Origin of the sequence: Pseudomonas fluorescens (assembly GCF_902497855.1) — a bacterium.
Lineage (GTDB): Bacteria > Pseudomonadota > Gammaproteobacteria > Pseudomonadales > Pseudomonadaceae > Aquipseudomonas > Aquipseudomonas fluorescens_BI.
Genome location: NZ_CABVHU010000010.1, coordinates 229,317 through 285,925, shown reverse-complemented (window position 1 = coordinate 285,925; position 56,609 = coordinate 229,317). Strand labels below are relative to the sequence as shown.

Below are 56,609 nucleotides of genomic sequence, written 5' to 3'. Positions count from 1 at the left end.
GATCGTCGTGCACCTGGTCCGCCTGCTGACGATCACCGTGCTGGTCAGTTTTTGCATTCCCGCGCAGACCGCCGCGCTGGTCGCCGAGAGCCCTCCGCTGGGCACGGATACGGCACTGACCCTGCTGTCGCTGATCGCCTTGAGCATGGTGCTCGGCCGTTTGCTGCTGCGTATCGGCGTTCCCGCACCCTTCATGCTCACCGCGATTGTCGTCACCGGCGTCTACATCAAGATGGGCTATCTGCAAACCTTCCACATGCCGCAATGGAGTGTCGACAGTGCCGTTGTCCTGCTGGGTGTGTTGATTGGCTCGAAGTTCAAGGACATCCCGCTGACGGAACTCATCCGCCACGGTCGCGCCGGGCTGATGTCCGTATCAATCATGCTGCTGATCGCGGCGGCCTTTGCCGGCGTGGCCGGGCGGGTGCTGGGCGGCGATCCCTTGACGTTGTGGTTGGCGTACATGCCTGGCGCCATCGAGACCATCACCCTTGTCGCTTTCAGTGGCGGGCTGAACGTGGTGTTTATCCTGACTCATCATCTGGTGCGGATGGTCATGCTGCACTTCGCGCCTGCATTGCTGATTCAGGCGCGGCGCTGGCGGGAAGTTTGATCGGCGGCGGCACTGCGGGAAGGACTAAACGGGAGAGATGGTGGCAAGGGCGCCGATCAAAATGGTCAACACCAGAAATCCACCGAGGAAAAATGCCATCTTGCCCATGGGGCCTCCTACGTTATGAGTTTGCGGTGCAGTAGCTGGCGACACTGCGAACCGTGCCGTCATTGTGAGCCGCTGGCGCTGTGCATTACAGCGGCAGATGGCGCAGGAAAATACAGATCAGATTCCCCCAAGCTCGATGACACCCTAAACAATGCTGTCGCACCCGGCCCCTGTGGGAGCGTGGCTTGCCCGCGATGGCGTCCTGATGGCTGGCCTGGCTCTCCAGTCCGCACGCAATCCAACTGTAGGAGCTGGCTTGCCAGCGAAAGCGTCCTGGCAGCCAACCTATCCATATCGACCGTACTCTTCTCCCTGTAGATACAGTCTTGAACCTCACCTACTCCTGCGGATCAACCTGATCCAACACCCGATTCACCGACAACTCCGCCAACGAAATCATCTGCTGAATCGCCAACGCCAAATTACATTTAGGACCTTCAAGGATAAACGCCAATTCACTGGCCATGACACTGGCTGAGGCAAGGGTTTCACAGGCGTGAACCAGGAGGGTCTCGCTATTTACGGTGGGGACAATGGTGAAGATGGGATTGGGACGACGCTCGGCCATGGCTGGCTTGCGGGATGGAGACTCTGGATCGAATTTTGGTGACTCTGTGGTATGGGACGTCTTAGCGTTGTCGTTGAGCATCTGGAACTCCAATGGAAGGGGTTCCTATGAGATATACGGGCTACCACACCCGATCGCTGCCTTGGCAGCGACGGCGGAAGATTAGCGAGGGGACTTCCGAGAGGCAAGCCTATTGGCTTGTAGGAAATCTCCGAGACATTCGTGCTACCACTTTGCGGCAGCTATGATGTTTCAAATTTTCGGAAAGTCCCAGTCGGTAAGTGGCGACAGTTGAGACAAAAACTCCAAGTGTTCTATCGTTTTAACCTTTTCAACATGCTCTAAATCTATCGATCCACCGAGAGCCAAAGCAGGCACCAGCCCATACATTTCGTCAGCTTTAAGTTTGCCTAACTTCTCCACAGCCGGTTTAAACAAAAAATCCAAGTCGTTATAATCGGGATCCATGGATGAAAAAAACACACGCACCCCAAAATCAAGTTTCTCACCTGTAAAAATGGAGACACGGGTGGAGAAACGTGCCATATAAGCAGCGATCGTCACGCAATACCCGCTTTTTTCTCCCCACACATAAAGATCACCAAATGCACTACGTGCAATAACATAGTAGTTATCTTGGTGATAAAGCTCTGTATCAACCAACCACTGCGCCAGTACGGCTTCGTACTCCTGAGGGTTGACCGTCCAAAACAACCCGTCCCCGTATCCGCACCACCCAAACTCTTTCCAATACTCGATCAATTGTCCGGGAAGTTTGTTTTCATACCGAGCCACGCTCGATTCCGGAACTTCCTGGCGTGTGGTTGGAGCGCCGAACTGTTTGATAAAAAAAGCATAATCTTCGTCCAAAGCCAACTCCTTATTTGCATCTTTCAAGTTTTGCACTCATTTTTGTGGCGCCGCGCATAGCCTCGGGCACATCATTAGCGGCAGCATCCAGACCACCTATGCGGCTAGGCCACTGGGGCCCTATGCTTGCATTGATACGTCGATCACCAAAATCACTGATGATGTCCTTTCCTCCTGCAAACAGGTCGGGATTATGTAAAGCGGCTAACGTTGCCATTTTTCGCGAAGTCATATCCTTGGCCAAGGTTTTTGCCTGTTCGGGTAATACACCTTCTGCCCTCAGTTTGTCGCGGAGCTCAACCTCCATCTCTTGGCTGAGTTTTTTTCGCGCTGTTGCAGCAACCTTCGGATCCCTCACAACGTTCTTCGCCGTGAACGCCTCCCTTCCTTTCAAATACTCATCAACACTCAGATCATTGAGCCCTTTTTCCTGCCCTGCCAGTTGCCGATCAAATTCCGGGATCTTCCCTGCGTGCATCTTGTTCACGTTAAAGCATGGCACCTTGTGCTCTGGCATGCCCACCGGTTTTTTCGGAGAAGGGTGATCGGGTTGGCGAGGAGTAGGTGACGTCGATTCTTGCGGTGCAAATGCGCCTCTTCGTGGTTTCGGCGGTTGCAGGTCCGGATGTTTTTTTAGTGCTTCTTCATGCTTGAGCATCCACTGCCCCAGTCGCGCACATTTGGAGCTTGCTCGCATCTGACTGGCAAGAACGTGGGCATTGCCTCGCCCTCGCATGAGGTACTCAACGATTGCTCCGAGCAAGAGGATGACGACTTCCTCATGTCCCCGTGCGATGTGCTGGGCGGCCCGGTCTATGGCAAAAGGATCATCATGGCTGTAGGGATTTAATCCCTCATCGCCCTGTGTCCCTCTCCACGCGATGTTGATGCCATCCAGGTAGTACTCGCCAATGCGCGGCAGGCCCTCGACGAAAAACTCGGCAACGGAAACCAGGCCGAGTGCTCCCAGTATCCAGGCGCTGACTTGCAAGCCCATTGCAGCGCCAGCCATCCCCAACGGGATGGCGCCCGCGCCTCCTGCAAACGCGCCTACGCCGGCACCCATTGCGCCGCCTGCCAGGACACTGCCGGCAACGATCATTGCCATTTGATTAACGACGCTGATCAGTTCGTTCAGGACGCTGGCGATGTCGAGGTCGTGGAAGCGTTGCCTCAAGGAATTGGCGGCCTCCCACTCTGCTCGAGTGAATGCCGTCCTGATGCCGTGGATTCGCCGAATATTCAGGCTTATGGAGGACTTGTATTCATTGAGGTGAATACGGGAGTGTCCTCCCTGATAGCCCATGTCGTGAGTTATCCGATCTTCTATTTCAAACCATGTGGGCACGATGTTCCAAAGCGCCATTCTGTGTCTTCCTGACAAGGACGAAGTACTGGCGAAGCTGATGGCCACAGACATGAACCTGGTATCAAACAGCGCGGAAACTTCTAATCATTCACCTTATATCAAACGGTTTTCTTAAAACAATAAAACCTGGAAAAATTTCAAGGTCCATTTGTGAACAAAGGAAGTTTCACACGCTAAACTTCACGACATCTGTAGGAAGTATCTTACTTGCACAGCCTGACACCTGAATTCAGTATTTTATTGTTATTACATCGCATCCAGATGTGAAAATTTATGCATGGGCCGGCAGCTGTTATTCAGATGCTCAAATATCAAAAAAACTAACACCCACAAAAAAGCCCGCTGACCGTCACCGGTTCAGCGGGCTTCCAAACAGCTTTTTTACTTACAAAGCCATATCACTCGCAGCATTCTCTTTCACAGCCTTCGGCTGTTCAGCAGCGGCAGGCACAGCAGGAACTGCAGCCTGACCAATCACCGGCGGCGGAGTCAGCTCCAACACCTTGGCAGTGTAAGCCCACTCCTCAGCCACCTTCTCCGGACTACCATTCAACTGCGTGCCATAACTCGGCACGATCTGATGCAACTTCTCCTGCCAAGCCGGCGAAGCCACCTTATCCTTGAACACCTTCTGCAGCACGGTCAGCATGATCGGCGCAGCCGTCGAAGCGCCCGGCGACGCACCCAGCAAACCAGCGATGCTGCCGTCTTGCGAAGCGACGATCTCGGTACCCAGCTTCAGCACGCCACCGGCGGCTTCGTCACGCTTGATGATCTGCACGCGCTGGCCGGCTTGCCACAGGCGCCAGTCTTCGGCCTTGGCGTTCGGGAAGTACTCCTTCAGGGCGTCGAGGCGGTCTTCGTCCGACAGCATCAGTTGACCGGCCAGGTACTCGACCAGCGGGTATTCCTTGATGCCGACCTTGGTCATTGGCCACACGTTGTGCGTGGTGGTGGTGCTCAGCAGGTCCAGGTACGAGCCTTCCTTGAGGAACTTGGTGCTGAAGGTCGCAAATGGGCCAAACAGGATGACGCGCTTGCCGTCGAGGACACGGGTGTCCAGGTGCGGCACCGACATCGGCGGTGCGCCGACCGAGGCTTTGCCGTAGGCCTTGGCCAGGTGTTGTTCGGCGAGGGTCGGGTTTTCGGTGACGAGGAACGAGCCGCCTACCGGGAAGCCTGCGTATTCCCTGGCTTCAGGAATGCCGGACTTCTGCAGCAGGTGCAGGGCACCGCCGCCGGCGCCGATGAACACGAACTTGGCGTCGGTTTCGGATTTTTTGCCGTCCTTGAGGTTTTTGTAGCTGACGCGCCAGCTGCCGTCTTCGTTGCGGGTGATGTCCTGCACTTCGCTGGACAGTTTCAGGTCGAATTTCGGCGTGGTTTGCAGGTGCGCGACGAACTGGCGCGTGATTTCGCCGAAGTTGACGTCGGTACCGATCGGCGACCAGGTGGCGGCGATTTTCTGGTTCGGGTCACGCCCTTCCATCATCAGCGGCACCCACTGCTTGATCACAGCCGGGTCTTCGGAGTACTGCATGCCGGCGAACAGCGGGCTCGCTTGCAGGGCTTCGTAGCGCTTTTTCAGGAACTTGATGTTGTCGTCGCCCCACACAAAGCTCATGTGCGGCGTGGAGTTGATGAACGAACGCGGGTTTTTCAGCACGCCTTGCTGAACCTGCCAGGCCCAGAACTGACGGGAGATCTGGAAGGCTTCGTTGATTTCAACGGCTTTCGGGATCTGCACGTTGCCTTTGTCGTCTTCCGGGGTGTAGTTCAGCTCGGCCAGGGCGGAGTGACCGGTACCGGCGTTGTTCCAGCCGTTGGAGCTTTCCTGGGCGACGCCGTCGAGGCGCTCGATCATTTCCATCGAAGTGCCAGGTTCCAGCTCGTTGAGCCACACACCCAGGGTCGCGCTCATGATCCCGCCGCCAATCAGCAGCACGTCGACCTTCTTTGCCTCTTCCGCCTGAACGGACGTGATCCCCATCGACAAAGCGAGCCCCAGCAGGGCTGTGTTCATTTTTTTAAACATCTGTTGCACCTATGATAAAACGCCATCCGCCCTTCCATCCCCATGCATCAGGCCCCTGGTTCACGGCAGGCAGGCAGCCTGGCGTGGGTTCCCGCACAAGGATTGGAGGGTGGGCACACAAGGCCGACGTGATCCATCGACCCCAGTTTATATGTCCCTGCTGAACTGACTTCTTATCATTATTGGCCTCAGCTTCTTGAGCGACAGTGATTCTGTTGGCGCGTCTTTCGGACACGCAAACTGAATAGGTCAAAGCAAGTTAGTGCGAAGAATATCACGACATGGCAAACCCGCGCGTCTGTTCCCTGTTCGATGGTCCGGGCACGGGCGCCGGGCGCCACTATACTGATCCTGATTTTTCTGTTGAGCCGGTGAGGAACTGTCATGAGCGATAAGGTCGATTTGCGCAAATACTCCTCTCAAGTGGTGGACGGCATAGAGCGCGCGCCCGGCCGCTCCATGCTGCGCGCCGTAGGTTTCACCGACGAGGATTTCAAGAAACCGCAGATCGGCATCGCCTCGACCTGGGCGATGGTCACGCCGTGCAACATGCACATCGACAAGCTGGCGATCGAAGCGGAAAAAGGCGCGAATGCCGCCGGTGCCAAGGGCGTGATCTTCAACACCATCACTATTTCCGACGGCATCGCCAACGGCACCGAAGGCATGAAGTATTCGCTGGTGTCGCGGGAGGTGATTGCCGATTCCATTGAAGTCGTCGCCGGTTGCGAGGGCTTTGACGGGCTGGTAACCGTGGGTGGCTGCGACAAGAACATGCCGGGCTGCCTGATCGGCATGGCGCGGCTGAATCGCCCTTCCATCTTCGTCTATGGCGGCACCATCCGCCCCGGTGCCGGCCACACCGACATCATTTCCGTGTTCGAAGCGGTGGGCCAGAATGCCCGGGGCGATATCAACGAGATCCAGGTCAAGCAGATCGAGGAAGTGGCGATTCCCGGGCCCGGCTCCTGCGGCGGGATGTACACGGCCAACACCATGGCCTCGGCCATCGAGGCGCTGGGCATGAGCCTGCCCGGTTCCAGCTCCCAGGACGCGGTGGGCAGCGACAAGGCCTCGGACAGTTTCCGCGCCGGCCAGCAGGTGATGGAGCTGCTCAAGCTGGACCTCAAGCCCCGGGACATCATGACCCGCAAGGCGTTTGAAAATGCGATCCGGGTGGTGATCGCCCTTGCTGGCTCGACCAATGCGGTGCTGCACCTGTTGGCCATGGCCCATGCGGTGGATGTCGAGTTGACGCTGGATGATTTCGTCGAGCTGGGCAAGGTGTCGCCGGTGGTGGCCGACCTGCGACCCAGCGGCAAGTACATGATGAGCGAACTGGTGGCCATCGGCGGCATCCAGCCGTTGATGAAGCGCATGCTGGCTGCCGGCATGCTGCATGGCGATGTGCTGACGGTCACCGGCAAGACCCTGGCCGAAAACCTGGAAAATGTCGCTGACTACCCCGACGGCCAGGACGTGATCCTGCCCTTCGACCAGCCGGTGAAGAAGGACTCGCACCTGGTGGTGCTGCGGGGCAATCTCTCGCCCACGGGCGCGGTGGCCAAGATCACCGGTAAGGAAGGCCTGCGTTTTGAAGGCACTGCCCGGGTGTATCACGGCGAAGAAGGCGCGCTGGCGGGCATTCTCAATGGCGAAGTCAAGGCCGGCGACGTGATCGTGATCCGCTACGAAGGCCCCAAGGGCGGGCCCGGCATGCGCGAAATGCTGTCGCCGACATCGGCGGTGATGGGCAAGGGACTGGGCAAGGATGTGGCGCTGATCACCGACGGCCGTTTCTCCGGCGGTTCGCACGGTTTCGTAGTGGGGCATATCACGCCGGAAGCCTTCGAGGGCGGGCCGATTGCGCTGATCGAAGACGGCGACAGGATCACGATCGATGCTGAAACCCGGCAGATTACAGTCGACGTGTCCGACGCCAAGCTGGCCGAACGCAAGACCCGCTGGGTGCGGCCGGAATCGAAGTACAAGCGCGGGGTGTTGGCCAAGTATGCGAAGACCGTGTCCAGTGCTTCGGAAGGTGCTGTGACGGATAAGTATCTCTAGGAGGAATACAGGAGGTCGACTCGTTAGGAATGACGCCTTCGCGAGCAGGCTCGCTCCCACATGGGTCTTCGGTGGACACAAAATTTGTGAACACCCGAGATCAAATGTGGGAGCGAGCCTGCTCGCGAAGAGGCCCTCATAAACAATGCAAAAATCACCAGGTGTCGCAACCCTTACCCCTCCCCCGATTGCGCTTTAAAGCTTCTCGTAACAATTACGCCAGCAATCCCGTAAAACTTCTGAATCCCCCCCGACTCTCACTTTTTCGCGGCGAACCTACCTGCATCTTCAAAATGCATTTCATCGGCAGTTAATGCCCTCAGGTTATGAATTCGCCTCGCAAAAACCCTCACACACCCTTTCAGGAATCGCCTATGAAACGCTCCATGTGGTTTGGATTGATCGCTACCCTGGCAACCGGCACGGCACACGCAGCTTCTCAGGAAGTGCCCATGAATCTGGTGAGCGCCGAGGGTGTGCCTCAGGCCATCGGCACGATAACGGTCAACGAGACGCCCTATGGCCTGTTGTTCACGCCGAATCTCAAGTCCCTGCCGGCGGGCACGCATGGTTTTCATGTGCACGAAAACGGCAGCTGCGAAGCAGGCATGAAGGATGGGGTCAAAGGCGCTGCGCTGGCAGCCGGGGGACACCTGGATCCGCAGAAAACCGGCAAGCACCTGGGCCCGTATGCCGACGGGCACCTGGGCGATCTGCCGGCGGTCTACGTGACAGCCGACGGCATCGCCAATTATCCGGTACTGGCGCCGCGGCTGAAGACGCTCGCGCAAATCAAAGGTCACGCACTGATGATCCACGCCGGTGCCGATAACCATTCGGACCTGCCAAAACCCTTGGGCGGTGGCGGCGACCGTGTAGCGTGCGGTGTGATCTGACCCCGCGCAATCAATCTCGGCGCCTGCGATTTGCAGCGCGCTAACTCAAAGCCGAAACCGATCCACCGACTGCGACAGCTTGCCCGCCAGGGTGGACAGTTCATCAGTGGTCGTCGCCGTGCGGCCGATGACCTGGCTGTTGCCCTCGGACATGCCGGCGATCATTTCCACCTGGTGCGCGATTTCATTGCTGGCCAGACTCTGTTCACCGATGGTGCGGGTGATGTCGTTGACCAGTTGCGTGGTACTCAGCGTCGCGTCGAGGATTTCGCGGATGGCGCGTTCGACGTCGGCGGTTACCGCCATGCCCTTGTCGACCTGGGCCACGCCCGCTTCCATGCTGGTCACCGCCTCACGGGTGCTGAGCTGGATACGCGCGACCATGGCGGCAATTTCCTGGGTGGAGGCGCTGGTGCGTCCCGCCAGGCTGCGCACTTCGTCGGCCACCACGGCAAAACCCCGGCCCTGCTCACCGGCGCGAGCAGCCTCGATGGCGGCGTTCAGCGCCAGCAGGTTGGTTTGATCGGCAATGCCCTTGATCACCTGGATGATGCTGAAGATCCCTTCGGACTCCTTGTCCAGCGTGCGGATCACCTGGGCCGATTGCTGGGCCGAACGGGCGATGCCGTCCATGTCGTTGACCACCTGATGGATCACCCGACCCCCATCCTTGGCCAGTGCTTCCGCCTGATTGGCCATGTTCAGCGCCCGCTCGGCGTGTCGGGTGATTTCCTCGATGCTGGCGGTCATTTCGCTGGCGGCCGCCGCCATGGTGCTGGCCGCGGCGCTTTGCTGCTGGCTGCTGCCGGCAACCTCGTGACAGCCGTCGCTCAATTGCCGGCTCATGCCGCTCACGCCATGGGCGTTGCTGCGAACCGCCTCGATCATGCCGCGCAGGTCGCGCTGCATGGTCGCCAGGCTACGAATCAGCGCACTGGCTTCGTCGTTGCGGGTGGGCTCGACAATAGGTTCGCTCAAGTTGCCATGGGCGATGCTGTCGGCAATGCGGCTGGCGGTCTGCAACGGCCCCATGATGCTCAGAATCACCCAGCGGCCCTGGAGGAGCAGCAATAGCAGGCTGGCGATGAGTACACCGCCAATGGCGAACCTGGCGTTGCGGATGGCTTGCGCGGTACCGGCGCTGGTCTGTCGGGTGTCGGTTTCGATCTGCTCGCTCAGGGCGGCCATCTGGTCTTCCAGCTGACTGAACGCGGCATTGAAGCTACCCAGTTCTTTTTGCGCGGCATCGGGATTGGCCAGCGCCAGCCCGACGATGCGTTCGGCGGCGTTGATGTAGGTATCCAGGCTCGGCTTGACCTTCTCCAGGCCGGCCTTGAGGGTGGCATTGACCGGCAGCTTGAGGTTTTCACCCAGCACTTCGCGAAAGTGTGCCGCATGTTCCTCGATGGAACTGCGCACTTCGGTGGCGCTGCTGGTGCTTTTGCCCAGCCCGACCAGCATCGCGGCGAGCACGTCGGCGCGTAACGCGTCGTGCATCATGTCGGCTTCCAGGTGATTGCGCAGCGCGGTCATGCTGACCTCGTTGTCATTCACCGCCTGCGCCATCTGCGTGTTTCCCAGGTAACTGACCAGGCTCATGATCAAGGCGGTGAGCAGGCCGGTGCCAATCAACAACAGCAAGCGAATTTTTATCGACACGTTGTGGGTTCCCTGACAGTTGGGTAAAGCCCTGCGCGGAGGGCTTCTCTGAACAGGTTATCGACTGTGCCGGGCGCTAATTGAAGGCTATTTGCATACGCTCGTTTCTTTTACGACATGCGGTCGTCATCGACTGTTTTAGCGCGTTTCCCGCACAGGGAAACCAGCAGCAGGCTGATGAACGCGCCAGCGACGGCGAGCGCCATGTCCTTCTGCGAATCCCAGGGATCGTTTTGCACGCCGACGAAGGCACGCGAGGTGTCATCGCCCAGGTAGCTTAGCCTCGAGGCCGAGAAGTGCTTGCAGGGTCAGCGCGTTGGCCAGCGCAAACCCGCTGGCGGTGTTATCGAAGATGCACCAGCGGGTTGTGCCCGCCTGCGCCGGATTTTGCACCTGCCGTGCCAGCGACTCCAATCGGCCCCGGTCGTAGTCGCTGTGATAAATGCGCGGCGAGCCGTGCCAGCGCCAGTATTGAATCCCCGACCACCCGCCCGGCATGTCGCCGCCGGTAATGGGCGACGGGTCGGCAGCGACCCGCCCTATTCGCAGCTCGACCAACAAAGCATCTGCGTCCAGCCAGCTCGCATGCCGTGGCTCAAGCACCACCGCCCCGGCGTAACGTTGCCGCAGTGCCTGGAAAAACGCCGCGGCAATGCGTTCGTCGTAAACCAGCGAAGGTGGCAACTGCACCAGCAGGCAACCCAGGGCATCACCCAACGCCGTGCATTGGGATAGAAATTCGTCCAGCAACAGCTCGCAGCCCTGCAAGCGCTGAACATGGGTGATGAGTTTGGGCACTTTGACCGAGAACCGAAACGACGCCGGCACCGACTGCGCCCAGCGCCAATAGGTGTGCGAGCGATGCGGGCGATAGAAGGAGCTGTTGATTTCAACGGCAGTGAGTTGCGAGGCATACCGCTGCAGATGGGTGCCGTGTTCAGGAAACGTCGGCCAGTGTTCCCGGGGCAGGCTCCAGCCGGCACACCCTACGTACACCAAGGGGACTTGATTCGCCTGGTTCAATAGAGCACCGCCGCGGTTCAGATGAATACCGAGATCGCTGGCACTGATCGATTTGTTCATTTCAGGCGTTCTTCTCCCAAGTCAGGACCCACCACTGGCTCCTTAACTTCGAGAAAAGCTCACCCTGCAAGTTCGTTTTTTTTCGCAACCCATGCTAGGTGTATGCTGACCGATGAGCCATCCAACACGTAGGCGTACGATCAGCGTCACAGCGATAGTTATCTAGCCATGCCCTCGCAACGCCGCAATGTCTCGCTTGGGAGCAACGCCAAACAGACGGCTGTATTCACGACTGAACTGAGACGGGCTTTCATATCCGACCTTGAAAGCCGCACTGGATACGTCCTGGTGCTCATTGAGCATCAATCGCCTTGCCTCGTTCAGACGCAGCCATTTCTGGTACTGCAAGGGGCTCATTGCGGTGAGTTGGCGGAAGTGGTGGTGAAAGGTCGGCGTGCTCATCTGCACCCGCGCCGCCAGTTCATCGACGCGAAGTGCCAAGGTGTAATTCAACTTCAGCCAATCGATGGCTTTCGCGATCCGATAACCTTGGCCATCGACAGATGTTATTTGTCGAAGCCGGCTCGCCTGATCACTCTGCAAGAGACGGTAGTGAATCTCGCGCTGGATCAAGGGGGCCAGAACAGGGATGGACTCCGGCTCATCGAGCAATGCCAATAAACGCTCGAATGACGCCAGCATCGCAGGGGTCACCGAACCAATTCCTACCCCCTTCGCGACGGATCGATCACGGGTTGGCGGCAGGTCGCTTTGCGCTATCAGCTCAGCCAGCATGCGCAGATCGAGTTTCATCGTCAGCCCCACGCATGGCTGTTCCGGGCTTGCCGCCAGCACTTCTGAATTGGCAGGCAAGTCCAATGACGTGATCAGAAACTGCGACCTGTCATACGGGTAGCCTTCGCCACCTACCCAGAGCTGTTTCTCACCCCGGGCGACGAGGATGATGCTTGGCTCGACCATGCAGACAGTGGGCGGTGCGGGATGTTCGCGCCTGAAGAAGCCGAGACCGGTAATGGCCGTCCCGTAATCACCTGGCGTCGAGACCTGCGCGCCGATGATCTGCGCAAGTTTTTCCTGTGGCGATGTCTGTACAGAATCGGTGTTGGATGCGTTCGTCATATTCGTCTTGTACCTCTTCGCCGAACTCTAACTCGCCAGTTCCCGAGCGTCCTGCAAAAAAGCAAAGACTCATAGCATCAGGCAAGTAATCCAGTGGAATGCACTACAGGAAGCCTTGGCCGACCGGGAAAATGTCCATCCGACAAATCCTTTGAGGTCTCTCCCATGCTTGTACAAGCCTATGGCGCTCACGCTGGCGATAAACCCCTTGAGCCGATGCAGATCAATCGCCGCACGCCTGCAGCCCATGATGTTCAGATCGATATCGCCTTCTGTGGCATCTGCCATTCGGATTTACACCAAGTGCGCGCCGAGTGGGCAGGCACGCAATTTCCTTGTGTACCTGGGCACGAAATTGTCGGTCGCGTATCGGCGGTGGGCGCACATGTAGCGGATTTCAAAATCGGCGATCTGGTCGGTGTCGGCTGCGTCGTCGACAGCTGCAAACACTGTGACGACTGTGACACAGGCCTGGAAAACTACTGCGATGAGATGGTCGGCACCTACAACTTCCCGACACCGGATGCACCTGGCTGGACGTTGGGCGGCTACTCGCAAAACATCGTGGTGCATGAGCGCTACGTGTTACGCATCCGCCATCCCGAGGCGCAACTAGCTGCCGTCGCCCCGCTGCTGTGCGCAGGCATCACCACCTACTCGCCTCTGCGTCACTGGAACGCCGGCCCAGGCAAGAAAATAGGTGTGGTCGGCATCGGTGGCCTGGGTCACATGGGTATCAAGTTGGCCCACGCGATGGGCGCCCACGTCGTGGCGTTCACCACCTCTGAATCCAAGCGCGAGGCGGCAAAAGCGTTAGGCGCCGATGAGGTCGTCGTATCGCGCAACGCTGAAGAAATGGCTGCACACACCAAGAGTTTCGACTTCATTCTCAACACCGTCGCAGCCCCCCACGATCTTGATGCTTTTCTGGTTTTGCTCAAGCGTGATGGGGCTCTGGCGCTGGTCGGTGCGCCCGCCTCGCCACACTCATCGCCCAACGTGTTCAACCTGATCATGAAGCGCCGAACGATTGCCGGTTCGATGATCGGAGGCATCCCGGAAACACAGGAGATGCTGGATTTCTGTGCCGAGCACAGCATCGTCGCCGACATCGAACTGGTTCGAGCAGACCAGATAAATGAATCCTACGAGCGAATGCTCAAGGGTGACGTCAAGTACCGCTTCGTGATCGACAACTCCACTTTGGTTGATTGAACCTGAAGTAGCCTTTTCGGTGCCCTGGCCGGGCATCGCCTCTCTCATAGCCTCGTCCTCGGGGCTACGACGCTTCACGCAACAAAGGATTCAAGCAATGACTGATCACTCCCTCCCCGCGCCCCATAAATCATGGGGTGCCGTATTCGCCATGTCGCTCGCCGCCTTCGTGCTGGTGGCATCGGAGTTCATGCCCGTCAGCCTGCTGACACCCATCGCCGCCGATCTGCATATCACCGAAGGACAAGCCGGTCAGGGCATTTCCGTTTCGGGGCTGTTTGCCTTATTCACCAGCCTTCTTATCCCGCTGGTGGCGGCGCGGGTAGACCGTAAACCGCTACTTCTTTCACTGACGCTGTTGATGATCCTTTCCGGAACAGTGGTCGCGTTCGCACCGAACTACGGGGTATTCATGATCGGGCGCGCGCTGATCGGTGTTGCGATTGGTGGCTTCTGGTCACTGTCGGCGGCAACCGCCATGCGCCTAGTGCCTGATGACCAGGTCACACGCGCCATGGCAATCGTCAACGGCGGCAATGCTTTGGCGACTGTGATTGCAGCACCATTGGGCAGTTTTCTCGGCGCCTTGATTGGCTGGCGTGGTGCATTCTTGTGCGTCATCCCGGTCGCGATAATCGCTTGTATATGGCTATTGTCCAGCCTTCCACGGATGAAAACGCAAAGCGGTTCAGGCACCGGCAACGTCTTCAAGTTGATGAAAAGCACGCCGATCGCGTTAGGCATGGTGGCGGTCAGTGTGTTTTTCATGGGCCAGTTCATGCTGTTTACCTATTTGCGCCCATTCCTTGAAACGGTCACGCACGTCAGTGTCTCCATGCTGTCTTTTATGTTGCTCGTTCTGGGCCTGGCGGGACTTGCCGGAACCTTCCTGATTGAAGCGTTCTTGAAGAACGGCCTGTATCGAACCCTCATCGTCATCCCGATCTTGATGGCGATGATTGCTTTGGCGCTTGTTTCATTCGGTAGTTCGGCGGCCACCACGACTGTCTTGCTTGGCCTGTGGGGACTGGTTGCCACGGCAGCGCCCGTGGGATGGTGGACTTGGCTGGCTAGAACGTTGCCAGACTCTGCTGAAGCGGGAGGCGGTTTAATGGTGGCGATCATCCAACTCGCTATTGCGTCTGGCGCAACCGTTGGCGGGCTGGTCTTCGACTCGAGCGGCTATCAAGCGACCTTCGAATTGAGCGCCACGTTGCTAGGCGTGGCGGCCGTTCTTGCCTTCCTGGCTGCACGCGCAGCCTCGCGGGAGCCTATTGCATCGGTAAGCATTGCTTGAAATAACCGCAAGACACGCCAAGGCATGTCTTGCGGTTTCCAACATCACTTGGTCAGCCAGGACTCAACGGTGGCTGAGCCATGTTCTGCTTTCCACTCCTTCAGCGTCTTATGATTGCCGCCTTTCGTTTCGACGACTTCGCCAGTGTGGGGATTCTTGTAAACCTTCACCTGGCGTGGCTTGCGGGTGCCGCTCTTCGACTCCGCAGCGGGTGCGCGGCGACCAGCCTTGGGATCGAGTAAATTGACGATGTCTTTCAAGCTGTAGCCATACTTGGCAAGCAGGGCACGAAGCTTCGTTTCAAACTCGATTTCCTGCTTCAGGCCTGCGTCACCCTTCAAGGCCTCAAGCGCTTGGAGCTGCTCGGCCAAATGTCTTTCAAGCTGACGAAATTCTGCGAGTTTGGACATGAGATATTTCTCCCTGATTGTTAACCTGACTTTACACCCAAAACAGTATTTCGTTTTGAATAAACACGCATCGCCTTGGTCAAACTTATACCTTTCTACATCTCCATCTGAGCTTGCTTCAGGAACAGTGCAGATTCTGAACTAATGTGTCACGCAACGACCGCAAGCTATTTTAACGGCTAACATCCCCACGTGAGGAAATTGCCAGCACGGTATAGCGAGTAGAGCACTAGAGATCGGCAGGCGATCCACGATTCATTTCAAACTCAAAAGGTCTGAAGGAGCTGGGATATGAACAAGCTGGGCGCGATCTTTCTTCTACTCGTGGCAGGCACTGCCCATTCTGCTGAACGTCTGACAACCGTTCAGGTTTCGGGACTCTTTGTTCCTGGATCCCAAGCGCTGGGGAAAGCGCAAGGATTTACAGAGTGCGTTGATTTCCAAAACTACCTATCGTGCACACGCAGCAAGCCAATGGTCGTTTTTGGCGCAACCGCCAGTAGCGCTGAAATAACACTGGATGTCACGGACAACTTTTCCATCGAGGCAGATCCTATGGGAAGCCCCAAGATCACGGATGTGGCACTGGAGAAACTGACCTACCGATCCATTCGCCTGGAATTTCAACCAGAAGAGCGCGAGGCTCTGGAAAAAGCACTGCGCGCTGATGGATGGTTCGCCGTAGGCAACGAAAAACGCCGCGAATTTTATAAGGAGGGCATCCCCGCAACCTTCCGCGTCGGTGGCGCCTATACCACGTTGAGTCCTGTCGACATCAGCGAGGTCAGCAAACGGGCTTCCAGACTGGAGGCAAAGGCCGACCATTCAAGCATCAACTAGGATTTACCCGATCCGGCGCGGGAAATGCAGCGTGACACAGAGCCTCGCGGCGCCGGCTCAACTTCATCGCCGCTTTATGGCGGATCGTTGAATCCGTGTCCCGTCGATTCAAATACGCCACCCGCAGCCCTCACGAAAAAGCCCGCACAAGGCGGGCTTAGTGAGTGAAAGTTGAGTAGGTGGCCAGCGCTGGTCTCTGGCTTACAAGGTTTATCAGGACTCTGACAGAAGAGTTTTGCGCTCTTCTGCTTCACACGGCATAAGGGCTGGATCTCAGCGCGGAGATCTTTCTAACCGTGTACCCTTCGGAACGCGCCCCACGTTTCCTCGCTATCCGCTTTGCGCATCAGTCTGCGTCTTCACCTACAACTTCAGAGTAGCAAAGAAGCGCTAAACGTTGAACTCGATTTTTAGACCGATTTCCTTCATGAAAAACGGCGGCTGGAAGCAAAAATACTATGGCCAGCCGCCCACTGATGAAATTGACGTTCGCACGGGCCGGGGTCGATACTCGGCAGCCCGGTGAGAGCATTTGCGCCGAGACATTCACCGGGCAAATTCACTGAGCGCAAGGACTGTAAAATGAGCACGCGAACTGAAAAGGCCGTTCTGGCCGGCGGTTGTTTCTGGGGCATGCAGGCTCTGATCAGGCGCCAACGCGGCGTGTTGTCCACGCGGGTGGGCTATACCGGCGGCGATGTGGACAACGCCACCTATCGCAACCATGGCACCCACGCCGAAGCGATCGAGATCGAGTTCGATCCGGACCTGATCAGCTATCGCCAGGTCCTCGAGTTTTTCTTCCAGATCCACGACCCGACGACGAAGAACCGTCAGGGTAATGATATCGGTACAAGCTACCGCTCTGCCCTGTTCTACCTCGACGAAGAACAGCAGCGCGTGGCCCAAAACACGGTGGCCGACGCCGATGCCTCCGGTCTCTGGCCCGACAAGGTGGTCACCGAGATCGTGCCCGCCGGCCCGTTCTGGGAAGCGGAGCCGGAGCATCAGGACTATCTCGAACACTATCCCAACGGCTACACCTGCCATTTCATCCGGCCGGACTGGAAGCTGCCCAAACGCGGATGATGGTTTGGGTGGCTCAAGTCCTGACGATCAGGGATCGACCTGGCCCATCAGTTCCGCGACCGTTTCCGAGCGATTGGCGAAGCGCTGCGCCAACACCGCACACACCATCAGCTGAATCTGGTGAAACAGCATCAGCGGCAGGATCAACACCCCCAGGGTGCTGCCGGCGAACAGCACCTGGGCCATCGGCACACCGGTCGCCAGGCTTTTCTTCGAACCACAGAACAGGATGGTGATGCGGTCTTCCTCATTGAAGCCCAGGGCTTTGGCCGACACGGTGGCGATCACCAGCACCAACGCCAACAGGATGCAGCACACCACCACCAGCCCGGCCAGCGCCCAGAGCGGAATCTGATGCCAGATGCCTTCGACTACCGCCGCGCTGAACGCACCGTAGACCACCAGCAGGATCGAGCCCTGATCAACGAATTTCAGCCAGTGCTTGTTGCGCGTTACCCATGCACCGATCCAGCGCCGGGCAATCTGTCCGGCAATGAACGGTAGCAACAGTTGCACGCTGATTTTCAGAATCGCATCGAGGGTCGAACCGCCCTCACCGTGCACATCCAGCAGCAAGGTCACCAGCAATGGCGTGAGAAAGATCCCGAACAGGCTGGACGCCGCCGCACTGCAAATCGCCGCCGGAATGTTGCCACGGGCCAGAGAGGTGAAAGCGATCGCCGACTGTACAGTGGCGGGCAGTGCGCAGAGGTAGAGCATGCCCATGTACAGATCGTTGCCGATCAGCGGTGACAACAAGGGTTTGAGCGCCAGGCCGAGCAGCGGGAACAGGACAAAGGTCAGGCCGAACACCAGCAGATGCAGGCGCCAATGTCCCGCACCGGCAATGATCGACTCGCGCGACAGCTTGGCGCCATGGAGGAAAAACAGCAGGCCGATGGCGATGTTGGTCAGCCAGCCAAAGCCGACGCCTATTTGACCGCTGGCCGGCAGGATGCTGGCGAGAACCACCACGCCGATCAAGGTCAGGGTGAAGTTGTCAGGCAAGAAGCGAGGGCGGGTCATAAGCATCATCCGGGCGCCGGGAACGTAGCGACGACTGTAACCTGCCTGCTGTTGACCGGCTAACGCCAATAAGCCAGTAGATGCCGCCAAAAGGACAACAGACGCTTTGTTCTCGATTCGCCAGTACCCTGGCCATTGAATGTCTTCACTGAAGTCCCCCGTGACGGTGACGAACTGCCAGGAAAACCTTCCGCACCCGCCAGCGCCTATGTATCATCAGCCCGGGCCGCTGCTGCCCGCCGCTCGCTTCCGCCGGGAAAGGTGAAAGCATCTGTTTTTTCCCAATCATGTCGTATCTCTTGACGGTCGGGATTTGGCAACGCGAGCACCAGAATGCCTCGACTACAGGAGTAACGATGTTTTCGATCGAACAAGCCAAGCAGATGGCCAAGCGGCTGCGTGCCTCGCTGGAGACGCGCAATCAAGCGGTGCCTCACGCCACCGCGCTTGAACTGGTTGCGCAGCAACTGGGCTACAAGGACTGGAACACCGCGTCAGCGATGCTGCCCCAGGAACACACCCCACCCGCGATTACGTTCGACAAACCCATCCCGATATTGCGGATGTTCGACGAAATCAAGGCACGGGAGTTTTACCTGGATTTCCTGGGTTTCAGCGTCGAATTCGAGCACCGCTTCGAAGCCGATCTCCCGCTGTACCTGGGGATCAGCCGAGACGGCCTGCAACTGCATCTGTCCGAACATCATGGCGATGCGAGCCCCGGTTCCACGGTATTTGTGCCCATGCACAATATCGAACGGCTGCGGGATGAATTGCTAGCCAAACGCTATGGCTACGGACGGCCGGAAATTGTTCAGCAGGGCTGGGGCCAAGTCCTGGAAGTCCATGACCCTTTCGGTAACCGGATTCGGTTTTGCCAAAGCTGATCCTGCCTCGCGGACTGGGCAGGCCCGGTCCGCCCTGGGTTGATTGTCACCCTTGACGATGGGTGGCAATTGGGCCCGGGCGGTCATTATCGCTCCATTTCGTCTACCCTCACCAAGCGCCTTGCAGCATTAGCCTGTGCCCGGCGCCTTGACATTCTTGCGTTAATGTACCGGAGAATTTTCATGTTCAAACGCCCCCTGGCATTGGCCGTCGGCTTGACCCTGTCTTTTTGCACCCTGCTGGCCCAGGCCGCCGACACCCTGAAAGTCAGCGCCATTCCCGATGAAGCGCCCACCGAACTGTTGCGCAAGTTCAAGCCGCTTGGCGCTTACCTGGAACAGCAATTAGGCATGAAGGTCGAGTTCGTGCCCGTGAGCGACTATCCGGCCGTGGTCGAGGCGCTCGCTACCGACCGGATCGACATGGCCTGGCTGGGCGGCTTCACGTTTGTGCAGGCCCGCCTGAAAACCGGCAATGCCATACCGCTGGTACAGCGCGAACAGGACGCTCAGTTCACCAGCAAATTCATCACGGCCGACCCGGCCGTCAAGTCGCTGGCCGACCTCAAGGGCAAGACCTTTGCCTTCGGCTCGGTGTCCTCCACTTCAGGCAGCCTCATGCCGCGCTTTTTCATGCTCAAGGACGGCATCAAGCCGGAAACCTACTTCAGTCGAGTGGGCTACTCCGGTGCCCATGACGCCACCGTCGCCTGGGTCCAGGCCGGCAAGGTGGACGCCGGAGTCCTGAACGCCAGCGTCTGGGAAAAACTGGTCGCCGCCGGCAAGGTCGACACCACCAAGGTCAAAGTGTTTGCCACCACCCCGGCCTACTTCGATTACAACTGGACGGTGCGCGGGACCCTCGACCCGGCGCTGGCGGCGAAGATCAAGGCCGCCTTCCTGGCGCTCGACCCGGCGAAACCGAAGGACAAGGAAATCCTCGATCTACAGGCCGCCAGCCGGTTCATCGAAACCAACCCTGACAACTACAAGGGCATCGAAGAAGCCGCACGCGCCGCCGACCTGCTCAAATGACGTTGCACCTGACCCAGGTCGGCCTCACCCACGCCAACGGCGTCCGGGCGCTGCATGGCGTGGACCTGCACATCTCGGCACGGGAACAGGTCGCCATCATCGGCCCGTCCGGGGCGGGCAAGTCGAGCCTGCTCAACCTGCTGGCCACCGCCCTGCGCCCTGGCAGCGGTGAGTTGCAGGTGCTCGGCGAGCGGGCCTGGCAGCTGTCTGCCCGGCAGCGCCAGCGTCTGCGCGCGCGCATCGGGCTGATCCATCAAGCGCCCCCGCTGCCACCACGCCAGCGCGTGGTCACCGCGGTCCTTGCCGGCAAGCTGGGCCAGTGGAGTCTGGGCAAGAGCCTGCTCAATCTGTTGCATCCGCTGGATATTCCGGGCGCGCGCAACGCATTGGCCAGGCTGGACCTGGGCGACAAGTTGTTTGCGCAATGCCAGCAACTGTCCGGTGGCCAGCTGCAGCGCGTGGGCATCGCCCGGGTGTTGTATCAAGCGCCCGAGGTGTTGCTGGCCGATGAGCCGGTATCGGCCATGGACCCGGTGTTGGCCGAGCACACGCTGTCGGTGCTGTGCCGCCATGCCCGGGAACACAACGTCACCCTGGTCGCCAGCCTGCATGCGGTGGAACTGGCCCTGGCGCATTTTTCGCGGATCATCGGCTTGCGTGACGGGCAGATCCTGTTCGACCTGCCCGCCGATGCCGTCGACCGCGAGCTGCTCGACAAGCTCTACGCCAATGAGCAGCTGCAGTCGTCGCCAGTGCCTCCGGCGCCCTTGGTTGTGCAGATTCCCCGATGCTGAGTCGCGATACCCGAGATCCCGCCACCCGCCCCCGCCTGCTCCTCACGCTGCTGGCCCTTGTCCTGCTATGGCCTGGCATCCACTTCAGCGAGTTGGACCTGAGCGTACTGGTAGCCAGTGACAGCCAGAGCGAGATCGGCAAGTTCGTGTCAGCCTTCTGGCCACCCGCCCATGACGAGGCGTTCATCGAGCTGTTGTTGCAAGCCACCCTGCAGACCCTGGCCATCGCCACGGCCGGCATGGCCCTGGCGTTGCTGTTGGCAATCCCCGCCAGCCTGCTGGCCAGTCGTGCCCTGTCGCTGTCCGCTGCCTCCCGTGCCGGCCACCCGGTTTTTTGGGGCCGACTGCTGCGCTGGCCCGTGCGCGGCGTGCTGATCTTCCTGCGCAGCGTGCCGGAAATCGTCTGGGCCCTGCTGTTCGTGCGCGCCGTCGGCCTCGGTCCGACGGCCGGGGTGCTGGCCATTGCCATTACCTACAGCGGCATGTTGGGCAAGGTCTACGCGGAAATTTTCGAATCGGTCGACCAACGCCCGGCCCACGCGCTGCTGCAGTCCGGCAGCGGTCGGCTGGCCGCCTTTTGCTACGGGATCCTGCCCAATGTCGCTGCAGAGCTGTTGTCGTACACGGTGTACCGCTGGGAATGCGCCATCCGCGCCTCGGTGGTGATGGGCTTCGTCGGGGCCGGCGGCCTGGGCCAGCAAATGGACCTGTCGTTGCGCATGTTCGCCGGCGGTGAGGTAGCCAGTCTGTTGCTGACGTTCCTCGTGCTGGTGCTGCTCGCCGATCAACTCAGCCGCCTGCTGCGCTGGAGGCTGACATGAATCGCCTGTTGAACCTGGTCCTGCTGCTGTGCATCGGCGCAGCGGTCGTTGCTTCGTTCATCTACCTGGGCATCGACCTCGGCGAGCTCGGCGGCAGTGGCAACCTGAACCGGATGGGCGCTTATGCCCAGCGTTTTCTCAGCCCGGACCTGAGCGCGGGCCATCTGCAAGCCATCGGTCACGGCGCCCTGGAAACCATTGCCATGTCTGCCCTGGGCACCCTGCTCGCGGCGGTCTTCGGTCTGCTATTGGCATTGCCCGCGGCTGGACGCTTCGGCTGGCCTTTGCAAAGCGCATCGCGCCTGGTGCTCAATGCCCTGCGCGCGGTGCCGGAACTGGTGTGGGCCGCGCTGATGGTGCTTGCCGCCGGCCTCGGGCCCAATGCCGGTACCCTGGCATTAGCCCTGCACACCACCGGCGTGCTCGGCCGGCTGTTCGCCGAAGCGCTGGAAAATACCCCGCCGCAACCCGCCGAAGCCATCCGCCTGCAGGGCGGCAATGCGGTTTTGGCGTTCTGTTACGGGACCCTGCCCAACCTGTTTCCACAGCTGCTGGCCTACATCCTGTACCGCTGGGAAAACAATATCCGCATGGCCAGCGTGCTCGGCTTCGTCGGCGCCGGGGGTTTGGGACAAATGCTCTATGTCAGCCTCAGCCTGTTCCAGGAAGCTCAGGCCAGCACGGTGATTCTGGCCATGCTGATCCTGGTATTCGCCGTCGACACCTTGAGCAGCTGGAGCCGTCAACGCTGGGTCAAGGCCTGACGCAAGCGTTCACCGCAACGACCGTCTCAATCATCCTCATGCAACTTGATACCCCGCGCATGCAGCAGATGAGGCACCAGCAGCACCAGCAATGTCAGCGCCAGGAACGCCGCCGAGATGGGTTGCGTCAAAAACACCGTCCAGTCTCCCTCGCTGATGGACAAGGCGTTACGCAGTTGTTTCTCGGCCATCGGCCCCAGCAGCATGCCGACGATCACCGGGGCGACGGGGAAGTCGAAGCGCCGCATCAGCACCCCGCCCCAACCGATCGCCAGCATCAGCAACAGATCGAAGGAAGAGTGGCGCATGCCATACACTCCGATGGTGGCGAACACCAGAATGCCGGCATTCAGGTACGGCCGGGGGATCTGCAGGAGTTTGACCCAGAGGCCCACCAGCGGCAGGTTCAACACCAGCAGAATGACGTTGCCGATGTACAGCGAGGCCACCAATGTCCAGACCAGGTCCCCCGAGGTCTCGAAGAGCATCGGTCCCGGTTGCAGGTTGTAGTTCTGGAACGCGGCCAACAGGATCGCCGCGGTGGCGGAGGTGGGAATGCCCAGCGTCAGCAGCGGCACCAGAGAACCGGTGGCGCTCGCGTTGTTGGCGGCTTCGGGGCCGGCGACGCCTTCGATGGCGCCCTCGCCCTTGCTGGCGGCGAATTCTTTCGGGTATTTGCTGAGCTTGCGTTCGGTCGAATAGGACAGAAAGGTCGGAATTTCGGCACCACCGGCCGGAATGGAACCGAAGGGAAAACCGATCAGCGTGCCCCGCAGCCAGGCGGGCACCGAACGCTTCCAGTCGGAGCGCGTCATCCACAACGAGGTCAACCGATGCCGGCCGGCTGCTGCTTCTTTTTGATAGAGCAGGCTGTACAAGGCCTCGCCCACGGCAAACAACCCGACCGCCACGAGCACCACCTCAATGCCATCCACCAGCTCGGGGACTCCCAAGGTGTACCGGGCAATGCCCGAAGTCGAGTCCAGGCCGATCAAGCCCACGGTCAGGCCGATCCCCAATGACGCGAAACCTCGCAGCATCGAAGCCCCGAGTACCGCAGACACTGTAGTGAAGGACAGCACCAGAATCGCGAAATACTCCGCGGGACCGAACTTGAGCGCGAGTTTGGCCACAAGAGGGGCAAACAGGGTCAGCAGTACGGTCGCGATGGTGCCAGCCACGAATGAGCCGATCGCCGCCGTGGCCAGGGCCGGCCCCGCACGACCGTTGCGGGCCATGAGATTGCCCTCCAGGGCCGTGACCATGGACGACGATTCACCGGGGGTGTTGAGCAGGATGGAGGTGGTCGAGCCGCCGAACTGGGCGCCGTAATAGATACCGGCAAACATGATCAGGGCCCCGGTGGGATCGACCTTGGCGGTGATCGGCAACAGCAGGGCCACCGTCAGCGCCGGCCCGATCCCCGGCAAGACACCAATTGCAGTGCCCAACAAACAGCCGATAAACCCCCACATCAGATTGATCGGCGTCAGTGCCGAGGAAAACCCCATCGCCAGGCTTGCGAGAATGTCCACCCTATCGATCTCCTTCGGCCCGGTTCAGATCCAGGCGTTGACCAGGGGCGGAAGGGAAACCCCCAGCCCGGCGTTGAACAGCCAGTAAATCGGCAGGGTCAGGGCCATGCCGATGGCGAGATCGCGCACCGGGCGGCGGCTGCCGAAACCCCGTGCCGAACAGGCAAACAACAACGCGGCGGCCAACACGAACCCGATGAAGTTGATGAGCAAGGCGACCCCCAGCAGGCCCGCCGTGACCCAGGCCGCACCGGCCTTTCCACCGGGTATAACGCCAGCCGTCCCGTCGGTGTCGTCGGCCAGTTCGCGAAATCCACCCGTGATTGCCTGATAGCTCAGGAACAGGCCCACGGCGCCGAGGAATACCGCTACGGCAAAGGGATAGACGTGCGCCCCGAGGATGACGAACCCCATCTCCGGGGGAAACCGATACGCGCCGAACGCCAACACGGCGCTGATGGCCATCACGCCGATGCCAATCGCCAGTTGAGTCGGCACAATCGCGCGAGGCTGAGTCATTTCGCAACCAGCCCGACCTCGACCAGCATCGCACGCAGCCGCACGTGCTCTTCGTCGACGAATTTGCCGAACTCGTCGCCGGTCAGGACGTTGGCTGACCATTTGTTGGTGTCGATATTGTCTTTCCAGACTTTACTGTTGGTCGCGGCCACGACCGCGTCGGTCACTTCCTTACGCTGCTGCGGCGTAAGGCCTGCTGCGCCGTAAACGCCACGCCAGTTGCCGATTGTCACGTCATAACCACTCTCTTTGAGCGTCGGCGCATCGATGCCGGCCACACGCTCGGGCGCGCCGATCGCCAGTACTCGGAACTGGCCGTTTCTGATGTACTGGCCAAGTTCGGCATACCCCCCGGTGATTACCTTGATCTGGCCACCCAAGGCCTGGGCAACGACTTCACCGCCACCGGCAAACGCGACGTAATTGACCTTGTTGACCGGAACGCCCATTTTGCCCGCCAGCTCGGCAATCCCGATGTGATCGATCGACCCTTTGGAACCACCGCCCCAGGCGATACTGGTCGGCTTGTCTTTAAAGGCTTTGAGCAAGTCCTCCAAGGTCTTGAATTCGGACTCCTTGCGTACCGCGAGCACATTGTATTCGGTGAACAGCCGGGCGATCGGAGTCACGTCCTTCAAGGTGATTTGCGGCTTGTTCTGTTCAATGGCGGTCACCATGATCGCGCCAACGACCAGCAGCGCATTCGGGTCGCCTTTGGTGCTGTTGGCGAATTGCGCCAGCCCCAGGGTCCCCCCTGCTCCGCCCTTGTTCTCGAAGGTGGTGGATTTCGCCGCTTTGGCCTCGACCAGGGCTTTGCCCAGCACCCGTGCGGTCTGGTCATAACCGCCACCCACGGAGCCCGGGGCCATGAACTTGACAGTGTCCAGGGCAAAGGCCGGTGCTGCAAGGGCCGCAGCAGTAATGCCGACTGCAAGGTAACGATTGAATCGATGGAACAAAGCGGACATGAGTCGTCTCCCGATTGCATTATTTTTATCGTCGCCGGCTGAACGTCGATCAGGGCGCAATCCCTGTTCAATGAAGCCTGGCCTGCGGATAAGCGTAGGCCATGCTCGGGACGACGGCATACAACGATGAGTCGCTTCGAAAGGGAGCGTGTTTTACAGTCATCCAACCTCGCTATCGTCGTTGGATTATTGAACCGGATCCGTTTATCAGGAAGGCGAATACATGGCCAACGCTCTTGCCGATGACCGCAGCAGTGCGTGGTCGGTGTTTCTGATCTTTCTGCGCCTCGGGCTGACCTCTTTCGGCGGCCCGATTGCGCACCTGGGCTATTTCCGCGATGAGTTCGTCACACGCCGGCGCTGGCTGAGCGAAGGCAGTTACGCGGATCTGGTCGCCCTCTGCCAATTCCTGCCGGGACCTGCGAGCAGTCAGGTCGGCATTGCGCTGGGAATGTCCCGGGCGGGATACGGCGGGGCGCTGGCGGCCTGGGCCGGTTTTACGCTGCCTTCGGCGATTGCCCTGATCCTGTTTGCACTGGGCATTTCCCGATATGGCACTGCCATTTCCCCCGGCGCTCTGCATGGCCTCAAGGTCGTGGCCGTTGCGGTAGTCGCGCAAGCGGTATGGGGCATGGCGCGAAACCTGTGCACGGACGTGCCGCGAGTCACCCTCATGGCGATCGCGGCGTGCGTCGCCCTGCTCGAACCGTCGGCCTGGGGCCAGGTCAGCGTGATCGCCGCCGCGGCCGTTGCCGGCCTCCTGCTGTTCAAGCCCGGGCAGAGTGCCGGCCACGATCCGCTGCCGATCACGATCAGACGCCGGACCGGGGCAATCTGGCTGATGCTGTTCCTGGCATTGCTGGTTGGCCTGCCCCTCCTGGCCCAGATGTTGCCCAATCAAACCGTGGCGATGGTGGATGCCTTCTATCGGGCCGGATCACTGGTATTCGGTGGGGGTCACGTCGTTCTGCCGCTGCTGCAAGCCGAAGTGGTGCCCACCGGCTGGGTCGGCAACGATGCCTTCCTGGCCGGCTATGGTGCCGCGCAGGCGGTACCCGGACCTTTGTTTACTTTCGCCGCGTTCCTTGGCGCGTCGATGAGCCTCGCCCCTTCGGGCTGGATCGGCGGCATGATTTGTTTGTTGGCGATCTTCGCGCCGGCTTTTCTGTTGATCATGGGCGTCTTGCCTTTTTGGGAGCGCTTACGTCGCAGTGTGCGCACCCAGGCCGCACTGGGCGGGGTGAATGCGGCGGTGGTCGGCCTGTTATTGGCCGCGTTGTATCAGCCGGTCTGGACCAGTGCCATTTTCCAGGCCCAGGACTTTGGCCTGGCGCTGGTTGCCCTGGTGGCGCTGATGTTCTGGAAACTCCCGCCCTGGCTGGTGGTGATCGCAAGCGGGGTCGCGGGCTGGCTGTTGTAGGAGCCGGCTTGCCGGCGAACACGGCGGTACATTCGGTAGAGGTGTCTTCTGACAAACCGCTTTCGCCGGCAAGCCGGCTCCTACAGGGGTTTTTTCCAGAAACACTTATCCCTGCTGGCGCGGTACAGCGCTGAACAATGCCGAGTTATTCTAAAACCATCTGCGCTGAAACCCTGACCTGGTGCGTCAGGCGTCAAGTTGATCAATAACCAGCAACAGGAAACGTATTATGAAAGGCATGCTCGGCAGCATTGGATTGTCGCTCTTACTGACGGCAACGGCGGCATTCGCCCATCACGGCTGGAGTGAATACGACTCCAGCAACCCCTTGACACTGAACGGCACGATAGAAGAATCCGGCTACTCCCATCCCCATGGTTTCGTGCGCCTCAAGACAGCGGACAAGACCTGGACCGTCGTCCTCGCACCGCCCTCGCGCATGGAGAATCGCGGCCTGACCCGGGACATGCTGAGTGTGGGCAACACGGCCACCGTGGTCGGCTATCAGAATCGCACCAAGCCTGACGAATTGCGCGCCGAACGTATCACGGTCGACGACAAAAAAACGGAGCTGCGATGATGCAGGCCGTCGATAGCAGCGGTGGAACGGGTCAGGACAACTGGCTGGACTGGTTGGGCGACTCGTCGCTCGGGGCAGCCATGCGCGGCGACCTGTGGCTGTATCCGATGGTCGAGGTGGTTCACATCATCGGTTTCTCGGTGCTGTTCGGCGCGGTCCTGATGTTCGATCTGCGGGTGCTCGGGCTGTCGAAAGACATTGCGGTCACGGCCCTGGCTCGCCACCTCCTGACCTGGTCGATTGCGGCCCTGCTGTTGGTCGTGCCGGCCGGGCTGCTGATGTTTTCCGCCCATCCCCATGATTTCGCCTCCAACGGCGTGTTTATCCTCAAGCTGTGCCTGATCGCTACGGCGGGCGTCAATGCCGCCCTGTTCCACGTCGGTGTCTACCGCTCGGTCAACCGATGGAACACCGCCGTTGCAGCGCCTGGCATCGCAAAGATCCAGGCGCTGTTTTCGATCGCGCTATGGGTGACCGTGATCCTCTGCGGTCGACTCCTGGCGTATACCTGAGCCAACTCACCTCCGGCGGCTCTGACCGACTGATCGAGAACCGGGTCGCCGATGTCACTCAGTACCTTGTATCGTCAGGTATTGGTTTTCAGCTTGGTCCACAACCGGGTACTCAACCGTGCGATGGCCGCAGGCAGTTCCTCCACGGTAAACAACTTGTCCAGCACACTGCTCGGCGGGTAGATTGCCAGGTCCTGTTTCACGGCTGGAACCACATACTGATCCGCTGCGAGGTTGGGGTTGGCGTAGTGGATGCTGTTGCTGATGTTGGCGATGACCTGCGGCGTCAGCAGGTAATTCATGTAGGCGTAGCCATTCTTCTCGTGCGGTGCGCTCTTGGGCATTACCACCATGTCGAACCACAGGGTCGATCCTTCGTCAGGAATCGAATAGGCGATGTCGATACCGTTGTTGGCTTCCTTGGCGCTGGCCGCCGCCTGCACCACGTCCCCGTTGAAACCGATCACCGCGCAGACGTTGCCATTCGCCAGGTCGCTGATGTATTTGGAGGCGTGGAAATACTGCACGTAGGGTCTGATTTTCAGCAGTGCCTGCTCGGCTTTCTTATAGTCCGCGGGTTCGTGACTATGGGGTGGCAGGCCCAGGTAGTTGAGGGTGATCGGCAGGATCTGCGTGGGGTTGTCGATAATCGCCACACCGCACTGGCTCAACTTCTTGATGTTGTTTTCATCGAAAAACAGATCCCAGGAGCGGGTGACATCAGTGTTGCCGAAGATTGCCTTGATCTTCTCGACGTTGTAGCCGATACCCGCAGTGCCCCACATGTAGGGGTAGCCATACTGGTTGCCCGGATCATTGACCTCGAGTTTTTTCATCAGTGCCGGGTCAAGGTTTTTCCAGTTGGGCAGCTGGTTTTTATCGAGCTTCTGAATGGCCCCGGCCTTGATCAACCGGGATAGAAAATGGTTCGAAGGGCTCACCACGTCGTAGCCGGTATTGCCCGTCATCAACTTCGACTCCAGCACTTCGTTGCTGTCGTGAATGTCGTAGGTGGCCTTGATCCCGGTGTCTTTGGTGAACGTGGTCAGGGTGTCGTCGGCGATGTAGCCGTTCCAGTTCGAGATGTTGACGACTTCGTCGGCGTAGCAGGCTGCCGACAACGTCGTCAGCACGACCATCAGCGGAATATTGTTGACGCGCATGTTCAATCACCTGGTTGTTGATGAGCTTTTTATTGTTTGTCGATTGCCGGGGTTTCTAGACTTCTGTTCGGGCCCTGACCGCCTCCACGCGCATTCGCAGCATGGCACCGATATCGAGCAAGGGCCGCGGCGGCAACCAGCCCGGCCGAGCCCTGTGCATGACCGATGTCAGGATCGGCGAGCTGGCACCAGATGCCAGTTCAGCGAGCAGGCGCCCCCACAGGGTGCCGCGCGCGACGCCCGACCCGTTGCAGCCGGCCACGGCAAAAACACCCTCTTCGACCTTGGCAAAGTAAGGCTGGCCGGAGCGTGAGGCGCTCAGGTGTCCGGTCCAGGTGTATTGGATGTCCTGCTCGTTGAGCCATGGAAAACGTCGCTGCAAGCCGAGCACATGGTGTTTTCGACGCTGCTCGAGCTCACTGCCGGACAAGTCCCGGGAACGGTATTCCGCCGTATTGCGGATCATCACCCGACGGTCCGGCGTCAGGCGCACCGTGGCCCCGAGTGGCCGGGTAGAGAGCACGCCCCAGGGTTCGACAGCGCCCATGGCGCTGAACTCCTGGTCACTGAGCGGCCGCGTGAGGCTGGCACTGAGTTCCATCGCGAAGGTGCCGCTGTCCGCGATGCCGGCGCGCGGGATGAACGCGTTCAGGCAGACGAGCACCTGCTTCGCCTCGATGCTCGCATTGACAGCATTGGCGCGAAGGCTTCCGTTACCCAGACGCTCCAGCCCGCTGATGTCGGTGTTTTCGTAGAGGGTGACGGTGTCCGGCAGCGTATCGAGCAGCCCCTTCACATACTTCGCCGGTTGCAGCAGTGCGTTGCCATTGCCACACCAGATCGCGGCCTGGTAATGCCTGGTTCCGAGCTTCTTGCCCAGTGCTTCACCTTGCAGAAACTGTGCAGAGGCGCCAACTGCACTGAGTGTTTGCAGCTTGGCCTCGACCTGGGTCAGTTTGCCCCGATCGCTGACGGCGAAGTAATAACCCGAATCGCGGAAATCGCACTCGATGCCATGCCGGACAATGCGCTGGCGTACTTCCTCGTTGGCGACCCGGGAAATCTCGGTATCCACTGCATAATCAGCAAAACCCCGCCGGCCGATCAATTCGTCATCGGTTGGGTGTTCATGGCCGACCACAAAGCCTGAATTGCGCGCAGAAGCCCCCTGCGCTGCCCGTTGCCGGTCGACGACCACGATGCGTGCCTGAGGGTGCATGTCTGCCAGCGAATGAGCGGCACACAGGCCGGTGATACCGGCACCGATAATCAGCCAGTCAGCCTTTTGCGTGCCGCTCAGGCAAGCGCGGGCCGGTGAATCTCCCGCTTGCGCGATCCAGCCACATCTATTTTCCATGCGTCACCTCATTCGACTGTCGTTCTGCGGGCCGTCTCTGTTCAACGCACAACCTCATGCAACAATCGCATCAGTGGTTTGAGATGACGGTAGCTAGAGCTAGAATCTATAAGGCCTTCGGCAATACAACCAACGTTATAAAATCATCGAGCCATTCAGAAAACGCATGGATAAAATTCGCCATCTTGCTTCGCTCCAGGCTTTGCAGGCCTTGGTCGAAGTCGCCGACACCGGTAGCTTCACCCAGGCTGCACAAACGCTGTGCCTGACCCAAAGCGCCGTGAGCCGCAAAATCCAGCAACTGGAGAGCCACTTCGGCTTACCCATGTTCGTGAGGAATAGCCGCCATGTCCGACTGACGCCGGAAGGTGAGCAGGTGCTGGCCACCGCGCGCACTATCCTGGCGCAACTGAAAACACTGGAGGATCGGCTTGCACCGCAGAAACGTCCTTTCCGCATCCGCATGCATGTATCGCTGGCGGTGCGATGGTTACTGCCGAAGTTGAGCGAGTTCTATCGCAGTCACCCGGACGTTTTGCTGTCGATCGAAACCGTGGCGACTGAAGTGGTGGAGCCGGCGATCGATAGCGATGCCTACATCCTCTATCTGCCGGCGCCGTCCGCTGATGCGGATTGCCTGACCCTGTTCGAGGAAGCGCTGGTGCCGGTGTGCGCCCCGGGCCTGGCCAGCCCGACCCGACCGTTGCAGTCCGTGGAGGATCTGGTGGGTTTCGCGCTGCTGCACCGTTCGGCGGACAAGCATGACTGGGCACAATGGCTGGCAGCCAATGACGGCAAGCCGCTGGAGAATTACCGGCACATCCCCTTCAACCTCGACGAGCTGGCACTCGATGCCGCAGCGCGAGGATTGGGGGTGGCCATGACCGACTTGACCCTGGCGGTCGAATCCATCGAACGGGGCGTGCTGGTCATACCCTTCGGCCCCCCCTTGAAAACCCGCGGAATCTACGCGCTGAACCTGCAGCCTTCAGCAGCTTCTCACCCGGCGTGTCGGCTGATCATGCAATGGTTCGCCCGGCAGACCGAACGGCTCCCCCATGAATTGCGCTGAACTGACTCGCATCAGGGCGTGAAGGCGCCCGCTCAAACACCTTGAGCCCTAGGTGCCGCGCCCCAACCCTTCTATCGCATTGGCAAAAGCACTGCCGGCCTGCCGGACCAGTCCACGCCACTCAACGCTGTTGATGAGACCATCGCGCTCCATCTTATCGGCGGCCTTGAGCAACTCGTCGTACTGCTCTTCGGGATCCATGCGGATCTGGGGTTCTTTCAGGAGCTGATACCAGGCATCCAGGGCCTGCGCTTTCTGATCATCATTCATGGTCAAACTCCCGGCTGTGACTGTTGTTGGAAGTTTTTTCATGTATGGCCGTTCCTCGATTCCGACGTACGGCGTTCAGCTCATTGACCTTGATCTCGGTTCAGGGCACGCGTTTCGGCGTTTTCACCCCCCGGTTGCAATAATCAAGGGAACAAGCTGTTCTTCATCCGACAGCGCGCCATGATGCCCCCTCCAGGAAGTCTGAAAGGGCTCCCGGACAGAGCGAATCAAGCCGGCATTGTCCCCGGCTATCAGCAACAGATCGCCAATGCGCTTGCACGCGGCATCCGTCACGTTTTTCCCGAACAGGCCAAGGACCAAGGCCTGTTCTCGCGTTAGCACTTCAAAATGGCCTGCGAGAATGTCGCGCCAGCGCTTCACTACATCGGCATCGGTGGGGTCTTGAAGATAAACATGCCGCGCCCGAATATCACCACAGATACTGGCTACTCCCCGTTGCAGGTCCGGCATCAAGTCAAAATCAAAGGTCCTGGCCTCATCGATCGTGGTCATACCATGGTCAGCGGTCACTATCAGCAGCGCATCCTGCGCCAATTGATCGCGCAGACTGCGGATTCGTTGATCGATATCTTCGAGCGTGTCCTGCCACTTCCCGGAGCCTGGCCCATGCAAATGTCCACACAGGTCGAGTTCACCGAAATAAACGTACGTCAGTTGTCGATCATTGCCCCCTGACACCGAACGAACGCGTGCAATCAGATCGTCGGGATCAGTGAACGCAATGACTTTGGCCCCGTTGAACACGGTCCGGGTATAGGCCGAACCGGCAATAGCGACAGGCAGAAATGCATTGATCGACAAGCCACCGGCGGCCGCCTTCACCCAGGCCGACTGGCTGGCCACGATCTCTTCGGTACAGGCGGCGGCTGCGTCAAGTCGACCGGTGCGCGGGTCGAAGAGCTGCCAGGACAGAGGATTGAACTGCCACGCCTCCACGTTGAAAGCCGCACCGACTATGCCATGACTGCCGCTGTCTTCTGCAGTTGCCAGCGAAGCCAGGCTGGCAGCCGTCGTCGACGGGAAGCCCGAACGCAGTACTTGCTCCTCCCCCCTGTTTACCAGTGAGCTCAGATACGGCGCTCTGTGGGCATAACGGTCCAGAAGTTGCGCGCCCAGCCCGTCAACCAGACACAACACCACTTGCTTGCAGCGTGGCAAGCCGATGCTTGCCGCGTTATCGCCGGCGCCCAGTGATTGAAGCACCGAGTTCATCAAACTGGCCAGGCCGGACCTGATGGGCTGGGACATGGCGCACCTCCTTGAGCGGTGTGAATGGCCTCCACTCGATTCCATCGTAGAGGGTTGAAGCCATGGAGATTACAAACTTGTCATCGAGTTGTCAGCGTAGCCAGCCCCCTCGCTTCCTACCGTGATGGCGTCGGTCCCCCCACCGGGAGCCGCCGGTCGCCAGCCGTAACCGCTGCGGCATTTCATTACAAAATGGTCATTCAACTGTTGATCGGCTGTGCGGATCAACTGGTTAACCTGAACTCACTGCCAGGCCACTCCGGCAGCCCATCAGCCCTGAACAGAGGGAATCATCATGAAAGTGCTCACATTCGGCATGGCCACCCTCCTCGCCACCAGCCCGGCGTTGGCCGATACCCACACCACCGACCCTGTCATCCAGGACAAGACCGGTTTCTTCGTCCACCTGGACGTCGCCAAAGAGCTGACCAGCACCGATATCACGCAAGCATGCGGCATCGTCCCCGCACGATTCACTTACCTTGACCCCCAGGGGCGCGAGCATGTGCTGGATTACCAGGCCCAGGGTGTGTGGTGCATCAGTGATCATTGACAAAGACGCAAAATTGAAACGTTCCAGTTGTCACCACCGATCCCTTGTAGGAGCCGGCTTGCCGGCGAAGACGGCGGCACATCCAGTAGAGGTATTGACTGACAGACCGCTTTCGCCGGCAAGCCGGCTCCTACATCCGGCGATCTGACCAGTCAGCTCATGCAGTGGACTGCGAACACCTCAGAAAAAATGGCAAAAAACACCAGCGCCTTTGAGCAGTTTCGGCATAGGCGCAACACTTTGCCGAATCTAGACTCGCCCTCCTATAAAGGCATCCAAACTAATAAAATCCGGTGCTGATCCAGGAGAACCACCATGAACCCATCCGATATTTTTGTTATCAGCGCCGTGCGCTCGGCCATCGGTAGCTTTGGCGGCTCACTCAAGGATGTGCCCCCCATCCAGCTGGCGACCGACGTTTGCCGCGCCGCCATTGAGCGCTCAGGCCTGGCACCCGAGCACATCGGTCACGCCGTAATGGGGCATGTGATCCCGACCGAAGCCCGGGATGCCTACATCTCCCGAGCCGTGGCAATGAATGCCGGCCTGCCCAAGGAAACGCCGGCCTTCAACGTCAACCGTCTCTGCGGTTCCGGTTTACAGGCGATCGTCAGTGCAGCACAAAGCCTGATGCTGGGGGATGCCGGGGCGGCGCTGGCCGGTGGCGTCGAGTCCATGAGCCGCGGCGCCTATCTGTTGCCGCAGGCACGCTGGGGCGCACGCATGGGTGACGTGCAGGCCATCGACTTCATGCTCGGCGTGCTGCAGGACCCCTTTGCCGGCTTCCACATGGGCATCACCGCGGAAAACATCGCCGAGCGTTATGGCATCACTCGTCAGGCCCAGGATGAGCTGGCCCTGCTGAGCCAGCAGCGTGCGGCCCGGGCGATTGCCGAAGGGCGGTTTGCCGGGCAGATCGTACCGATCGAAGTGGCTAGCCGCAAAGGTACGGTGACCTTCGCCACCGACGAACACGTGCGCGCCGAAGTCAACGCCGAGCAATTGGGCAAGATGAAACCGGCCTTCAAGAAAGACGGCAGCGTCACCGCGGGCAACGCCTCTGGCCTCAATGACGGCGCCGGTGCGTTGATCCTGGCTACCGGTGAAATGGTCCGTGCGCAAGGCCTCAAGCCGATGGCCCGACTGGTCGGGTATGCCCATGCCGGTGTCGAGCCGGAATTGATGGGACTGGGCCCGATTCCCGCCACCCGGTTGCTGCTCAAGCGCGCCGGCCTGACCGTTGCCGACCTGGATGTCATCGAGTCGAACGAGGCTTTCGCCGCCCAGGCCTGTGCCGTGGCGCAAGAACTGGGCTTCGACCCGGAGAAGGTCAACCCCAACGGTTCGGGGATCTCCCTGGGTCATCCGGTGGGCGCCACTGGCGCGATTATCGCCACCAAGGCCATTCACGAACTGCACCGTGTCCAGGGGCGTTATGCCCTGGCGACCATGTGCATTGGCGGCGGCCAGGGCATTGCCGTGTTGTTCGAACGCGTCTAACCAGCCCATGTTGATCGACGCCCCTGCCCCCGTCTGACGGGGGCAGGGTCAATGCACCCGACAAACTATCCTTCGAACCTGGGCGCGATGACCTAACCTCATAGGCTGAATGACTAATAACAGAGTCGATCACGCTTATGCGCGCAGCATTGAAAGCCATGCTCTTCGTCGCTTTCACGCTTTTCGGGGCGAGTCCCGGAACGCTGTCGGCGGCCGACCTGCCGGACGTTCCAGCGCCCAGGCCGGGGATCGCCGCCCTTGCAGTTTCCCAGAGCGATCTTCAGGCGTTGCAACTTCGTCTGGACAGCCTCAAACAGCAGATCTCGCTGGTTCACAACTACAACCAGCTGGAAGGCCCTCAGGATCTGGTTCGTGCATTCATGCTTGATGTCGATCGCCTGTCGGCTTCGCTGCTGCCTCTGCAGACTCAACTCAATGCCCAACTGAGTGTGCTGGGGTCCGCACCGCTCGACAACGTTGCCACCGAGCAATCCGAAATTGCCGCGCAAAGGACGGCGCTCGCCGAGCAGAAAACCAAAATCGACTCAACCCTGAAAACCCTGGCAGCACTGAAACAAAGTGCCGCCGACCTCCTCACCCAGATCGCCGGCATTCGACGCAACCTGCTGGAAAGCGAGTTGACCCTGCGCACCCGAAGCATCCTCAACCCCGGGTATTGGGCACCGCTGTTGAACCCAACGGCGGACGACCGGCAACGCTTGAGCCTTTTCATCGAACAGGCGGGAGATGTCCTCAAGGCCGCCTGGCAACCCGGTGAGCGTCTGGTCACGACCGTGCTGTTGCTGCTGGCCCTGGTCATCTGGACGCTGGGCCGCAGGCTCGCGGAACGGGGGCTGACCTGGCTGTGCATTCACCGCATGCCGGAAGGCCGCCTGCGCCGAAGTTCCCTCGCACTGGCCTCGGTGCTGGCCACGGTATTGACCGTCGGTTTTTCCCTGCAATTGCTGTTTTTTGTCTGTACGCGGCAAAGTCCACTGACACCGATGCTGACCACCTTCTCCCAGGAATTCGAAAAAGTCGTCTATGCCTGTGTCCTGATTACCGCCTTGAGCCGCGCCTTGTTGTCCACCCAACACCCCTCCTGGCGCCTGCCGGGGATTTCCGATCCGGTGGCGCTTGCGCTCAAACCCTTTCCCCGGTTGTTCGCCGCAACCCTGTTGGTGCTGATGACGATTATCCAGGTGGCCAATGCCACCGGCATGGGCAGTGATCTGGTGGTCGCGGGCCGAGGCGTCATCGCGCTGACGGTCACCTTGATTATCATTGTACTCATGGTGCGCACCGGAAAAGTCCGAAGACAAGTGGTGGCAAGCGGCGAGGCGACCGAAGCCCGCACGACCTTCGCCGGCTTGCTCTATGCCCTCACCGGTCTGGCGTTGTTGATTGCCCTGATATCACTGCTCAGCGGCTACATTTCTCTGGCGAGGTTCATCACTTACGAACTGGTCTGGTCATTCCTCATTATCTGCGGCTTCTATATATTGATGCAGCTGGCGAAGGACGCCTGCGAGTACCTGTTTTCGCCCAAAAGCCCGAGCGGCAAGGCGCTGAAACAGATGCTGGGCATCGATGATCGTCGACTCGACCAGATCGAGGTCATTCTATCGGGGGTCGGTCGGGCCGGGCTATTGCTGTTAGCGGCGGTCACCCTGCTTGTCGGGGGCATCGGAACGACGCTGGGACAACTGATCACCAATGTCTTTTCCATGCTCGGCGGCGGTGGGCTGCGCAAACTCAACATTATCCCGGGCCACCTGCTCAATGCGGTGCTGGCGCTGATGATTGGCGTTTACCTGATTCGATCGTTGCGCCGCTGGCTGGATAACGAATTTCTGCCCAAAACCGACATGGACCCGGGCATGCGGGCCTCGCTCAGCACGCTGTTCGCCAACATCGGCTATGCCCTGGTCATACTGCTGACGCTGTCATCCCTGGGCGTGCAGTGGACCAATCTGGCCTGGATCGTCAGCGCCTTGTCGGTGGGGATCGGCTTTGGCTTGCAGGAGATCGTCAAGAACTTTGTCTCCGGCCTGATCCTGCTGACCGAACGGCCGGTGAAGGTGGGCGACCTGATCAGTATCAGCGGCGTCGAAGGTGACATCCGCCGGATCAACGTGAGGGCCACCGAAATCCAGCTCAGCGACCGCTCGATCGTCATCGTCCCGAACTCGCAGTTGATCTCGCAGAACCTGCGCAACGTGACCCTGGGCGGTAGCGCCCAGGGGGTGGCGACACTCGAACTCACCTTCCCCCTGGACATCGACCCCGAGCAGGTGAAAAACCTGCTGTACGACACCTATTGCGAGCACGAGACCATTCTCGACAAACCGGCGCCGGTGGTCCGGTTCAGCAAACTGACCCCCGAAGGCATCACGCTGACCGTCACCGGTTATGTCGGCAGCCCGAGAATTGTCAGCACCACCAAAAGCGACCTGCTGTTCGAGATCCTCAAGCGCCTGGGTGCCGCCGGAATTGAACTGGCCAAGCCGGCACCCGCGGCGTGAGCGGGTGCCCGGCATCAGGGACGGGTTACTTAGGTTGCGCCACCGTGCGCAAGTAGGGTTTCACGGTCTTGAAGCCTTCCGGATACTTCTTGCGTGCATCCTCGTCGGACACCGACGTTGGAATGATCACGTCATCCCCCGGCCGCCAGTTCACCGGCGTGGCGACGGTGTGTTTGGCATTCAGCTGCAGGGAATCGAGCAGTCGCAGCACTTCATCGAAGTTGCGCCCGGCGCTCATCGGGTAGATCAGCATTGCCTTGACCTTCTTGTCCGGGCCGATGATGAACACCGAACGCACCGTGGCGTTGTCCACGGCGGTCCGTGCGCCGCCACTGGCGTTGGGATGAATCATGTCGTAGAGCTTGGCCACCACCAGGTTCTCGTCACCGATCATCGGGTAGTTGACTGCGTGGCCCTGGGTTTCTTCAATGTCTTTGGCCCAGTTCTGATGGTTACTGACCGGGTCGACGCTGAGCCCGACGATTTTGGTGTTGCGCTTGTCGAACTCGGGCTTGAGGCCGGCCATGTAGCCAAGTTCCGTGGTGCAGACCGGGGTGAAGTCCTTCGGGTGCGAGAACAGGATCGCCCATTTGTCGCCAATCCATTCGTGGAAGTTAAGCGTGCCTTCGGTGCTCTCGACGGTAAAGTCCGGAGCTTCGTCGCCAATGCGGATTGCCATGTTCGTTCTCCTCGTTATGTGGGGTAGGGAAACTCTCAGGCGTTCCAGTATAGGAGACGTTGGACGCTTCGCTTTGCGGCCTGCTGCTATTTACGCGCCACCTTGTAGCGGACGCAGTCATCGTAAAAACCCTGCCGGATTGCCGCCGGCTTGAGCCGCGATTGACTGTCGTAGGTCTGCTCGGTAATGCCCATGGCCATCATGCGCATCCATGGCTTGCTGAATTTATAGGTCTGCAACTTCTGACGCGCGGCATACAGCGAAACGCCCGACAGTTTGAGTTCCTGGGCCTTGGCCGCCGTTCCCGCGCCCCAGCTGCACATGTAGCGGTCATTTTCCACCAGCTCCCTGGCCTGGACGGAGGCAGCAGCACTCGCCAGCCCGCACGACATGAGTGCGATCAACACATTCCGCATTTGCATTCGATCCTAACTATCTGAAAATAAATTGATTTTGGTCAAAAAATCGAAACTTCGGGGCCAGCAAAATGCCTTGAGTGCGCGATAGCCTGATTTCCCGTGTTGGAGCGCTTCTTGCGAGTTCTCAAACCTTGGCTATAGCTAATGTTCCAAACGCAATCCATAGAGGCAAAGGAATGTCAGTCGCAAAGAAAATGACCGTGGGGCAGCTGACGATGCTGACGGCCGTCAATATGTTGGGCTCAGGCATCGTGTTGTTGCCGACCAAACTCGCCGAAGTCGGCGGTATTTCCATTCTGTCCTGGCTGATCACGGCCACCGGTTCCCTGGCGCTGGCCTATGCCTTCGCGCGCTGCGGCATGCTCAGTCGCAAGACCGGGGGCATGGGCGGTTATGCCGAGTACACCTTCGGCAAGGCCGGCAACTACCTGACCAACTACACCTATGGCCTCTCGCTGTTGATCGCCAACGTGGCCATCAGTATCACCGCGGTCGGTTATATCCAGGTGCTGTTCGACGTCCAGCTGGGTTCGCTGCAAGTGGGCCTGGCGACCATCGCGTTGTTATGGCTCACCACCTTTGCCAACTTCGGCGGCGCGCGGATTACCGGGCGGATCGGTGCGATCACGGTCTGGGGCGTAATTGCGCCGGTGGTGCTGGTATCCACCATCGGCTGGTTCTGGTTCGACAGCAGTGTCTACGCCGCCGGCTGGAACCCGCACAACATGGGTTGGCTGGAAGCCGCGGGCGCCTCGGTGGCGATCACGTTGTGGGCATTCCTGGGCCTGGAGTCGGCGTGCGCCAACACCGACGCGGTGGAAAATCCGGAGAAGAACGTGCCGATCGCCGTACTCGGTGGCACCCTCGGCGCGGCGGTGATCTACATCGTTTCCACCAACGTCATCGCCGGTATCGTCGACAACCCGGAACTGGCCTCCTCCACTGCGCCGTTCGGCCTGGTGTTTGCCAAGATGTTCACCCCCTTGGTGGGCGACATCGTGATGGCGGCGATGGTGCTGGCCTGCGTCGGTTCGTTGCTGGGCTGGCAGTTCACCATCGCCCAGGTGTTCAAAAGCTCGGCGGACACCGGTTACTTCCTGCCGATCTTCGCCAAGGCCAACAAGGCTGGCACGCCGATTGTCGGCATGTTGATTCTGCTGGCGGGCCAAACGGCGTTGGGTTTTCTTACCATCAGCCCGGACCTGAGCAAGCAGTTCGATATTCTGGTCAACCTCGCGGTGGTCACCAACCTGGTGCCCTACATCCTGTCCATGGCGGCCTTGATTACCATGCAAAAGGTTTCCAACGTGCCGCCGAGCAAAGCACTGGCTACCAACATCATCGCCTTGATCGCGGCGGCTTACAGCTATCTGGCGCTGTACAGCTCGGGTGAGCAGGCGCTGATGCTTGGCGGCGTTGCTACCATCTTCGGCTACACGCTGTTCGGCTTCGTCAACAACCGCCTGATTCGCCTCGAAGCACTCAATAACAGCGTACCGACGCAGACCGTCAGTGCACAGCACATCAACGGCGAACCGGTGCCGGTGAACAATCTGAAAACTGCCACAATGGAGACTCAATCATGACGGAATATAGACATTCGCTCGGAATGCTCGCGCTGTTGGTCAGCAGTCCGCCGGACAAAAGGACTGTATTCGGTCGCGCCCTGAATCAATTGATCAGTGGCGTGGAGGAACGCGCCGTCAGCGTGCTGGTGTCGGAAAGCCTGAGCGATGCCACCTCGATCCTGAGTTCGGACCCGGCCATTCAGTGCGTGCTGCTCAGCTGGGAAATGGACGACAGCAAAGGCCACGAGCAATGCATCAAGCTGCTGACCAGCCTGCGCGAACGCAACACCCGGGTGCCGGTGTTCCTGATCAGCGACCGCAGCACGGCCTCGAGCATTCCGCTGGTGGTCATGCAGCACGCCGATGACTTTATCTGGCTGCCCGAGGACACCAGCCGCTTCCTCAGCGGGCGTATCCTGGCGGCCATCGAACGCTATCGCCAGGCCGCGCTGCCGCCGATGTTCGGAGCGCTGGTGAAATTCTCCCGCACCTATGAATACTCCTGGCACACCCCCGGGCATGCCGGTGGCACGGCGTTTCTCAAGAGCACCGCAGGCCGCGCGTTCTACGAATTCTTCGGCGAAAACCTGCTGCGTTCCGACCTGTCGATTTCGGTCGGCGAACTGGGTTCGCTGCTCGATCACAGCGGCCCCATCGGTCAGGGCGAGCGTTATGCCGCCAAGGTATTTGGCGCGCACCGCACCTATTACGTGACCAACGGCTCGTCGACGTCCAACCGCGTCATTCTCATGGCCAGCGTCACGCGCAACCAGATCGCGCTGTGCGACCGCAATTGCCACAAATCCGCCGAGCACGCGATGACCTTGTCCGGGGCCATTCCGACCTACCTGGTGCCGACCCGCAATCGCTACGGCATCATCGGCCCGATCCTGCCGCAGACCCTCAGCGCCGCCAGCGTGAAAGCCGCCATTGCCGAGAACCCGCTGGTCAAGGACGGGATCGACCCGACGCCGATCCACGCCATCATCACCAACTCCACTTACGACGGCCTGACCTACAACGTCACCCGAGTCGAAGAGCTGTTGGGCCAGAGTGTCGACCGGCTGCATTTCGATGAAGCCTGGTACGGTTATGCGCGGTTCAATCCACTGTATCGCGACCGCTTCGCCATGCACGGCAGCCCGGCCGATCACGATGAGTCGCGCCCGACCGTGTTCGCCACGCAATCGACGCACAAGTTACTCGCCGCGCTGTCCCAGGCCTCGATGATTCACGTGCGAAACGGCCGCAACCCGATCCCCCACGGGCGCTTCAACGAGTCGTTCATGATGCACGCCTCGACCTCGCCCAACTACGCGATCATGGCCTCCTGTGACGTCAGCTCGGCGATGATGGAAGCGCCCAGCGGGCAGATCCTGACCACTGAATCCATCGAAGAAGCCATCGCTTTCCGCCAGGTCATCTCACGCATGAACAACGAGATGCAGGGCAAGGATGAGTGGTTTTTCACCTGCTGGCAGCCGCCGTCAGTGCAGGTGGGTGGCGCAGCGGTACCTTTCCATGAAGTCGATCCGGGGCTGCTGAAAACCGAGCCGGACTGCTGGGTGCTGCACCCGAACGAGGTGTGGCACGGTTTCGGCGACATCGAGGACGGCTACTGCATGCTCGACCCGATCAAGGTCTCGGTGCTGAGCCCCGGCATGGGGGACGACGGCAACCTGCTGGACGTCGGCATCCCCGCCTGCATCCTCACCGCCTACCTCGGACGCCAGGGCATCGTCGTCGAGAAAACCACCGACTTCACCATTCTCTTCCTGTTCTCCATTGGCATCACCAAAGGCAAATGGGGCACCCTGGTCAACGCCCTGCTCGACTTCAAGCGCGACTATGACGCCAACCTCGAACTCGAACTTTGCCTGCCGGACCTGCTGACCGTCAACCAGCAACGCTACGCCGGCATGGGCCTCAAGGACCTCGCCGCGGACATCTTCGCCGCCATGAAGCAACACAAGACCACGGCGACCATGGCCCAGGCGTTCGGCATGCTGCCGCAGGCCGAATACAGTCCGGTGGAGGCGTACGAGAAACTGGTGAAAAACCAGGTCGAGCTGGTGACCCTGGAAGAAGCCGCCGGGCGGATCGTCGCGACCGGGATCGTGCCCTATCCACCGGGCATTCCATTGTTGATGCCGGGTGAGAACGCAGGGCCGGCGGACGGGCCATTGCTGGCTTATCTCAGGGCGCTGGAAAGCTTCGACAGATCCTTTCCCGGGTTCACCCATGACACCCATGGGATCGAAAGCGAGGGCGGGGTTTATCGGTTGCTGGTGTTGAAGTGAGGTAAGCAGGCCTCTCGGGCTTACACAAACCCTGTAGGAGCTGGCTTGCCAGCGAAAGCGGAGTGTCAGGCAACGTCAATGCAGCTGACCCACCGCCTTCGCTGGCAAGCCAGCTCCTACATGGGATCTTCTTCAGCCAATGGAATTCGCGTCCCGAAGGCCGGGATCAAACCCTCACATTGCGTCCCGGCAATGTCGATCGCTGACTGTTTTCCCAATCCTCCACCAAGCCCACAGGCGCATCGGACGCCGGCAGCATATTGAGCCCGCGAACCAGATCCGAGGCACGCTCGGCCAACATGATGGTCGGCGCATTGAGGTTGCCGTTCGGTTCGGTCGGGAACACCGACGAGTCGATCACCCGCAGACCCGCGATGCCCCGCACCCGCAGCTCGGAATCCACCACCGCCATGTCGTCCTCGCCCATCCGGCACGAGCCGCAAGGGTGGTAGGTGCTCTCCAGGTTCTCGCGGACGAAGGCGTCGATCTCTTCATCGGTATTGACCAGCGGCCCGGGTGCGATCTCACCGTCGCGGAAGCGGTCCATCGCCGGCTGGCCGATGATCTCCCGGGTCAGGCGAATGCAGCGGCGGAAACCTTCACGATCCTCTTCCCGCTGCAGGTAGTTGAATTGAATTTGCGGATGCTCGTAGGGATCCGCCGAACGTACCCGTACATGGCCGCGGCTCTTGGGTTTGTTCGGCCCGGTGAGCACCATGAAACCGTGACCCTTGATCGGTTTGTTGCCGTCGTAACGCATGGCCGCCGGCAGGAAGTGGAACTGAATGTCCGGCCAGCGCAGGCCCTTGTCGGAGCGGATGAAACCACCGGCCTCGAAATGGTTGGTGGCGCCGAGCCCGTCCTTGAACAGCAGCCAGCGCAGGCCGATCATCAGCTTGCTCAGCGGGTCCATTTTGCTGTTGAGCGTCACCGGCTCCTTGCAGCCGAACTGGATGTAGACCTCGGCGTGATCCTGCAGGTTCTCCCCTACCCCCGGCAGGTCATGGCGCACGCCGATCCCGGCTTTGCGCAGGACCTCGGCCGGGCCGATGCCGGAGCGTTGCAGCAGATGCGGTGAGCCGATGGGCCCAGAGGAAATCAGCACCTCACGGTTGCAATAAACCTGGTGAGTCTGGCCTTCGTGGTCGTACACGACGCCGACGGCACGTTTGCCTTCGAGGATGATCTGGCGGGTCATCGCATGGGTGATCACGGTCAGGTTCGGACGGCCCATGGCCGGGCGCAGATAGGCGTTGGCGGTGGAGCAGCGCACGCCGTTTTTTACCGTCATGTGCATGGCACCGAATCCTTCCTGCATGAAGCCGTTGCAGTCGTCGGTCTTGATGTAGCCCGCTTCGGCACCGGCTTCGACCCAGGCGCCATACAGCGGGTTTTTCATGTGATTGCCGTTGGTGGTGTGCAACGGCCCGGTGCTGCCGCGATAGCCGTCACCGCCCTCCTCGTAATGCTCGGCCCGCTTGAAATACGGCAGGCAATTGCGGTAGCCCCAACCCTGCGCACCGAGGGATTCCCATTCGTCGAAGTCACACGCATGGCCGCGGATGTACACCAGGCCATTGATCGATGACGAGCCGCCCAGCACCTTGCCGCGCGGGCAGTGAATACGCCGGCCATTGAGGTAAGGTTCCGGCTCGGTTTCGTAGCGCCAGTTGTACTTCTTGGTGTTCATCGGGATCGAAAACGCACTCGGCATCTGGATCACCACGCTGCGGTCGCTGCCACCGAATTCCAGTACCAGCACCGAGGTGGCCGGGTCTTCGCTCAGGCGGTTGGCCAACACACAACCGGCCGAGCCTGCACCGATGATGATGTAGTCGTATTCTTGCGTAGCCATGGTTATCTCCCGGCCGTCGATTCGTTGAACACTGGCAACGAGGGCTTGGTCAGCCGGTCGCCGGTGGTGTATTGCGGGGATGTTTTTTCAATGTGCTGGATGACGCTTTCTTCGCGCTCGAGGTCGATCGAGCGGCTCAGCCAGTAGTACGCCAGCCCCGAGACGATCAGCCCGACCAGCCAGGCGATGTCGATGCTGCCGAGCGCCTTGGCCAGCGGGCCGACATAGACCTCGCGCTGCTCGACGCCGTCGTAGATGTAGAAGAACGGGATCATCGAAACGAAGCCGATGGCGTAGGCGGCAATACCGCGCAGGCCCCAGCTGCCGTAAATGTTGCCGTGGGGCATGAAGAAGTGCGGGATGGCGTAGCGACCCTTGCGCACGAAGAAATAGTCGGTGAGGTTGACCGAGGTCCAGGGCACCAGGAAGTACAACATCACCACCAGGTAGATCCCCAGCACCGACAGGCCTTTGCCCGAACTCTGGATGCTCAGGGCCACGCCCAGTTGCAGCAGGATCACGAACGCGATGGCCAGGATCCGTGCCTTGCGGGTCGGCTCGATGTGCTTGATCGAGTCGACGCAGGTCAGGGTGGTCAGCTTGGCACTGTAGATGTTCATCGCGATCACCGGCAGGAACGCCAGGATCGTGACCACCACCACGGCCGTGCCCATGAACGGCGACACGGTGTTACCCACCTGGCCAAGGGCGACCAGCACGTCGGTGGAGTGCAGGTGATCGGCCAGCCAGCCACCCACGGAAATCATCCAGGCACCGGACAACGAGGCGCCGAGAAACACCACCGCGATCAATTTACCGCTGGAGGTGTTCTTCGGCAGGTAGCGCGAATAGTCGGACACATAGGGCGCGTAGGCGATGTTGTAGCTCGCCGCCGCCGCGAACTGGGCGATGAAACCGGTCCAGTTGAAACCCAAGGGTGCCGCAGCCACTTCACCGGCGGCCAATACCGGCATCGGCGCATCGGGCACCCAACCCATCAGCACCGCCAGGGTCACCAGGCCGTACAGCGGCAGCGACAGGAACAACGCCCATTTGAAGCTGCGGTGCATCCAGTCGTGACCAAGGATCGCCAGGACAGCGGCCGGCAGCGTCACGGCCACCGCCACTACAATGGGGTTGAAGCCGAACAGCGTGTGCAGACCCTGCATCATCAACACCAGGTTGACGATGTTGAAACCGGCGAACACGAACAGCGTCGCCAGCAGCACCAGAATCACCCCGCGATAGCCGAACTGCGCACGGGACTGGATCATCTGCGGCAGCCCCAGGTGCGGGCCCTGCGAACCGTGAAAGGCCATGAACAGCGTGCCGAACATGATGCCCAGCGTCCCGGCGAGGGTGGTCCACAACGCGGTCAGACCGACGCTTGGACCCACGAAGCCGATGGTCATGGTGAAGAAGGTGAAATTGCCGAGAAACCAGAACGGGCCCTGGCTTGACAGTTTGTCGGTACGCTCGTTTTCCGGGATGAAATCGATCGAATGCCCTTCGACTATGGGTTTGTCGTCGAGGATGGACAGGCTGGGGGTGGCTTTGGCGTCAATGTTCATGATGGGCTCTTATTTTTGGAAGATCATGACGAGAAAACTGCATTCTTTCCGGTGAACGACGCCCCCCTGTAGGAGCAAGCTTGCTCGCGATGAGGTCTTATCCGTCACTGCATCTGCGCCTGTCCCTACGCTATCGCGAGCAAGCTTGCTCCTACAGGAATTGCGTTCCTTCAAAGCATCCGCCGCGACTCAGGGCAGCGTGATCCAGACCGCCTTGGTCTCGAGCAGATAATCGAGCTGCTCCGCGCCCAGGTCCTTGCCGAAGCCGGACTGCTTGTAGCCACCGAACGGCATCGACGGATCGAGGGTGCCGTGGGCGTTGACGTAGACCGACCCCGCTTTCAACCGTGGAATCAGGCTGTGCACCTTGCCAAGGTCATTGGAGTACAGTGCGGCCGCCAGGCCGTAGGGCGAGTCATTGGCCAGGGCCAGCGCCTCTTCCTCATCGTCGAACGGTGCGGTGACCAGCACCGGACCGAAGATCTCTTCCTGGACGATGCGCATGTCGTTGCGGCAATGGGCAAAAATGGTCGGCTCGACGAAGAAACCGGGGCCCTCCACAGGCTGGCCGCCGTAGACCACTTCGGCGCCTTCCTGCTTGCCGGTTTCGATGTAGTCGGTCACTCGCTGCTGCTGCAACGCCGAGACCAGCGGGCTGATGAAGCAATCCGGATCCAGCCCCGGCGCCATCTTCAAGGTCCGGGTGTAGGCGATCAGTTCGCGCAGGAATTCGTCATGGACGCTGCGATGAATATAAGCCCGGGTACCGGCATCGCACACCTGGCCCGAGTTGAAGAACACGCCGTTGGCGATGGCCTGGGCGGCGGCTTTCACGTCGGCGTCGGCCAGCACGATTACCGGTGATTTTCCTCCGAGTTCCAGGGTAAGTCGCTTCATTTCGTCCAGCGCCGCGCGGCCGACGGTGCGACCGACCGGGGTCGAGCCGGTGAAGGTCAGCTTGTCGATGCCCGGGTGGGTGGCCATGGCCGCACCGACCACACTGCCGCGGCCGGTGACGATGTTGATCACGCCGTCCGGGATGCCGGCTTCCTGTACCAGTTCAGCGAATCGCAAGGCCGACAGCGAGGTCAGTTCGGCGGGTTTGACCACCACGGTGCAACCGGTCGCCAATGCGGCGCCAAGCTTCCAGGCCATGGTCTGCAACGGGAAATTCCAGGGCACGATGGCGCCGACCACACCCACCGCTTCCTTGCGCGTATAGGCCAGGTAGTTGCCCGGCAGCGATGGCTCGACGGTGCGGCCGTGAAGCTTGGTGGCCCAACCGGCGAAATAGCGCAGGGTATCGACCGTGCCCTGGATATCGACATCCCGGGCGAAGGACGCTGACTTGCCCATGTCGATCGATTCGATTTCGGCCAGTTCGGCGGCGTTGCTTTCAATCAGGTCGGCCAGGCGCTGCATCATGCGTTCGCGCTCTGCCGGTTTGGCCTGACGCCACGCGCCACCGTCGAATTGCGCCCGGGCGGCTTGCACGGCGCGATCCAGGTCGTGGGTGGTGCCCATGGGAATCCGGGTGATCAGGCCTGCGGTCGAAGGTTCGATGACATCGCTGGTCTGCCCGTCGCTGGCGTCGACAAAGGCGCCGCCGATGAACATCTTCTGCGCCTTGCCGAGGAAGGTCTGGGTGGCTTCGGAGACGCCGAATTTCTGCAGGTAATTTTTGACGATCGTGTCCATTTTCAGTCTCTCTGTGCGGCGGTCAGATCACGCCGAGGCCGTGGTGGTTGCGCTCAAGACATGCCGCGCCTGAGCCCGCTCGTGGAAGATGAAACCGATGCTGTTGAGCAGCAGTTGCGCCGCCAGGATCGAGGTCATGCCGGTCGGGTCATAGACGGGCGCTACCTCCACCAGGTCCATGCCGACGATGTTGCCCTGGCTGCGTTTGGCCAGGGCCTGGATGATTTCCAGCACTTCGTAATAGAGGAAACCGCCATGGCTGGGGGTGCCCGTGCCGGGCGCGATGGAAGGGTCGAAACCGTCGATGTCGATGGTGATGTAGTAGTTGATGTTCTGCGGGATCAGCGCCAGCACACCGTCGACGCCCAGGCGCCGCACGTCGCGCACCGAGAGGATCTTCGAGCCCGCCGCATGGGCCGCTTCGTAGTCGTCGCGATTGGAGGAAGACACGTTGCGGATGCCCATCTGGGTCATGCCGACGATGTGGTTCATTTCCGAAGCACGGCGCAGCGGGTTGCCATGGCCATAACGTACGCCGTGACGTTCGTCGACGAAGTCCAGGTGCGCATCGAAATGGATGATGTGAATCGGGCCGCGGCCCTCGAAGGCCTTGATCACCGGCGCGTGAACCGAGTGATCGCCACCGAGCACCACCGGCATGACGCCGGCATCGAGGATCTTGCGCACCGCGTATTCGGTGTTCTCGTTGCTGGTGACCATGTCGGTGTGCACGATATCGGCGTCACCGACATCGACCATGCGCACGTCGGCGGCAGTCAGGTACATGACGTCATCTTCGTGGTCGTAGGCGCCGGCATGGCCGAAGGAGAACAGCGTCGATGCCTCGCGAATGCCCCGTGGCCCGAAGCGGGCGCCGGAGCGCCACTGGGTGCCCATGTCGTTGGGCACGCCGAGTATTGCGACGTCGGCATCCAGGGCATCCCAATCGGTGCACACCGGGGATTTGCCAAAGGTGCAGTGCCCCACGAATGGCAGGTTCAGGCGACCGGATTCATAACCGTTATTCGACATTTCAAGCCTCTCCACTTCTTGTTATCGGCCTGGCGGACTGCAAGGCGACCGCCGTTGAAGTGACTATGGGCGCAGGTTTTCGTGGAAAAAATGCTAAACATCAGATACTCATATCGGCATTACCGATGCATCCATTCCCGGGAGGTCCAAGGTGATCCAGCTGCACGATGTCGATCTGAAACTGCTCAGGGTGTTTGCCACGATTGTCAGGTGCGGCGGGTTTTCCGCCGCGCAGGCGGCATTGAATGCCGGCCAGTCGACCATCAGCGAACAGATGACTCACCTGGAAACCCGGCTCGGGGTCAAACTCTGCCAACGGGGGCGCAGCGGCTTTCGCCTGACCGAGCAAGGCGTAGCCATCCATGAAGCCACCCAGCGCCTGCTCTCGGCCGTGGAGAACTTCTGCATGGACGCCGACGTACTCAAGCAGCACATCAGCGGCAAGCTCAACCTGGGCATCATCGACACCACCATCACCGACCCGGACTCACCGCTGCCGCGCACTACCCAGCGCTTCGTGTCCCGCGGGCATGACGTGCACCTGAACGTGTACGTCGGCACCCCGGCGGAACTGGAAGAACGCGTCCTCGACGGCCGCCTGCACCTGGCCATCGGGCACTTCCCGATCCACGTTCCCGGCCTTTTGCAGTCACCGCTGTATCAGGAGGCCCTGGGGCTGTATTGCGGGCGGCGGCATCCGCTGTACGGCAACCAGGCGGAGGGAGAGGAACTGCTCGAAGAAATTGCCGCGAGCCGGATCGTGGTCAGGGGCTACATGCAGCAATACGACCTGGAGCACCTGGGCGTGAGCAAGGCCGCGGCCACCGTGGACAACATCGAAGCGCTGGCCATCCTGCTGATTTCCGGCGCTTATCTGGGCTTTCTACCCGTGCACTTCGCCACCCAGTGGGTCAAGACCGGCGACATGCATCAGCTGGCGCCCAGCAGCCTGCAGTTGATGTCGCCGTTCGATGTGATCACCCGACGCGGCACTGCCCCGCCGCCGATCCTTCAAGCTTTCCTCGAGGACCTGGACGCCTGTTCGCGCAAGGCAACCGTTAACTGACAGACACCGCTCGCCACAATCGAACAGCGCCCGGCATACTGATCGGCGCAGTCATCCCGTTCTTCACCTTGCAGGCCCGTCATGCGCATCCACGTCACCTTCATCGACCGCGTCGGCATCACCCAGGAAGTACTGGCCCTGCTCGGCGGGCGCAGTTTCAATCTGGACGCCGTCGAGATGGTGCCACCGAACGTGTACATCGATGCCCCGACCCTCGGTGCCGATGTGCTGGAGGAACTGCGCGAGACCTTGCTCGGCGTAAAGGGCGTACAGGCGGTGACCCTGGTCGACATCCTCCCGGGACAACGTCGCCGCCTGCAACTGGACGCCTTGCTCGCGGCCAGCATCGACCCGGTGCTGGCGGTGGATGACCGCGGCCATGTGCTGCTGGCCAATCCCGCGCTGATCGCCCTGTGTGGCCGTGAACCGGCGGGTGAGCCGCTGACGGCACTGTTCGATGATCCCGACTTGCAGCGCACGCTGATCGAACACGGCTACCGCCTGCCCATGCACGAGGTCAGTCTCGCCGGCCAGACCTTGCTGCTCGATGCGATGCCGATCACCGATGCCGGCGCCCTGCTGACCCTGTATCAACCGAACCGCATCGGCGAACGCCTCTCGGCGCTGCACCATGACCATGCCGAAGGGTTCGATGCGCTGCTGGGCGAGTCCCCGGCGATTCGTACCCTCAAGGCCCGCGCCCAGCGGGTGGCCACCCTCGATGCACCGCTGCTGATCCAGGGCGAAACCGGCACCGGCAAAGAGCTGGTAGCCCGTGCTTGCCACGCCATCAGCACCCGGCGTGACGCGCCCTTCCTGGCCCTGAACTGCGCGGCACTGCCGGAGAGCCTCGCCGAAAGCGAGCTGTTCGGCTACGCCGCCGGCGCCTTCACCGGCGCACAACGGGGAGGCAAACTCGGCCTGCTGGAATTGGCCGACCAGGGCACGGTGTTCCTCGACGAAGTCGGCGAAATGTCGCCTTACCTGCAAGCCAAGCTGCTGCGCTTCCTGAGCGATGGCTGCTTCCGTCGCGTGGGTGGCGATCGCGAGGTCAAGGTCAACGTGCGGATCCTCAGCGCGACCCACCGTGACCTGGAAAAAATGGTCAGCGAAGGCGGCTTTCGCGAAGACCTGTTCTACCGCCTGAATGTGCTCAACCTGCAAGTGCCACCGCTGCGCGAACGCGGCCACGACATCCTGCTGATGGCCAATCACTTCATGCAACAGGCCTGCGCACAAATCCAGCGCCCGGTCTGCCGCCTGGCGCCGGGCACGTATCCGGCGCTGCTCGGCAACCGCTGGCCGGGCAACGTCCGGCAACTGCAGAACGTGATCTTCCGCGCCGCCGCCATTTGCGAAAACCCGCTGGTGGACATCGACGACCTCGACATCGCCCGCACGACCATGGAGCGGCAGAACGCCGGTGAGGTCGGCAGTCTGGAGGCGGCCGTTGGTGACTTTGAAAAAAACCTGTTGGAACAGCTTTACCGCAGCTATCCGTCGAGCCGGTTATTGGCTGCACGGTTGCAGACTTCGCACAGTGCGATTGCTATTCGGTTGCGTAAGTATGGGATTCCGGGGAAGCTTTGATGTGTTTGCTGATGACTTCTTCGGGCCTGTAAATCGATATGTAAATACATCCACGTAATACCTAATGGATTTATCCTAACCGCAAACAGGAACGGTCCTACATAATCATGGGAAGCTGGATCCGCTCCAACAATTGAACATATGAAAACTCACTGCTATTAATCCACCTGCGCAAAAACACAGCCGCCAGGTGCCCCATGCAGACACTCATCAAAACGGCCTGTAAAAAACACGCGACACTGTTGGCTTCAACAATAACCACCATCATAGTGCTCAAGCTCATAGCGCTAGCTCCGCCTCTGCTATTGGGCAAAGTGGTCGACGCGCTGAACAGTGATAGCCATACAACCCTCAACACGCTACTTACCCTGATAGCAGGGTTTGCCTTGGCTGGATGCATTCAAGCGATCATTAATCCACTGCAGGTTTTTCTTTTATCCAGGCTGGTGCAGCAGATCGTAATGAATGCGTCCATAGACTGGATGGCAGAGTTGATGCGCAAGGAATTTTGTCATTTCGATTCGTGGCGCATTGGACACATCATCAAATCCGTGGAGCGCGGCATCACCGCCCATGAACAATTATTGACATTCTTCGTCACTGTCGGAATCCCCATGTGTCTGGAGTTTTTGATCGTGGGCGGTGTTTTTCTTTATATGGGTGGTACCGGAATTTTTCTCGCATTGACCGGTATTGGCATCGTCTACCTGTTTGTCGCCCATAAAATTATCAGGTGGCGCAGAAAGCATATTGATGCAGTCAACGAGCAAGAAGATGAGTTAAGCGCAATTGTGTTCAATACCCTGACCGCGGGGAAATCGATAAAACTGGAAAGAGCCGAACACACGGCAACACAACCGTTGAACCGCGCCTTTGCGCAATATGCCAACGCCGCCGTAACCGTGACAAGCTCCGGCGGCTTCCTGAGCGCGGCAAAGATCTTATTTGTCAGCCTTTCCACGGCAGGATTGCTGGGCTGGGGTGTTTTCGATCAATTGTCGGGCGAGCCAAGCATCAGCGTCGGGCAACTGGTCGCCATATTTTCCATTGCGGGAAGCTTTTTACTCAACATCACCGCGCTTACCGAAGGTTATCGAGTACTTGACCAATTTCTCGCTGACCAGCAACGACTGCAGCAATTGTTGGCATTGCCAAACTTTGACCATGACAACCGTCATGTCGAAATCACGTCCCGGCACGCCTCGACTATGGTGCTCGCCCCCTGCGTTGTGACCGATAACAGAGCGGTCCGGTTATCCATCACCAATGCCATTACCTTTAAACAAGGCCAATCGGTTGCCATTACCGGTCCCAGTGGTGCGGGAAAAACCACCTTGCTGGAAACGCTGGCCGGATTGAATGCTTCGGTCAGAAGTCAGTTAAGCATCGACGGCCTGCCGGTTTCCAGGTTGAGCGCCCTTACTCACTTGAGTTGCCTGAGATACTGCCCTCAATCACCGCAGTTTCTGGAAGGCACCTTCGACCGATCGGTTCTGTTCGGAATCGATCCTTCGCCACATCTGCAACAGGCAATACAACGATTGAACCTAGAAGACATTGTTTCCCGGCGAAACCTCAGCGAAAACGCGGCCAATATTTCCGGAGGCGAAGCCAAACGCCTGTCACTGCTGCGCCTGATCAACAGGCCAGGACACTTCAACCTGTTCGACGAGCCAAGTGCGTCGATTGAACCGAAGCTCGCCACTCCAGTGTGGGACTTGCTTTTCGACACCTTCGCCGAGCGCGGATTGATTTGTGTCACTCACGATATTCGCCACCTGTATCGTTTTGACCGAGTCATCGTCATGCAGGACGGCGCGATTATCGATGACGGCCGTGGTGTGAGTTGGTCCACAGGTCGGCAATCAAGGTGCTGTTGAGCGAACTTCAACCGCATGCGTGATGCTTGGCGATAAAGCGCCTCTGATTTCATTGCAGCTGACCAACTGTGAGCAATCTGGCGCGTGTTAAATTCGATACACCGTATTGAATTCGGTACATACCGCCGCAACCCCGCATCTTCCAACCAGGAACCTCTCTGCTCTACATACGGCCAGATCACCTGTATTGATTTCAATACAAAAAGATCAGTCATTTCTCACCAAGTTACCCCATCCTATTGATTTAAATAGAGTAATCGTTATTGGCACCACCCTTGCTTTTCAACTTCAAGCCACGCTCATCAGAACGCAAAAAGCCCCCGCGTGCGATGGCAAGGACACCGCATACCCTGTAGGAGCCGGCTTGCCGGCGAAGGCGTCTTCATAAGCGCTGCACGACTTGAGGCCGCCTTCGCTGGCAAGCCAGCTCCTACAGGGATCTACATCACCCTGAAAACAGGACTCCACCATGTTCAGCAAGCACGACCAGATCAAAGGCTACGACGATGAACTGCTGGCGGCGATCAACGCCGAGGACGCGCGGCAAGAGCACCACATCGAATTGATCGCCTCGGAAAACTACACCAGCCAACGGGTGATGGAGGCGCAAGGCAGCGGCCTGACCAACAAGTACGCCGAAGGCTATCCCGGCAAGCGTTATTACGGCGGCTGCGAGCACGTCGACGTGGTCGAGCAACTGGCCATCGATCGCGCCAAACAGCTGTTTGGCGCCGATTACGCCAACGTCCAGCCGCACTCCGGCAGCCAGGCCAATGCCGCGGTGTACCTGGCGTTGCTGCAGGCCGGTGACACCGTGCTGGGCATGAGCCTGGCCCATGGCGGCCACCTGACCCACGGCGCCAAGGTCAGCTTTTCCGGCAAGCTCTACAACGCGGTGCAGTACGGTATCGACACCAAGACCGGGCTGATCGATTACGACGAAGTCGAGCGCCTGGCGGTCGAGCACCAGCCAAAAATGCTCATCGCCGGGTTCTCTGCCTACTCCAAGACCCTGGACTTCCCGCGCTTCCGGCAGATCGCCGATAAAGTCGGTGCCTACCTGTTCGTCGACATGGCCCACGTCGCCGGGCTGGTGGCGACCGGTCTGTACCCGAACCCGCTGCCGTATGCCGACGTGGTCACCACCACGACCCACAAGACCCTGCGCGGTCCTCGTGGTGGCTTGATCCTGGCCAGATCGAACCCGGAACTGGAGAAAAAACTCAACGCCGCGGTGTTCCCCGGTGGCCAGGGCGGACCGCTGATGCACGTGATCGCCGCCAAGGCCGTGTGCTTCAAGGAAGCGCTGGAGCCCGCCTTCAAGACCTATCAGGCCCAGGTGATCCGCAACGCCCAGGCCATGGCCAAGGTGTTTATCGACCGTGGCTACGACGTGGTGTCCGGCGGCACCGACAACCACCTGTTCCTGGTCAGCCTGATCCGTCAGGGCCTGACCGGCAAAGACGCCGACGCCGCCCTCGGCCGCGCCGGTATCACCGTGAACAAGAACGCCGTGCCGAACGATCCGCAATCGCCGTTCGTGACCTCCGGCCTGCGCATCGGCACCCCGGCCATCACCAGCCGTGGTTTCAAGGAAGCCCAAAGCATCGAGCTGGCGGGCTGGATCTGCGACATCCTCGATCACCTCGGCGATGCCGATGTCGAGGCCAATGTCGCCCGTCAGGCCGCTGCGTTGTGCAGGGATTTCCCTGTGTATCGCGACTGAATGTCAGCGGGAGGGCTGGTCCCTCCCGTTCGCGCAGACGGATGAACAGCGCCTTGAATTCAAGCGCGTAGACGCAGACTCGCGATCCTATGGGCAAACCTGACCGGAGCGCTCTATGATTGATCCCCATGACGACCACACCGCCAATCCGCCAACCCTGCCCGCCCGGCGCCTGCGACTGCGGGCGTGACCCGCTGCTGGATACCCCGGGCGCGGACGTGCGCATTCTGTTCCTGACCCGCTCGGAGGAAAAGCGCCTGGTCGAGCGCCTGGAAAACCTGCAAAGCCTGAGCGACCTCGAACGATTGCAGCAGCGGATGTACGAGCAGCTGGGTATCCGGGTGGAGATCGCCCCCGGGTTCAACGAAGTGCGAACCATGCGCGGCATCGCCATTTCCATCGGCGAACTGCCGGGACTGTGCCGCAAGACCCGGCAATCGATTCCGGCCGCCATTCGCCGCGGGCTGGAGAAACGGCCCGAGGTTGCCTACGAGCTGCTCAATGCCAACGACCTGTTGCGGGATGCCTGATCCTTGGCCCTGTTCCCGGGCCTTTTCTTGCAAAGACAACGAAACAGGATCAGCGGTCATACGCGGATTCTGGCCCGCTGCTATGCCTTTTCATGGGAGAAATTGTTTCAGGCCGGCCAGGATGAAGCTGGCAAGACAGGCGTGACCGTGGTCCCGGCGCCAGCCAGGTGCGCGAAGATCAACAGGTGCCAATCCGTAACGGGAGGTGGCGAATGTTATTCATGGTCAGTTGGACTATCAGCCCGCAAAACCGCAACAGCGTGATCCAGCGCTTTCTCGAGACCAAGGGGGCTCCACCCGAAGGCGTGAAGATGCTGGGGCGCTGGCACGCCGTCGGTGGTTCGAGCGGCTTTGGCATCGCGGAAACCGATGACGTGGTACAGATTCAGAAGTGGGTGCTGCAATGGAATGACCTCATGAACATGGAAGTCCACGCGGCGTTGACCGATGAGCAGGCGGCGCCGTTGTTGGCAGCGGTTGTAGCCAGGTAATGATCGAGGGCGGCGAGCCCTGCTCGTCGCCCTCCTTGCAAGCACCGCCTGGAGCCATGCAGCGCATATCGCCGGCAAGCCGGCTCCTACAGGATTGGCGTTGACCACCATTCATCGATACACCGGGGATCATGTAGGAGCTGGCTTGCCGGCGAAGGCGGTCTTGAGCCTGCAGTGCCCTCGAAGACGCCTTCGCCGGCAAGCCGGCTCCTACAGGGTTTGGCGTTGACCACAATTCATCGGTACATGACTCACTATTTTTTCATTCCCACCCGCCGCCGCATCTCTGCGGTGATGGTCTGGCGGGTTTTCTTCAGGTCCGCCCAGGGTTCATCGCCCACTTCGCCCAGCCGCTCATGCACATTTTGCACATTCCACTGATTGCCGCCCTTGAGTTCACCCACCTCCTCGCGAAAGATCGGCACCGACACCGGC

Annotated in this window: 50 protein-coding genes and 2 pseudogenes (2 of these 52 cut by a window edge); 27 read left to right on the top strand and 25 right to left on the bottom strand. The window is 59.9% G+C overall.

Annotated elements, in window-relative coordinates; genetic code table 11:
• Positions 1-613 carry the 3' portion of an AbrB family transcriptional regulator gene (locus F8N96_RS21065; protein WP_150799455.1) on the top strand. It extends 404 nt beyond the left edge of the window, so the window shows 613 of its 1,017 coding nt (coding positions 405-1,017); the start codon falls outside the window, past its left edge; the stop codon is at positions 611-613.
• A 445-nt stretch (positions 614-1,058) separates the two neighbouring features.
• Here F8N96_RS21065 and F8N96_RS21060 read toward each other — a convergent pair whose 3' ends face one another.
• The 4 genes from F8N96_RS21060 to mqo form a co-directional block, all read right to left on the bottom strand.
• Positions 1,059-1,370, bottom strand: coding sequence for a DUF6124 family protein (locus F8N96_RS21060; protein WP_150799454.1), 312 nt, complete (start codon positions 1,368-1,370; stop codon positions 1,059-1,061).
• Between the two features lie 171 nt (positions 1,371-1,541).
• Complete coding sequence (locus F8N96_RS21055; protein WP_150799463.1) at positions 1,542-2,159, bottom strand: GAD-like domain-containing protein; 618 nt, start codon at positions 2,157-2,159, stop codon at positions 1,542-1,544.
• A gap of 10 nt (positions 2,160-2,169) precedes the next feature.
• A complete protein-coding gene (locus tag F8N96_RS21050) occupies positions 2,170-3,525 on the bottom strand; it encodes a DUF6861 domain-containing protein (RefSeq protein ID WP_150799453.1) in 1,356 nt (451 codons plus the stop codon).
• 388 nt (positions 3,526-3,913) lie between these two features.
• Positions 3,914-5,563 carry a malate dehydrogenase (quinone) gene (gene mqo, locus F8N96_RS21045; protein WP_150799452.1) on the bottom strand — a complete coding sequence of 550 codons (1,650 nt, stop codon included), beginning with the start codon at positions 5,561-5,563 and terminating at the stop codon, positions 3,914-3,916.
• Positions 5,564-5,947: 384 nt separating this feature from the next.
• On the opposite strand from mqo, the gene ilvD reads away from it, so the two are divergent.
• Positions 5,948-7,630 (top strand): dihydroxy-acid dehydratase, encoded by a 1,683-nt coding sequence (gene ilvD, locus F8N96_RS21040; protein ID WP_150799451.1) that lies wholly within the window; start codon positions 5,948-5,950, stop codon positions 7,628-7,630.
• 374 nt (positions 7,631-8,004) lie between these two features.
• On the top strand, positions 8,005-8,526 hold the full coding sequence (gene sodC, locus F8N96_RS21030; protein ID WP_150799449.1) for a superoxide dismutase family protein: 522 nt from the start codon (positions 8,005-8,007) through the stop codon (positions 8,524-8,526).
• Positions 8,527-8,571: 45 nt separating this feature from the next.
• Here sodC and F8N96_RS35875 read toward each other — a convergent pair whose 3' ends face one another.
• From F8N96_RS35875 to F8N96_RS21010, 5 genes and pseudogenes are all read right to left on the bottom strand, one after another.
• Positions 8,572-9,297, bottom strand: a complete 726-nt coding sequence (locus F8N96_RS35875; protein ID WP_412071819.1) for a methyl-accepting chemotaxis protein — start codon at positions 9,295-9,297, stop codon at positions 8,572-8,574.
• Between the two features lie 132 nt (positions 9,298-9,429).
• Positions 9,430-10,185, bottom strand: a pseudogene (locus tag F8N96_RS35870) (MCP four helix bundle domain-containing protein); the annotation flags it as partial.
• Positions 10,186-10,261: 76 nt separating this feature from the next.
• Positions 10,262-10,463, bottom strand: a pseudogene (locus F8N96_RS35480) (hypothetical protein); the annotation flags it as partial.
• On the bottom strand, positions 10,447-11,268 hold the full coding sequence (locus F8N96_RS21015; protein WP_150799447.1) for a DUF72 domain-containing protein: 822 nt from the start codon (positions 11,266-11,268) through the stop codon (positions 10,447-10,449). The pseudogene F8N96_RS35480 and the gene F8N96_RS21015, both read right to left, overlap by 17 nt.
• A 162-nt stretch (positions 11,269-11,430) precedes the next feature.
• Entirely contained in the window at positions 11,431-12,348 is a 918-nt protein-coding gene (locus tag F8N96_RS21010) for an AraC family transcriptional regulator (RefSeq protein ID WP_150799446.1), read from the bottom strand.
• Positions 12,349-12,513: 165 nt separating this feature from the next.
• On the opposite strand from F8N96_RS21010, the gene F8N96_RS21005 reads away from it, so the two are divergent.
• The gene (locus F8N96_RS21005; protein WP_150799445.1) at positions 12,514-13,563 is read left to right on the top strand and encodes an NAD(P)-dependent alcohol dehydrogenase; all 1,050 of its coding nucleotides are present in this window, start codon (positions 12,514-12,516) and stop codon (positions 13,561-13,563) included.
• 97 nt (positions 13,564-13,660) lie between these two features.
• Complete coding sequence (locus F8N96_RS21000) at positions 13,661-14,860, top strand: MFS transporter (RefSeq protein WP_150799444.1); 1,200 nt, start codon at positions 13,661-13,663, stop codon at positions 14,858-14,860.
• A gap of 44 nt (positions 14,861-14,904) precedes the next feature.
• Here F8N96_RS21000 and F8N96_RS20995 read toward each other — a convergent pair whose 3' ends face one another.
• Positions 14,905-15,270, bottom strand: a complete 366-nt coding sequence (locus F8N96_RS20995) for a histone-like nucleoid-structuring protein, MvaT/MvaU family (protein WP_150799443.1) — start codon at positions 15,268-15,270, stop codon at positions 14,905-14,907.
• Positions 15,271-15,561: 291 nt separating this feature from the next.
• Between F8N96_RS20995 and F8N96_RS20990 the strand changes: the two genes are divergently transcribed.
• Together F8N96_RS20990 and msrA are read left to right on the top strand one after the other, a co-directional pair.
• Positions 15,562-16,110 (top strand): hypothetical protein, encoded by a 549-nt coding sequence (locus F8N96_RS20990; RefSeq protein ID WP_150799442.1) that lies wholly within the window; start codon positions 15,562-15,564, stop codon positions 16,108-16,110.
• A gap of 582 nt (positions 16,111-16,692) precedes the next feature.
• On the top strand, positions 16,693-17,199 hold the full coding sequence (gene msrA, locus F8N96_RS20985; protein WP_150799441.1) for a peptide-methionine (S)-S-oxide reductase MsrA: 507 nt from the start codon (positions 16,693-16,695) through the stop codon (positions 17,197-17,199).
• A gap of 27 nt (positions 17,200-17,226) precedes the next feature.
• On the opposite strand, the gene F8N96_RS20980 is transcribed toward msrA, so the two are convergent.
• Positions 17,227-18,225 (bottom strand): bile acid:sodium symporter family protein, encoded by a 999-nt coding sequence (locus tag F8N96_RS20980; RefSeq protein ID WP_150799440.1) that lies wholly within the window; start codon positions 18,223-18,225, stop codon positions 17,227-17,229.
• Positions 18,226-18,581: 356 nt separating this feature from the next.
• On the opposite strand from F8N96_RS20980, the gene F8N96_RS20975 reads away from it, so the two are divergent.
• The 5 genes from F8N96_RS20975 to phnE all read left to right on the top strand — a co-directional run bounded on the left by F8N96_RS20975 (position 18,582) and on the right by phnE (position 22,526).
• Positions 18,582-19,112 (top strand): glyoxalase superfamily protein, encoded by a 531-nt coding sequence (locus F8N96_RS20975; protein ID WP_150799439.1) that lies wholly within the window; start codon positions 18,582-18,584, stop codon positions 19,110-19,112.
• Between the two features lie 183 nt (positions 19,113-19,295).
• Positions 19,296-20,147, top strand: a complete 852-nt coding sequence (locus F8N96_RS20970) for a putative selenate ABC transporter substrate-binding protein (protein WP_150799438.1) — start codon at positions 19,296-19,298, stop codon at positions 20,145-20,147.
• A complete protein-coding gene (locus F8N96_RS20965) occupies positions 20,144-20,941 on the top strand; it encodes a phosphonate ABC transporter ATP-binding protein (RefSeq protein WP_150799437.1) in 798 nt (265 codons plus the stop codon). Before F8N96_RS20970 ends, F8N96_RS20965 begins: the two co-directional genes overlap by 4 nt.
• The gene (locus F8N96_RS20960) at positions 20,935-21,762 is read left to right on the top strand and encodes a PhnE/PtxC family ABC transporter permease (protein ID WP_150799436.1); all 828 of its coding nucleotides are present in this window, start codon (positions 20,935-20,937) and stop codon (positions 21,760-21,762) included. Before F8N96_RS20965 ends, F8N96_RS20960 begins: the two co-directional genes overlap by 7 nt.
• Positions 21,759-22,526 (top strand): phosphonate ABC transporter, permease protein PhnE, encoded by a 768-nt coding sequence (gene phnE / locus F8N96_RS20955; RefSeq protein WP_150799435.1) that lies wholly within the window; start codon positions 21,759-21,761, stop codon positions 22,524-22,526. The genes F8N96_RS20960 and phnE overlap by 4 nt, the downstream gene beginning before the upstream one ends.
• Positions 22,527-22,552: 26 nt before the next feature.
• Here phnE and F8N96_RS20950 read toward each other — a convergent pair whose 3' ends face one another.
• From F8N96_RS20950 to F8N96_RS20940, 3 genes are read right to left on the bottom strand one after another with little or no spacing between them, the layout of a single operon-like run.
• Entirely contained in the window at positions 22,553-24,061 is a 1,509-nt protein-coding gene (locus F8N96_RS20950; RefSeq protein WP_150799434.1) for a tripartite tricarboxylate transporter permease, read from the bottom strand.
• 24 nt (positions 24,062-24,085) lie between these two features.
• Positions 24,086-24,580, bottom strand: a complete 495-nt coding sequence (locus F8N96_RS20945; RefSeq protein WP_150799433.1) for a tripartite tricarboxylate transporter TctB family protein — start codon at positions 24,578-24,580, stop codon at positions 24,086-24,088.
• Positions 24,577-25,548 (bottom strand): tripartite tricarboxylate transporter substrate binding protein, encoded by a 972-nt coding sequence (locus tag F8N96_RS20940; RefSeq protein ID WP_150799432.1) that lies wholly within the window; start codon positions 25,546-25,548, stop codon positions 24,577-24,579. Before F8N96_RS20940 ends, F8N96_RS20945 begins: the two co-directional genes overlap by 4 nt.
• A gap of 223 nt (positions 25,549-25,771) precedes the next feature.
• On the opposite strand from F8N96_RS20940, the gene chrA reads away from it, so the two are divergent.
• From chrA to F8N96_RS20925, 3 genes are all read left to right on the top strand, one after another.
• Positions 25,772-26,968 (top strand): chromate efflux transporter, encoded by a 1,197-nt coding sequence (gene chrA / locus F8N96_RS20935; protein WP_150799431.1) that lies wholly within the window; start codon positions 25,772-25,774, stop codon positions 26,966-26,968.
• A gap of 229 nt (positions 26,969-27,197) precedes the next feature.
• A complete protein-coding gene (locus F8N96_RS20930; RefSeq protein WP_150799430.1) occupies positions 27,198-27,548 on the top strand; it encodes a DUF6152 family protein in 351 nt (116 codons plus the stop codon).
• Complete coding sequence (locus F8N96_RS20925) at positions 27,548-28,060, top strand: DUF6644 family protein (RefSeq protein WP_150799429.1); 513 nt, start codon at positions 27,548-27,550, stop codon at positions 28,058-28,060. Before F8N96_RS20930 ends, F8N96_RS20925 begins: the two co-directional genes overlap by 1 nt.
• Before the next feature lie 74 nt (positions 28,061-28,134).
• On the opposite strand, the gene F8N96_RS20920 is transcribed toward F8N96_RS20925, so the two are convergent.
• Positions 28,135-29,223: a polyamine ABC transporter substrate-binding protein gene (locus F8N96_RS20920; protein WP_150799428.1), complete on the bottom strand. Its 1,089-nt coding sequence runs from the start codon at positions 29,221-29,223 to the stop codon at positions 28,135-28,137.
• A gap of 55 nt (positions 29,224-29,278) precedes the next feature.
• Positions 29,279-30,580: an NAD(P)/FAD-dependent oxidoreductase gene (locus tag F8N96_RS20915; RefSeq protein WP_150799427.1), complete on the bottom strand. Its 1,302-nt coding sequence runs from the start codon at positions 30,578-30,580 to the stop codon at positions 29,279-29,281.
• Between the two features lie 166 nt (positions 30,581-30,746).
• Here F8N96_RS20915 and F8N96_RS20910 point away from each other — a divergent pair, with 166 nt between their 5' ends.
• Positions 30,747-31,652, top strand: a complete 906-nt coding sequence (locus tag F8N96_RS20910) for a LysR substrate-binding domain-containing protein (protein ID WP_150799426.1) — start codon at positions 30,747-30,749, stop codon at positions 31,650-31,652.
• Positions 31,653-31,700: 48 nt separating this feature from the next.
• Here the strand turns inward: F8N96_RS20910 and F8N96_RS20905 are convergent, their stop codons facing one another.
• Positions 31,701-31,922 carry a hypothetical protein gene (locus tag F8N96_RS20905; RefSeq protein ID WP_150799461.1) on the bottom strand — a complete coding sequence of 74 codons (222 nt, stop codon included), beginning with the start codon at positions 31,920-31,922 and terminating at the stop codon, positions 31,701-31,703.
• Positions 31,923-32,045: 123 nt separating this feature from the next.
• Positions 32,046-33,191 (bottom strand): alkaline phosphatase family protein, encoded by a 1,146-nt coding sequence (locus F8N96_RS20900; RefSeq protein ID WP_191630824.1) that lies wholly within the window; start codon positions 33,189-33,191, stop codon positions 32,046-32,048.
• 295 nt (positions 33,192-33,486) lie between these two features.
• On the opposite strand from F8N96_RS20900, the gene F8N96_RS20895 reads away from it, so the two are divergent.
• From F8N96_RS20895 to F8N96_RS20880, 3 genes are all read left to right on the top strand, one after another.
• Positions 33,487-33,744 (top strand): DUF2790 domain-containing protein, encoded by a 258-nt coding sequence (locus tag F8N96_RS20895; RefSeq protein ID WP_150799424.1) that lies wholly within the window; start codon positions 33,487-33,489, stop codon positions 33,742-33,744.
• A 315-nt stretch (positions 33,745-34,059) separates the two neighbouring features.
• The gene (locus F8N96_RS20885) at positions 34,060-35,244 is read left to right on the top strand and encodes an acetyl-CoA C-acyltransferase family protein (protein WP_150799423.1); all 1,185 of its coding nucleotides are present in this window, start codon (positions 34,060-34,062) and stop codon (positions 35,242-35,244) included.
• A gap of 137 nt (positions 35,245-35,381) precedes the next feature.
• The gene (locus F8N96_RS20880) at positions 35,382-37,769 is read left to right on the top strand and encodes a DUF3772 domain-containing protein (RefSeq protein ID WP_150799422.1); all 2,388 of its coding nucleotides are present in this window, start codon (positions 35,382-35,384) and stop codon (positions 37,767-37,769) included.
• A gap of 25 nt (positions 37,770-37,794) precedes the next feature.
• Here the strand turns inward: F8N96_RS20880 and F8N96_RS20875 are convergent, their stop codons facing one another.
• Entirely contained in the window at positions 37,795-38,448 is a 654-nt protein-coding gene (locus tag F8N96_RS20875; protein ID WP_150799421.1) for a peroxiredoxin, read from the bottom strand.
• Between the two features lie 86 nt (positions 38,449-38,534).
• Positions 38,535-38,870: a hypothetical protein gene (locus F8N96_RS20870; RefSeq protein WP_150799420.1), complete on the bottom strand. Its 336-nt coding sequence runs from the start codon at positions 38,868-38,870 to the stop codon at positions 38,535-38,537.
• 173 nt (positions 38,871-39,043) lie between these two features.
• Between F8N96_RS20870 and potE the strand changes: the two genes are divergently transcribed.
• Together potE and F8N96_RS20860 are read left to right on the top strand one after the other, a co-directional pair.
• The gene (gene potE, locus F8N96_RS20865) at positions 39,044-40,453 is read left to right on the top strand and encodes a putrescine-ornithine antiporter (protein WP_150799419.1); all 1,410 of its coding nucleotides are present in this window, start codon (positions 39,044-39,046) and stop codon (positions 40,451-40,453) included.
• The gene (locus tag F8N96_RS20860) at positions 40,450-42,735 is read left to right on the top strand and encodes an Orn/Lys/Arg decarboxylase N-terminal domain-containing protein (RefSeq protein WP_150799418.1); all 2,286 of its coding nucleotides are present in this window, start codon (positions 40,450-40,452) and stop codon (positions 42,733-42,735) included. Before potE ends, F8N96_RS20860 begins: the two co-directional genes overlap by 4 nt.
• Before the next feature lie 166 nt (positions 42,736-42,901).
• Here the strand turns inward: F8N96_RS20860 and betA are convergent, their stop codons facing one another.
• The 4 genes from betA to speB form a co-directional block, all read right to left on the bottom strand.
• On the bottom strand, positions 42,902-44,590 hold the full coding sequence (gene betA, locus F8N96_RS20855) for a choline dehydrogenase (RefSeq protein WP_150799417.1): 1,689 nt from the start codon (positions 44,588-44,590) through the stop codon (positions 42,902-42,904).
• Positions 44,591-44,592: 2 nt separating this feature from the next.
• On the bottom strand, positions 44,593-46,161 hold the full coding sequence (locus F8N96_RS20850; protein ID WP_150799416.1) for a purine-cytosine permease family protein: 1,569 nt from the start codon (positions 46,159-46,161) through the stop codon (positions 44,593-44,595).
• A gap of 189 nt (positions 46,162-46,350) precedes the next feature.
• Positions 46,351-47,859: an aldehyde dehydrogenase family protein gene (locus tag F8N96_RS20845; RefSeq protein WP_150799415.1), complete on the bottom strand. Its 1,509-nt coding sequence runs from the start codon at positions 47,857-47,859 to the stop codon at positions 46,351-46,353.
• A 27-nt stretch (positions 47,860-47,886) separates the two neighbouring features.
• Complete coding sequence (speB, locus tag F8N96_RS20840; protein WP_150799414.1) at positions 47,887-48,891, bottom strand: agmatinase; 1,005 nt, start codon at positions 48,889-48,891, stop codon at positions 47,887-47,889.
• Between the two features lie 151 nt (positions 48,892-49,042).
• On the opposite strand from speB, the gene F8N96_RS20835 reads away from it, so the two are divergent.
• The 6 genes from F8N96_RS20835 to F8N96_RS20810 all read left to right on the top strand — a co-directional run bounded on the left by F8N96_RS20835 (position 49,043) and on the right by F8N96_RS20810 (position 56,174).
• The gene (locus F8N96_RS20835; RefSeq protein WP_150799413.1) at positions 49,043-49,957 is read left to right on the top strand and encodes a LysR family transcriptional regulator; all 915 of its coding nucleotides are present in this window, start codon (positions 49,043-49,045) and stop codon (positions 49,955-49,957) included.
• An 81-nt stretch (positions 49,958-50,038) separates the two neighbouring features.
• A complete protein-coding gene (locus F8N96_RS20830; RefSeq protein ID WP_150799412.1) occupies positions 50,039-51,547 on the top strand; it encodes a sigma-54-dependent transcriptional regulator in 1,509 nt (502 codons plus the stop codon).
• A 197-nt stretch (positions 51,548-51,744) separates the two neighbouring features.
• Positions 51,745-53,427: an ATP-binding cassette domain-containing protein gene (locus F8N96_RS20825; RefSeq protein WP_224789620.1), complete on the top strand. Its 1,683-nt coding sequence runs from the start codon at positions 51,745-51,747 to the stop codon at positions 53,425-53,427.
• A gap of 469 nt (positions 53,428-53,896) precedes the next feature.
• Positions 53,897-55,153, top strand: coding sequence for a serine hydroxymethyltransferase (glyA, locus tag F8N96_RS20820; RefSeq protein WP_150799411.1), 1,257 nt, complete (start codon positions 53,897-53,899; stop codon positions 55,151-55,153).
• A 128-nt stretch (positions 55,154-55,281) separates the two neighbouring features.
• Complete coding sequence (locus F8N96_RS20815) at positions 55,282-55,683, top strand: hypothetical protein (protein ID WP_150799410.1); 402 nt, start codon at positions 55,282-55,284, stop codon at positions 55,681-55,683.
• Positions 55,684-55,895: 212 nt separating this feature from the next.
• A complete protein-coding gene (locus F8N96_RS20810) occupies positions 55,896-56,174 on the top strand; it encodes a DUF3303 domain-containing protein (RefSeq protein WP_150799409.1) in 279 nt (92 codons plus the stop codon).
• 254 nt (positions 56,175-56,428) lie between these two features.
• Here the strand turns inward: F8N96_RS20810 and ligD are convergent, their stop codons facing one another.
• On the bottom strand, positions 56,429-56,609 hold the 3' end of the coding sequence (gene ligD, locus F8N96_RS20805; protein ID WP_150799408.1) for a DNA ligase D. 2,537 nt of this gene lie beyond the right edge of the window; 181 of the gene's 2,718 nt are visible here — the last part of the coding sequence; its start codon lies off the right edge, out of view; the stop codon is at positions 56,429-56,431.

What these genes read in the sequence shown, in the direction of transcription:
- chrA (WP_150799431.1), top strand. Translation starts at nt 25,772, where the DNA reads ATGGCCAACGCTCTTGCCGATGACCGCAGCAGTGCGTGGTCGGTGTTT.
- msrA (WP_150799441.1), top strand. Translation starts at nt 16,693, where the DNA reads ATGAGCACGCGAACTGAAAAGGCCGTTCTGGCCGGCGGTTGTTTCTGG.
- F8N96_RS20930 (WP_150799430.1), top strand. Translation starts at nt 27,198, where the DNA reads ATGAAAGGCATGCTCGGCAGCATTGGATTGTCGCTCTTACTGACGGCA.
- F8N96_RS20915 (WP_150799427.1), bottom strand. Translation starts at nt 30,580, where the DNA reads ATGGAAAATAGATGTGGCTGGATCGCGCAAGCGGGAGATTCACCGGCC.
- F8N96_RS35875 (WP_412071819.1), bottom strand. Translation starts at nt 9,297, where the DNA reads ATGGCGGCGGCCGCCAGCGAAATGACCGCCAGCATCGAGGAAATCACC.
- F8N96_RS20810 (WP_150799409.1), top strand. Translation starts at nt 55,896, where the DNA reads ATGTTATTCATGGTCAGTTGGACTATCAGCCCGCAAAACCGCAACAGC.
- F8N96_RS20815 (WP_150799410.1), top strand. Translation starts at nt 55,282, where the DNA reads ATGACGACCACACCGCCAATCCGCCAACCCTGCCCGCCCGGCGCCTGC.
- potE (WP_150799419.1), top strand. Translation starts at nt 39,044, where the DNA reads ATGTCAGTCGCAAAGAAAATGACCGTGGGGCAGCTGACGATGCTGACG.
- speB (WP_150799414.1), bottom strand. Translation starts at nt 48,891, where the DNA reads ATGTCGAATAACGGTTATGAATCCGGTCGCCTGAACCTGCCATTCGTG.
- F8N96_RS20895 (WP_150799424.1), top strand. Translation starts at nt 33,487, where the DNA reads ATGAAAGTGCTCACATTCGGCATGGCCACCCTCCTCGCCACCAGCCCG.
- F8N96_RS20860 (WP_150799418.1), top strand. Translation starts at nt 40,450, where the DNA reads ATGACGGAATATAGACATTCGCTCGGAATGCTCGCGCTGTTGGTCAGC.
- F8N96_RS20990 (WP_150799442.1), top strand. Translation starts at nt 15,562, where the DNA reads ATGAACAAGCTGGGCGCGATCTTTCTTCTACTCGTGGCAGGCACTGCC.
- F8N96_RS20960 (WP_150799436.1), top strand. Translation starts at nt 20,935, where the DNA reads ATGCTGAGTCGCGATACCCGAGATCCCGCCACCCGCCCCCGCCTGCTC.
- F8N96_RS20905 (WP_150799461.1), bottom strand. Translation starts at nt 31,922, where the DNA reads ATGAATGATGATCAGAAAGCGCAGGCCCTGGATGCCTGGTATCAGCTC.
- F8N96_RS20980 (WP_150799440.1), bottom strand. Translation starts at nt 18,225, where the DNA reads ATGACCCGCCCTCGCTTCTTGCCTGACAACTTCACCCTGACCTTGATC.
- F8N96_RS21050 (WP_150799453.1), bottom strand. Translation starts at nt 3,525, where the DNA reads ATGGCGCTTTGGAACATCGTGCCCACATGGTTTGAAATAGAAGATCGG.
- F8N96_RS20870 (WP_150799420.1), bottom strand. Translation starts at nt 38,870, where the DNA reads ATGCAAATGCGGAATGTGTTGATCGCACTCATGTCGTGCGGGCTGGCG.
- F8N96_RS20825 (WP_224789620.1), top strand. Translation starts at nt 51,745, where the DNA reads ATGCAGACACTCATCAAAACGGCCTGTAAAAAACACGCGACACTGTTG.
- F8N96_RS20925 (WP_150799429.1), top strand. Translation starts at nt 27,548, where the DNA reads ATGCAGGCCGTCGATAGCAGCGGTGGAACGGGTCAGGACAACTGGCTG.
- F8N96_RS20830 (WP_150799412.1), top strand. Translation starts at nt 50,039, where the DNA reads ATGCGCATCCACGTCACCTTCATCGACCGCGTCGGCATCACCCAGGAA.
- F8N96_RS21015 (WP_150799447.1), bottom strand. Translation starts at nt 11,268, where the DNA reads ATGAACAAATCGATCAGTGCCAGCGATCTCGGTATTCATCTGAACCGC.
- F8N96_RS20940 (WP_150799432.1), bottom strand. Translation starts at nt 25,548, where the DNA reads ATGTCCGCTTTGTTCCATCGATTCAATCGTTACCTTGCAGTCGGCATT.
- F8N96_RS20880 (WP_150799422.1), top strand. Translation starts at nt 35,382, where the DNA reads ATGCGCGCAGCATTGAAAGCCATGCTCTTCGTCGCTTTCACGCTTTTC.
- F8N96_RS20845 (WP_150799415.1), bottom strand. Translation starts at nt 47,859, where the DNA reads ATGGACACGATCGTCAAAAATTACCTGCAGAAATTCGGCGTCTCCGAA.
- F8N96_RS20885 (WP_150799423.1), top strand. Translation starts at nt 34,060, where the DNA reads ATGAACCCATCCGATATTTTTGTTATCAGCGCCGTGCGCTCGGCCATC.
- F8N96_RS21010 (WP_150799446.1), bottom strand. Translation starts at nt 12,348, where the DNA reads ATGACGAACGCATCCAACACCGATTCTGTACAGACATCGCCACAGGAA.
- F8N96_RS21060 (WP_150799454.1), bottom strand. Translation starts at nt 1,370, where the DNA reads ATGCTCAACGACAACGCTAAGACGTCCCATACCACAGAGTCACCAAAA.
- F8N96_RS20875 (WP_150799421.1), bottom strand. Translation starts at nt 38,448, where the DNA reads ATGGCAATCCGCATTGGCGACGAAGCTCCGGACTTTACCGTCGAGAGC.
- F8N96_RS21005 (WP_150799445.1), top strand. Translation starts at nt 12,514, where the DNA reads ATGCTTGTACAAGCCTATGGCGCTCACGCTGGCGATAAACCCCTTGAG.
- F8N96_RS20900 (WP_191630824.1), bottom strand. Translation starts at nt 33,191, where the DNA reads ATGTCCCAGCCCATCAGGTCCGGCCTGGCCAGTTTGATGAACTCGGTG.
- F8N96_RS20920 (WP_150799428.1), bottom strand. Translation starts at nt 29,223, where the DNA reads ATGCGCGTCAACAATATTCCGCTGATGGTCGTGCTGACGACGTTGTCG.
- phnE (WP_150799435.1), top strand. Translation starts at nt 21,759, where the DNA reads ATGAATCGCCTGTTGAACCTGGTCCTGCTGCTGTGCATCGGCGCAGCG.
- F8N96_RS20995 (WP_150799443.1), bottom strand. Translation starts at nt 15,270, where the DNA reads ATGTCCAAACTCGCAGAATTTCGTCAGCTTGAAAGACATTTGGCCGAG.
- F8N96_RS20965 (WP_150799437.1), top strand. Translation starts at nt 20,144, where the DNA reads ATGACGTTGCACCTGACCCAGGTCGGCCTCACCCACGCCAACGGCGTC.
- ilvD (WP_150799451.1), top strand. Translation starts at nt 5,948, where the DNA reads ATGAGCGATAAGGTCGATTTGCGCAAATACTCCTCTCAAGTGGTGGAC.
- betA (WP_150799417.1), bottom strand. Translation starts at nt 44,590, where the DNA reads ATGGCTACGCAAGAATACGACTACATCATCATCGGTGCAGGCTCGGCC.
- F8N96_RS20975 (WP_150799439.1), top strand. Translation starts at nt 18,582, where the DNA reads ATGTTTTCGATCGAACAAGCCAAGCAGATGGCCAAGCGGCTGCGTGCC.
- F8N96_RS20910 (WP_150799426.1), top strand. Translation starts at nt 30,747, where the DNA reads ATGGATAAAATTCGCCATCTTGCTTCGCTCCAGGCTTTGCAGGCCTTG.
- F8N96_RS20945 (WP_150799433.1), bottom strand. Translation starts at nt 24,580, where the DNA reads ATGACTCAGCCTCGCGCGATTGTGCCGACTCAACTGGCGATTGGCATC.
- mqo (WP_150799452.1), bottom strand. Translation starts at nt 5,563, where the DNA reads ATGTTTAAAAAAATGAACACAGCCCTGCTGGGGCTCGCTTTGTCGATG.
- sodC (WP_150799449.1), top strand. Translation starts at nt 8,005, where the DNA reads ATGAAACGCTCCATGTGGTTTGGATTGATCGCTACCCTGGCAACCGGC.
- F8N96_RS20970 (WP_150799438.1), top strand. Translation starts at nt 19,296, where the DNA reads ATGTTCAAACGCCCCCTGGCATTGGCCGTCGGCTTGACCCTGTCTTTT.
- F8N96_RS21000 (WP_150799444.1), top strand. Translation starts at nt 13,661, where the DNA reads ATGACTGATCACTCCCTCCCCGCGCCCCATAAATCATGGGGTGCCGTA.
- glyA (WP_150799411.1), top strand. Translation starts at nt 53,897, where the DNA reads ATGTTCAGCAAGCACGACCAGATCAAAGGCTACGACGATGAACTGCTG.
- F8N96_RS20850 (WP_150799416.1), bottom strand. Translation starts at nt 46,161, where the DNA reads ATGAACATTGACGCCAAAGCCACCCCCAGCCTGTCCATCCTCGACGAC.